Annotated in this window: 69 protein-coding genes and 2 other annotated features; all 69 genes read right to left on the bottom strand. The window is 39.3% G+C overall.

Features of this window, described 5'->3' with window-relative positions; genetic code table 11:
- Positions 1–118: 118 nt before the first annotated feature.
- Complete coding sequence (gene rpsI, locus ACFQU5_RS17600; protein ID WP_107932351.1) at positions 119–511, bottom strand: 30S ribosomal protein S9; 393 nt, start codon at positions 509–511, stop codon at positions 119–121.
- 22 nt (positions 512–533) lie between these two features.
- A complete protein-coding gene (rplM, locus tag ACFQU5_RS17595; protein ID WP_301138322.1) occupies positions 534–971 on the bottom strand; it encodes a 50S ribosomal protein L13 in 438 nt (145 codons plus the stop codon).
- Between the two features lie 224 nt (positions 972–1,195).
- On the bottom strand, positions 1,196–1,933 hold the full coding sequence (gene truA / locus ACFQU5_RS17590) for a tRNA pseudouridine(38-40) synthase TruA (RefSeq protein ID WP_390290779.1): 738 nt from the start codon (positions 1,931–1,933) through the stop codon (positions 1,196–1,198).
- A 25-nt stretch (positions 1,934–1,958) separates the two neighbouring features.
- Positions 1,959–2,756: an energy-coupling factor transporter transmembrane component T family protein gene (locus tag ACFQU5_RS17585; RefSeq protein WP_390290776.1), complete on the bottom strand. Its 798-nt coding sequence runs from the start codon at positions 2,754–2,756 to the stop codon at positions 1,959–1,961.
- Complete coding sequence (locus ACFQU5_RS17580; RefSeq protein WP_390290774.1) at positions 2,753–3,625, bottom strand: energy-coupling factor ABC transporter ATP-binding protein; 873 nt, start codon at positions 3,623–3,625, stop codon at positions 2,753–2,755. The genes ACFQU5_RS17585 and ACFQU5_RS17580 overlap by 4 nt, the downstream gene beginning before the upstream one ends.
- Entirely contained in the window at positions 3,601–4,446 is an 846-nt protein-coding gene (locus ACFQU5_RS17575; RefSeq protein ID WP_390290771.1) for an energy-coupling factor ABC transporter ATP-binding protein, read from the bottom strand. The genes ACFQU5_RS17580 and ACFQU5_RS17575 overlap by 25 nt, the downstream gene beginning before the upstream one ends.
- A 536-nt stretch (positions 4,447–4,982) precedes the next feature.
- Positions 4,983–5,363, bottom strand: coding sequence for a 50S ribosomal protein L17 (gene rplQ / locus ACFQU5_RS17570; RefSeq protein ID WP_107932339.1), 381 nt, complete (start codon positions 5,361–5,363; stop codon positions 4,983–4,985).
- Positions 5,364–5,410: 47 nt separating this feature from the next.
- Positions 5,411–6,355 (bottom strand): DNA-directed RNA polymerase subunit alpha, encoded by a 945-nt coding sequence (locus ACFQU5_RS17565; RefSeq protein ID WP_390290767.1) that lies wholly within the window; start codon positions 6,353–6,355, stop codon positions 5,411–5,413.
- A gap of 143 nt (positions 6,356–6,498) precedes the next feature.
- Positions 6,499–6,888: a 30S ribosomal protein S11 gene (rpsK, locus tag ACFQU5_RS17560; protein WP_107932335.1), complete on the bottom strand. Its 390-nt coding sequence runs from the start codon at positions 6,886–6,888 to the stop codon at positions 6,499–6,501.
- 25 nt (positions 6,889–6,913) lie between these two features.
- Positions 6,914–7,279, bottom strand: a complete 366-nt coding sequence (rpsM, locus tag ACFQU5_RS17555) for a 30S ribosomal protein S13 (RefSeq protein WP_390290763.1) — start codon at positions 7,277–7,279, stop codon at positions 6,914–6,916.
- A 23-nt stretch (positions 7,280–7,302) separates the two neighbouring features.
- A complete protein-coding gene (gene rpmJ, locus ACFQU5_RS17550; RefSeq protein ID WP_000868344.1) occupies positions 7,303–7,416 on the bottom strand; it encodes a 50S ribosomal protein L36 in 114 nt (37 codons plus the stop codon).
- Between the two features lie 37 nt (positions 7,417–7,453).
- Complete coding sequence (gene infA / locus ACFQU5_RS17545) at positions 7,454–7,672, bottom strand: translation initiation factor IF-1 (protein WP_016839390.1); 219 nt, start codon at positions 7,670–7,672, stop codon at positions 7,454–7,456.
- A gap of 421 nt (positions 7,673–8,093) precedes the next feature.
- Positions 8,094–8,750 carry an adenylate kinase gene (locus ACFQU5_RS17540; RefSeq protein WP_390290831.1) on the bottom strand — a complete coding sequence of 219 codons (657 nt, stop codon included), beginning with the start codon at positions 8,748–8,750 and terminating at the stop codon, positions 8,094–8,096.
- Positions 8,751–8,813: 63 nt separating this feature from the next.
- Complete coding sequence (gene secY / locus ACFQU5_RS17535) at positions 8,814–10,109, bottom strand: preprotein translocase subunit SecY (RefSeq protein ID WP_390290759.1); 1,296 nt, start codon at positions 10,107–10,109, stop codon at positions 8,814–8,816.
- A complete protein-coding gene (rplO, locus tag ACFQU5_RS17530; RefSeq protein ID WP_036200728.1) occupies positions 10,109–10,549 on the bottom strand; it encodes a 50S ribosomal protein L15 in 441 nt (146 codons plus the stop codon). Before rplO ends, secY begins: the two co-directional genes overlap by 1 nt.
- Positions 10,550–10,582: 33 nt before the next feature.
- A complete protein-coding gene (rpmD, locus tag ACFQU5_RS17525; RefSeq protein ID WP_107932326.1) occupies positions 10,583–10,765 on the bottom strand; it encodes a 50S ribosomal protein L30 in 183 nt (60 codons plus the stop codon).
- A gap of 14 nt (positions 10,766–10,779) precedes the next feature.
- Complete coding sequence (gene rpsE / locus ACFQU5_RS17520; protein ID WP_390290755.1) at positions 10,780–11,280, bottom strand: 30S ribosomal protein S5; 501 nt, start codon at positions 11,278–11,280, stop codon at positions 10,780–10,782.
- Between the two features lie 21 nt (positions 11,281–11,301).
- The gene (rplR, locus tag ACFQU5_RS17515; protein WP_390290752.1) at positions 11,302–11,661 is read right to left on the bottom strand and encodes a 50S ribosomal protein L18; all 360 of its coding nucleotides are present in this window, start codon (positions 11,659–11,661) and stop codon (positions 11,302–11,304) included.
- A gap of 33 nt (positions 11,662–11,694) precedes the next feature.
- Positions 11,695–12,234 carry a 50S ribosomal protein L6 gene (gene rplF / locus ACFQU5_RS17510; RefSeq protein ID WP_390290749.1) on the bottom strand — a complete coding sequence of 180 codons (540 nt, stop codon included), beginning with the start codon at positions 12,232–12,234 and terminating at the stop codon, positions 11,695–11,697.
- A gap of 30 nt (positions 12,235–12,264) precedes the next feature.
- Positions 12,265–12,663, bottom strand: a complete 399-nt coding sequence (rpsH, locus tag ACFQU5_RS17505; RefSeq protein ID WP_390290746.1) for a 30S ribosomal protein S8 — start codon at positions 12,661–12,663, stop codon at positions 12,265–12,267.
- A gap of 29 nt (positions 12,664–12,692) precedes the next feature.
- Positions 12,693–12,878 (bottom strand): type Z 30S ribosomal protein S14, encoded by a 186-nt coding sequence (locus tag ACFQU5_RS17500; RefSeq protein ID WP_004233656.1) that lies wholly within the window; start codon positions 12,876–12,878, stop codon positions 12,693–12,695.
- Between the two features lie 21 nt (positions 12,879–12,899).
- On the bottom strand, positions 12,900–13,439 hold the full coding sequence (gene rplE / locus ACFQU5_RS17495; RefSeq protein ID WP_390290742.1) for a 50S ribosomal protein L5: 540 nt from the start codon (positions 13,437–13,439) through the stop codon (positions 12,900–12,902).
- Positions 13,440–13,467: 28 nt separating this feature from the next.
- On the bottom strand, positions 13,468–13,776 hold the full coding sequence (gene rplX, locus ACFQU5_RS17490; protein ID WP_390290739.1) for a 50S ribosomal protein L24: 309 nt from the start codon (positions 13,774–13,776) through the stop codon (positions 13,468–13,470).
- 36 nt (positions 13,777–13,812) lie between these two features.
- Positions 13,813–14,181: a 50S ribosomal protein L14 gene (gene rplN / locus ACFQU5_RS17485; RefSeq protein WP_036200739.1), complete on the bottom strand. Its 369-nt coding sequence runs from the start codon at positions 14,179–14,181 to the stop codon at positions 13,813–13,815.
- 44 nt (positions 14,182–14,225) lie between these two features.
- Positions 14,226–14,489 (bottom strand): 30S ribosomal protein S17, encoded by a 264-nt coding sequence (gene rpsQ / locus ACFQU5_RS17480; RefSeq protein WP_036183121.1) that lies wholly within the window; start codon positions 14,487–14,489, stop codon positions 14,226–14,228.
- An 18-nt stretch (positions 14,490–14,507) separates the two neighbouring features.
- Positions 14,508–14,708 (bottom strand): 50S ribosomal protein L29, encoded by a 201-nt coding sequence (rpmC, locus tag ACFQU5_RS17475; protein WP_390290734.1) that lies wholly within the window; start codon positions 14,706–14,708, stop codon positions 14,508–14,510.
- Entirely contained in the window at positions 14,698–15,132 is a 435-nt protein-coding gene (rplP, locus tag ACFQU5_RS17470) for a 50S ribosomal protein L16 (RefSeq protein ID WP_107932312.1), read from the bottom strand. The genes rpmC and rplP overlap by 11 nt, the downstream gene beginning before the upstream one ends.
- A gap of 2 nt (positions 15,133–15,134) precedes the next feature.
- The gene (gene rpsC, locus ACFQU5_RS17465; protein ID WP_390290729.1) at positions 15,135–15,791 is read right to left on the bottom strand and encodes a 30S ribosomal protein S3; all 657 of its coding nucleotides are present in this window, start codon (positions 15,789–15,791) and stop codon (positions 15,135–15,137) included.
- 3 nt (positions 15,792–15,794) lie between these two features.
- The gene (gene rplV / locus ACFQU5_RS17460; RefSeq protein WP_036200749.1) at positions 15,795–16,139 is read right to left on the bottom strand and encodes a 50S ribosomal protein L22; all 345 of its coding nucleotides are present in this window, start codon (positions 16,137–16,139) and stop codon (positions 15,795–15,797) included.
- Positions 16,140–16,161: 22 nt separating this feature from the next.
- The gene (rpsS, locus tag ACFQU5_RS17455; RefSeq protein WP_137730336.1) at positions 16,162–16,440 is read right to left on the bottom strand and encodes a 30S ribosomal protein S19; all 279 of its coding nucleotides are present in this window, start codon (positions 16,438–16,440) and stop codon (positions 16,162–16,164) included.
- Positions 16,441–16,500: 60 nt separating this feature from the next.
- Positions 16,501–17,331, bottom strand: a complete 831-nt coding sequence (gene rplB / locus ACFQU5_RS17450; RefSeq protein WP_390290724.1) for a 50S ribosomal protein L2 — start codon at positions 17,329–17,331, stop codon at positions 16,501–16,503.
- Positions 17,332–17,377: 46 nt separating this feature from the next.
- A complete protein-coding gene (gene rplW / locus ACFQU5_RS17445) occupies positions 17,378–17,662 on the bottom strand; it encodes a 50S ribosomal protein L23 (RefSeq protein ID WP_036200753.1) in 285 nt (94 codons plus the stop codon).
- On the bottom strand, positions 17,662–18,285 hold the full coding sequence (gene rplD, locus ACFQU5_RS17440) for a 50S ribosomal protein L4 (protein WP_390290720.1): 624 nt from the start codon (positions 18,283–18,285) through the stop codon (positions 17,662–17,664). Before rplD ends, rplW begins: the two co-directional genes overlap by 1 nt.
- Before the next feature lie 26 nt (positions 18,286–18,311).
- Entirely contained in the window at positions 18,312–18,941 is a 630-nt protein-coding gene (gene rplC, locus ACFQU5_RS17435; protein WP_390290717.1) for a 50S ribosomal protein L3, read from the bottom strand.
- 48 nt (positions 18,942–18,989) lie between these two features.
- Positions 18,990–19,298 carry a 30S ribosomal protein S10 gene (gene rpsJ / locus ACFQU5_RS17430; protein WP_036172433.1) on the bottom strand — a complete coding sequence of 103 codons (309 nt, stop codon included), beginning with the start codon at positions 19,296–19,298 and terminating at the stop codon, positions 18,990–18,992.
- A gap of 407 nt (positions 19,299–19,705) precedes the next feature.
- Positions 19,706–21,685 carry an FtsX-like permease family protein gene (locus tag ACFQU5_RS17425; RefSeq protein ID WP_390290713.1) on the bottom strand — a complete coding sequence of 660 codons (1,980 nt, stop codon included), beginning with the start codon at positions 21,683–21,685 and terminating at the stop codon, positions 19,706–19,708.
- Entirely contained in the window at positions 21,675–22,436 is a 762-nt protein-coding gene (locus tag ACFQU5_RS17420) for an ABC transporter ATP-binding protein (RefSeq protein ID WP_390290710.1), read from the bottom strand. Before ACFQU5_RS17420 ends, ACFQU5_RS17425 begins: the two co-directional genes overlap by 11 nt.
- A gap of 100 nt (positions 22,437–22,536) precedes the next feature.
- A complete protein-coding gene (locus tag ACFQU5_RS17415; RefSeq protein WP_390290707.1) occupies positions 22,537–23,556 on the bottom strand; it encodes a sensor histidine kinase in 1,020 nt (339 codons plus the stop codon).
- A gap of 9 nt (positions 23,557–23,565) precedes the next feature.
- Positions 23,566–24,249, bottom strand: coding sequence for a response regulator (locus ACFQU5_RS17410; RefSeq protein ID WP_390290704.1), 684 nt, complete (start codon positions 24,247–24,249; stop codon positions 23,566–23,568).
- A gap of 122 nt (positions 24,250–24,371) precedes the next feature.
- Entirely contained in the window at positions 24,372–25,559 is a 1,188-nt protein-coding gene (gene tuf / locus ACFQU5_RS17405) for an elongation factor Tu (protein ID WP_390290701.1), read from the bottom strand.
- 129 nt (positions 25,560–25,688) lie between these two features.
- Complete coding sequence (gene fusA / locus ACFQU5_RS17400) at positions 25,689–27,767, bottom strand: elongation factor G (RefSeq protein WP_390290698.1); 2,079 nt, start codon at positions 27,765–27,767, stop codon at positions 25,689–25,691.
- 93 nt (positions 27,768–27,860) lie between these two features.
- The gene (rpsG, locus tag ACFQU5_RS17395; protein ID WP_036200764.1) at positions 27,861–28,331 is read right to left on the bottom strand and encodes a 30S ribosomal protein S7; all 471 of its coding nucleotides are present in this window, start codon (positions 28,329–28,331) and stop codon (positions 27,861–27,863) included.
- Positions 28,332–28,479: 148 nt separating this feature from the next.
- Positions 28,480–28,899: a 30S ribosomal protein S12 gene (gene rpsL / locus ACFQU5_RS17390; protein ID WP_036200765.1), complete on the bottom strand. Its 420-nt coding sequence runs from the start codon at positions 28,897–28,899 to the stop codon at positions 28,480–28,482.
- 98 nt (positions 28,900–28,997) lie between these two features.
- Positions 28,998–29,249 carry a ribosomal L7Ae/L30e/S12e/Gadd45 family protein gene (locus tag ACFQU5_RS17385; RefSeq protein ID WP_036200766.1) on the bottom strand — a complete coding sequence of 84 codons (252 nt, stop codon included), beginning with the start codon at positions 29,247–29,249 and terminating at the stop codon, positions 28,998–29,000.
- A 152-nt stretch (positions 29,250–29,401) separates the two neighbouring features.
- On the bottom strand, positions 29,402–33,085 hold the full coding sequence (gene rpoC / locus ACFQU5_RS17380) for a DNA-directed RNA polymerase subunit beta' (protein ID WP_390290693.1): 3,684 nt from the start codon (positions 33,083–33,085) through the stop codon (positions 29,402–29,404).
- Positions 33,086–33,210: 125 nt separating this feature from the next.
- A complete protein-coding gene (gene rpoB / locus ACFQU5_RS17375; protein ID WP_390290690.1) occupies positions 33,211–36,774 on the bottom strand; it encodes a DNA-directed RNA polymerase subunit beta in 3,564 nt (1,187 codons plus the stop codon).
- A 286-nt stretch (positions 36,775–37,060) separates the two neighbouring features.
- Positions 37,061–37,663: a class I SAM-dependent methyltransferase gene (locus ACFQU5_RS17370; protein ID WP_390290687.1), complete on the bottom strand. Its 603-nt coding sequence runs from the start codon at positions 37,661–37,663 to the stop codon at positions 37,061–37,063.
- Between the two features lie 171 nt (positions 37,664–37,834).
- Positions 37,835–38,194, bottom strand: a complete 360-nt coding sequence (rplL, locus tag ACFQU5_RS17365; RefSeq protein ID WP_390290684.1) for a 50S ribosomal protein L7/L12 — start codon at positions 38,192–38,194, stop codon at positions 37,835–37,837.
- Positions 38,195–38,272: 78 nt separating this feature from the next.
- On the bottom strand, positions 38,273–38,773 hold the full coding sequence (gene rplJ, locus ACFQU5_RS17360; protein WP_137730350.1) for a 50S ribosomal protein L10: 501 nt from the start codon (positions 38,771–38,773) through the stop codon (positions 38,273–38,275).
- A gap of 33 nt (positions 38,774–38,806) precedes the next feature.
- Positions 38,807–38,951: a sequence feature (ribosomal protein L10 leader region), on the bottom strand.
- A gap of 68 nt (positions 38,952–39,019) precedes the next feature.
- Positions 39,020–39,718, bottom strand: coding sequence for a 50S ribosomal protein L1 (gene rplA, locus ACFQU5_RS17355; protein WP_390290680.1), 699 nt, complete (start codon positions 39,716–39,718; stop codon positions 39,020–39,022).
- Between the two features lie 139 nt (positions 39,719–39,857).
- Positions 39,858–40,283, bottom strand: a complete 426-nt coding sequence (gene rplK, locus ACFQU5_RS17350) for a 50S ribosomal protein L11 (RefSeq protein WP_137730352.1) — start codon at positions 40,281–40,283, stop codon at positions 39,858–39,860.
- A 204-nt stretch (positions 40,284–40,487) separates the two neighbouring features.
- Positions 40,488–41,024 (bottom strand): transcription termination/antitermination protein NusG, encoded by a 537-nt coding sequence (gene nusG / locus ACFQU5_RS17345; protein WP_390290677.1) that lies wholly within the window; start codon positions 41,022–41,024, stop codon positions 40,488–40,490.
- 204 nt (positions 41,025–41,228) lie between these two features.
- The gene (gene secE / locus ACFQU5_RS17340) at positions 41,229–41,414 is read right to left on the bottom strand and encodes a preprotein translocase subunit SecE (RefSeq protein WP_390290674.1); all 186 of its coding nucleotides are present in this window, start codon (positions 41,412–41,414) and stop codon (positions 41,229–41,231) included.
- 195 nt (positions 41,415–41,609) lie between these two features.
- Entirely contained in the window at positions 41,610–41,756 is a 147-nt protein-coding gene (rpmG, locus tag ACFQU5_RS17335; RefSeq protein WP_390290671.1) for a 50S ribosomal protein L33, read from the bottom strand.
- Between the two features lie 86 nt (positions 41,757–41,842).
- Positions 41,843–42,490, bottom strand: a complete 648-nt coding sequence (gene sigH, locus ACFQU5_RS17330; protein WP_390290668.1) for an RNA polymerase sporulation sigma factor SigH — start codon at positions 42,488–42,490, stop codon at positions 41,843–41,845.
- Between the two features lie 74 nt (positions 42,491–42,564).
- Positions 42,565–43,077 (bottom strand): NYN domain-containing protein, encoded by a 513-nt coding sequence (locus tag ACFQU5_RS17325; RefSeq protein WP_390290665.1) that lies wholly within the window; start codon positions 43,075–43,077, stop codon positions 42,565–42,567.
- 8 nt (positions 43,078–43,085) lie between these two features.
- Positions 43,086–43,838, bottom strand: coding sequence for a 23S rRNA (guanosine(2251)-2'-O)-methyltransferase RlmB (rlmB, locus tag ACFQU5_RS17320; protein ID WP_390290662.1), 753 nt, complete (start codon positions 43,836–43,838; stop codon positions 43,086–43,088).
- Complete coding sequence (locus ACFQU5_RS17315) at positions 43,838–44,254, bottom strand: Mini-ribonuclease 3 (protein ID WP_390290659.1); 417 nt, start codon at positions 44,252–44,254, stop codon at positions 43,838–43,840. Before ACFQU5_RS17315 ends, rlmB begins: the two co-directional genes overlap by 1 nt.
- 1 nt (position 44,255) lies before the next feature.
- Entirely contained in the window at positions 44,256–45,659 is a 1,404-nt protein-coding gene (gene cysS / locus ACFQU5_RS17310; RefSeq protein ID WP_390290656.1) for a cysteine--tRNA ligase, read from the bottom strand.
- 105 nt (positions 45,660–45,764) lie between these two features.
- Positions 45,765–45,992 (bottom strand) — a binding site (T-box leader).
- A 78-nt stretch (positions 45,993–46,070) separates the two neighbouring features.
- On the bottom strand, positions 46,071–47,531 hold the full coding sequence (gene gltX, locus ACFQU5_RS17305; protein WP_390290653.1) for a glutamate--tRNA ligase: 1,461 nt from the start codon (positions 47,529–47,531) through the stop codon (positions 46,071–46,073).
- A 606-nt stretch (positions 47,532–48,137) separates the two neighbouring features.
- Positions 48,138–48,614, bottom strand: coding sequence for a 2-C-methyl-D-erythritol 2,4-cyclodiphosphate synthase (gene ispF / locus ACFQU5_RS17300; RefSeq protein ID WP_390290650.1), 477 nt, complete (start codon positions 48,612–48,614; stop codon positions 48,138–48,140).
- A 10-nt stretch (positions 48,615–48,624) separates the two neighbouring features.
- Entirely contained in the window at positions 48,625–49,308 is a 684-nt protein-coding gene (gene ispD, locus ACFQU5_RS17295) for a 2-C-methyl-D-erythritol 4-phosphate cytidylyltransferase (protein ID WP_390290647.1), read from the bottom strand.
- A 101-nt stretch (positions 49,309–49,409) separates the two neighbouring features.
- The gene (locus tag ACFQU5_RS17290; protein WP_390290644.1) at positions 49,410–50,501 is read right to left on the bottom strand and encodes a PIN/TRAM domain-containing protein; all 1,092 of its coding nucleotides are present in this window, start codon (positions 50,499–50,501) and stop codon (positions 49,410–49,412) included.
- 215 nt (positions 50,502–50,716) lie between these two features.
- Entirely contained in the window at positions 50,717–52,093 is a 1,377-nt protein-coding gene (gene radA, locus ACFQU5_RS17285; RefSeq protein ID WP_390290641.1) for a DNA repair protein RadA, read from the bottom strand.
- 170 nt (positions 52,094–52,263) lie between these two features.
- On the bottom strand, positions 52,264–54,708 hold the full coding sequence (locus tag ACFQU5_RS17280) for an ATP-dependent Clp protease ATP-binding subunit (RefSeq protein WP_390290638.1): 2,445 nt from the start codon (positions 54,706–54,708) through the stop codon (positions 52,264–52,266).
- The gene (gene mcsB, locus ACFQU5_RS17275) at positions 54,698–55,798 is read right to left on the bottom strand and encodes a protein-arginine kinase McsB (RefSeq protein ID WP_390290635.1); all 1,101 of its coding nucleotides are present in this window, start codon (positions 55,796–55,798) and stop codon (positions 54,698–54,700) included. Before mcsB ends, ACFQU5_RS17280 begins: the two co-directional genes overlap by 11 nt.
- Positions 55,795–56,349, bottom strand: a complete 555-nt coding sequence (locus tag ACFQU5_RS17270; protein ID WP_390290633.1) for a UvrB/UvrC motif-containing protein — start codon at positions 56,347–56,349, stop codon at positions 55,795–55,797. The genes mcsB and ACFQU5_RS17270 overlap by 4 nt, the downstream gene beginning before the upstream one ends.
- Before the next feature lie 66 nt (positions 56,350–56,415).
- The gene (locus ACFQU5_RS17265) at positions 56,416–56,880 is read right to left on the bottom strand and encodes a CtsR family transcriptional regulator (protein WP_390290630.1); all 465 of its coding nucleotides are present in this window, start codon (positions 56,878–56,880) and stop codon (positions 56,416–56,418) included.
- 268 nt (positions 56,881–57,148) lie between these two features.
- Positions 57,149–57,454 carry a magnetosome magnetite crystal formation protein family gene (locus ACFQU5_RS17260; RefSeq protein ID WP_390290627.1) on the bottom strand — a complete coding sequence of 102 codons (306 nt, stop codon included), beginning with the start codon at positions 57,452–57,454 and terminating at the stop codon, positions 57,149–57,151.
- Positions 57,455–57,671: the final 217 nt, after the last annotated feature.

Here is a 57,671-nt window from a genome sequence, read left to right as displayed (position 1 = left end):
CTAAAATGCTTTGTAAGTTTATTATTGAAGGCAGAAGTGACCAAAATATGACCAGTACCTCTTTTCACATAAAAAAGACCCCCAAAGCAAATGCTTTGAGAGTCTTGAAACGCCAAAATTAACGTTTTGAGAACTGAGGTGCACGACGAGCACCTTTAAGACCGTATTTTTTACGTTCTTTCATACGTGGGTCACGAGTTAGTAAACCTGCAGATTTTAGTGCTGGACGGAAATCTGGGTCAACTGTTAGTAACGCACGAGCGATACCGTGACGGATTGCTCCAGCTTGACCTGTGAATCCACCACCGTTTACGTTTACAAATACATCATAGCTACCTTTAGTTTGAGTTGCTTCTAATGGTTGGTTGATGATTAAGTGTAAAGTTTCGAATGGTAAGTACTCTTCGATGCTACGGTTGTTGATAACAATTTTACCTTCGCCTGGTACTAAACGTACGCGAGCTACTGAGCTTTTACGGCGACCTGTGCCGATATATTGAACTTGTGCCAAGGGTGTATCCTCCTCTTATTAATTATCCGCGAAGCGTATAGCTTTCTGGTTTTTGTGCTGCATGTGGGTGTTCTGCTCCAGCGTAAACGTTAAGTTTACCGAACATTTTACGTCCTAAAGAGTTTTTAGGAAGCATCCCTTTAACCGCTAATTCGATCATTTGTGTTGGGTACTTTTCTTTCATTTCGCCAGCTGTACGTTGTTTTAAACCACCAGCGAATTGAGTGTGACGGTAATAGATTTTACCTTCTAATTTGTTACCTGTTAAATGAATTTTGTCAGCGTTGATGACAATAACAAAGTCACCTGTGTCAACGTTTGGTGTGAATGTTGGTTTATGTTTACCGCGTAAGATAGCAGCTACTTCAGAAGCTAAACGTCCAAGCGTTTGTCCTTCTGCGTCAACTACTAACCATTTACGATCTACTTCGTGACCTTTAGCCATGAATGTTGTACGCATTTATATATCCTCCTAATCGATTCGATTACCGTTATTTTTCATTAGTATACACTTATAAGTTTCGGGGCTTATTTGTGGTGGTAATGAAAATACCATATGTCATCTTATAATATATTTACACATAAGTCAAGAAAAAAAGCAACACACCTGGTAGTGTTGCTTATTTATTTTATCACACACATCGCAGTGCGTGTACCCCCAGTTTCTGGGCATGTTTCACGCTTCTAATAGAACACTTTTTCCAGGTAAAGACCATGTGCCGGTGCGGTTTTACCAGCTTTTCCGCGTTCCATTGAAGCAACAATTCCTTCTAACTCTTGTACCTCGCGTTTACCTATGCCAACTTCCCACAAGGTACCAGCGATGATACGTACCATGTTATATAAAAAGCCATTGCCCTCTATGACCATATGCAGCTCTTCTCCCTGCCAATAGAAGTTCAATGAATGAACAGTACGTATTTTATCTACTACACTTGTATTGGCCGCACAGAAGCAGGAAAAATCATGTGTACCGACAATGTACTGTGCAGCAGCCTGCATGTTTTCAATATTCGGCTTCATTCCACCCGTTTCCACCGTATAATGTCTACGAAAAGGACTTTGATCCTCCCCGCAATTCCAAATATACCGATACCGTTTACCTGATACGCTGTATCTGGCATGAAAATCAGAAGCTGCTTCCTCCACTGCCAGGACACGAATATCTCGGGGCAATTGGACGTTCAATGCTTTTTTATAACGATCAACCGGTATTGAAAGTGAAGTATCAAAATGAATAACCTGTCCTGTTGCATGGACACGGGCATCGGTACGACCGCTTGCCGTAACTTTGACCTTTTCCCCTTTATGCATTTTGGTTAATACATTCTCGATTTCAAGCTGAACAGTACGTTCCCCAGGCTGTACCTGATAGCCGGCAAAAAGAGTACCATCATAACTAATCGTTGCTTTTAATCTCACCTGAACTTCACCTCGCCTAGTCCTACTAATTACGATAGAACACTAATAATACGGTCATGACAACTAATACAACTAAACTGACTGTATCACGCCAATCCCATTTTAACTGACGATACCGCGTGCGTCCTTCTCCCCCACGATACCCTCGAACCTCCATGGCAGTTGCTAAATCCTCCGCCCGTTTAAAGGCACTGACAAATAGCGGAACCAAGAGTGGGACAACAGCTTTCACACGTTCTTTTAATGGCCCCGCACTTAAATCGGAACCACGTGCCATTTGTGCCTTCATAATTTTATCGGTTTCATCCATTAATGTTGGAATAAAGCGAAGGGCTATCGACATCATTAAAGCCAATTCATGAACAGGCATTTTCACCTTTTTTAAAGGGTTCAGTAGTACTTCAATCCCGTCCGTAATGGAAATAGGTGAAGTGGTTAATGTTAAAATAGATGTCATGAACACAAGCACCAGGAATCGAATTGAGATAAATATCCCTTGTCTTAAACCTTCCTCATAGACTTTAAGGAACCCGAGTTCAAAGAGAATGTCCCCTTCTCTAGTAAATAAAATATGAATCAAGAACGTAAATACTAAAAGAATCATGACCGGCTTTAATCCGTTGATTAAAAAGTACAGACGAATACGGGACATTAAAATAACAAGCAATGTAAATGCTAATAGAAAAGCGTAAGTAACAATATTATTCGCTAAAAAAACAACTAAAATAAACGCAAATACAAAAACAAGCTTAGCGCGGGGATCTAATCGATGTACAAATGAATCACCTGGAATAAACCGACCAAATATCATTTTCTCCATCATCTAGCGTCACGCCCCTCTCTTAAGGCATGTGCAACTTCAGCCGCCAGCTCCTCTTCAGTTAAACAAATTTTGGCTAATGACTTATTCATCAACTTTTCAATCTTTCCTTGGAAACGAACAATATGCGGCAATTCTAAACGGTATTTTTCAAGTGTATCCGCATCTGAAAATATTTCATGTGGTGTTCCGTTTAGTACACATTGTCCTTCATGCATAATCGCGATTTTATCAGCATAACGTGCTGCATCTTCCATGCTATGTGTAACTAGGATCGTTGTTAAGCCACGTTCTTTATGGAGAGAATAAAACATATCCATAATTTCTTTTTGTCCGCGTGGATCAAGCCCTGCTGTCGGCTCATCTAATACAATTACTTCAGGATCCATTGCAAGCACACCAGCAATCGCCACACGACGCATTTGGCCTCCAGATAGATCAAAGGGGGATTTGTTTAGAGTGTCCCCTGGCAAGCCTACTAGGTCGATTAGCTCGCGTGCACGTTTTTCAGCCACTTTTTCTGGCACACCGAAGTTCATCGGTCCGAACATAATATCCTTCAGGACTGTCTCTTCAAATAATTGATGCTCCGGAAACTGAAAAACAATACCTACCTTTTGACGTACTGGTTTAAGTTCCTTCGCTTTTTTCCCAGCAACAATTACTCGCTCTCCAATATGTACTTGTCCTTTTGATGGCTTTAAAAGACCATTAAAGTGCTGAAGGATGGTAGACTTTCCCGATCCCGTATGTCCAATGATCGCCTGATAGGTTCCATGAGGAATTGTTAAATCAACATCAAATAATGCATATTTCTCAAAGGGAGTTCCCATTGAATACGCGTAACTTACTTGTTGAAGTTTGATGTCCATAAATCATTCACCAACTCTTCTTCTGTCATATGTTGTCCTTCTAATAACACACCATTATCTTGGAACAGCTTTGTCATCCGCATAGCAAAAGGCAGCTCTAAACCAAACTCCACCAATTTTTCACCAAGGGCAAAGATCTCGGAAGGTGTTCCTTCTGCATATTTTTTTCCGTCATTCATAAATAACACACGATCCGCAAAAAGTGCTTCTTCTACATCGTGAGTAATTGATAAAACGGTTAAACCGATTTCTTTACGTAGAGCCTTAACTGTTTTTAATACCTCATCACGACCTTGGGGATCGAGCATGGATGTTGCTTCATCCAAAATCAAAAGCTTAGGTCGCATTGCAAGAGCTCCTGCAATTGCCACACGTTGTTTTTGCCCGCCAGACAAATGGTGAGGTTCATGGTTTAAAAACTTGTCCATTTTAACTTGTGAGAGTGATGAATGAACACGTTCAACCATATCTTTATATGGTACACCGCTATTTTCTAATGCAAATGCTACATCATCTTGTACTGTAGCACCAACAAACTGATTATCTGGATTTTGGAAAACCATACCGATATTTGAACGAGTTTCCCATAAATTTTCTTCTGTTAAAACATTTCTCATCACACGTACTTCTCCTTCTTGTGGAAAGAGTAATCCGCTTACTAGCTTGACCATCGTTGATTTCCCAGAACCGTTATGTCCGACAATCGCAATCCATTCACCTTCGTTTATCGAAAACGAAACATTCTGAACAGCCTTTCTATGCTCCGGGCTATCGGGCGTGTATGAAAAACTTACATTATTAAACGATAAAATCTCGGTCACTAACCTTAGCTCCTCTCTATCTCTACTAATAATTAAATTACACTGTTTTAAACTGCAATGCTACCTTTTGGTACAGGTGTCATATATAAAAATAAGGTACGTTTACAAATCAGAAAAAAAACATACCGATTGAAACGTACTTTATTTTTGTATATGTATAAGAAAACTTAAAAACAGCAGAATGCTTCTTGCTTTTTTCTAGAAATAAAAAAGCGCGCACCTCATTCGAAAGAAATGCGCTTTACTACTACATTTGATAACAAGAACACGGCTGCTCAATTCCGGGATCTTTATGAATGAGGTGCGGAGAGCTAGACGAGACGCCATCAACAAGTGATCCGCTCATTATAACGCTCAAGCCATTTTATTGTCGTATAAATCATTATTAGAAAAACACGATTTTCACCTAATAGCGAAAATCGATGTCTTTTTACACGGGTAATTCAAACATGAAAATCCCATTGTGTAAAAAATAGAGGGGTCCGGGTTCAACCGGTGAACCGGACACCCTCATACCTGTTAATTAAGAATCAATATTAAACTAATTCAATAACTACTACAGGTGCACCGTCACCACGGCGAGGTCCTACTTTAAGGATACGAGTGTAGCCACCTTGACGCTCAGCGTAACGTGGTGCAACATCATTAAATAACTTTTGAAGTGCAAATGAAGTTGTTTCGTTACCTTCAGCATCAGTAGTTGTTACTAATTCACGACGGATAAATGCAGCCGCTTGACGACGAGCATGTAAATCTCCACGTTTACCTAAAGTAATCATTTTATCAACTACAGAACGTAATTCTTTCGCACGTGCTTCAGTAGTTTCGATGCGTTCGTTAATGATTAAGTCAGTAGCTAAATCACGTAATAACGCTTTACGTTGAGAACTTGTACGACCAAGTTTTCTGTAACCCATGGATGTTCCCTCCTTTAATCTAGACTGCTAATAAGTAAGTTCCTTGATTAGTCTTCCTTACGTAATCCTAAACCAAGCTCTTCTAATTTAGCTTTTACTTCTTCTAGTGACTTACGACCAAGATTACGTACTTTCATCATGTCGTCTTCTGATTTATTCGCAAGTTCTAATACCGTATTGATACCAGCGCGTTTTAAGCAGTTATACGAACGAACTGAAAGATCTAATTCCTCAATCGTCATCTCTAAAACTTTTTCTTTTTGATCCTCTTCTTTTTCGACCATGATTTCAGCAGTTTGTGCCTCATTCGTTAAGCCTACAAAGATATTAAGGTGCTCAGTTAAAATTTTCGCTCCGAGCGATATCGCCTCTTTTGGACCGATGCTACCATCTGTCCACACATCAAGTGATAACTTGTCGAAATCCGAATTCTGTCCAACACGAGTGTTCTCCACTTGAAAATTAACGCGTGAAACTGGAGTGTAAATAGAGTCGATCGGGATCACGCCTATAGGAAGATCCTCACGTTTGTTTTGATCAGCAGGAGTATATCCACGGCCACGACGAGCATACATACGCATACGTAATTGACCATTTTTAGCGATTGTTGCAATATACAAATCTGGATTTAATATTTCAACGTCACTGTCATGTGTGATATCAGCAGCTGTAACCGTTCCATCACCTTTCACATCAATCTCAATAACTTTTTCTTCGTCAGAGTAGATTTTAAGTGCAAGTTTTTTGATATTCAAAATAATTGAAGCAACATCTTCTACAACGCCTTCTACAGTTGAGAATTCGTGTAAGACACCATCAATTTGAATAGATGTAACAGCAGCTCCTGGTAATGAAGACAGAAGGATACGACGTAAAGAATTACCCAAAGTGTTTCCGTATCCGCGTTCAAGCGGTTCTACAACAAACTTGCCATACTTGGAATCTTCGCTGATCTCAACAGTTTCAATCTTTGGTTTTTCAATTTCGATCATTCAATTTACCCTCCTTCAAAACATCGAATGTATAGGTTCATAACATCATAATAGTCAAAAGTTATTGACTTTATAAGATTTGCACAAGATTTTTGTTTTGTACAAGCAATGATGAACTCAAAAAGTACTTTGAGATGCACCCATTACACACGACGACGTTTTGGTGGACGGCAACCGTTATGTGGTACTGGAGTAACATCTTTGATTGCAGTTACTTCTAAACCAGCAGCTTGAAGCGCACGAATTGCAGCTTCACGACCAGCACCAGGACCTTTAACAGTTACTTCTAACGTCTTCAGACCATGTTCAACTGACGATTTTGCAGCAGCTTCAGCAGCCATTTGAGCAGCATACGGAGTAGATTTACGTGAACCTCTGAATCCAAGCGCACCAGCACTAGACCAAGATACCGCGTTACCTTGCATATCTGTAATCGTTACGATTGTATTGTTAAATGTAGAACGGATGTGAGCAATACCAGATTCGATATTCTTTTTCACACGACGTTTACGAGTTTGTTGTTTACGAGCCATGTTAAGAAGGAACCCCCTTTACTTATTATTTTTTCTTGTTCGCTACAGTTTTACGAGGACCTTTACGCGTACGCGCATTGTTTTTCGTATTTTGACCACGAACAGGTAAACCACGACGGTGACGGATACCACGGTTACAACCGATTTCCATCAGACGTTTAATGTTAAGTGAAATTTCGCGACGTAAGTCACCTTCCACTTTGTAAGTATCTAATTGTTCACGAATTTGGTTTAATTCATCTTCAGTAAGATCGCGTACGCGAGTATCTGCGTTAACACCAGCAGCAGCTAATACTTTTTGAGATGTAGTTTTACCAATTCCGTAAATGTAAGTTAATGAAATTACCACGCGTTTGTCGCGAGGAATGTCAACTCCAGCAATACGTGCCATGTACGATGTGCACCTCCTTATAATTATCCTTGTTTTTGTTTGTGTTTAGGATTTTCACAGATTACCATTACTTTACCGCGTCGGCGAATTACTTTACATTTTTCGCAGATCGGTTTCACAGATGGTCTCACTTTCATCTAACCCAACCTCCTTAATAGTCCGGAGTGCAAAAGATTATTTAAAACGGTATGTGATACGACCGCGAGTTAAATCGTATGGAGATAACTCAATAGTAACCTTATCTCCAGGTAAAATACGGATAAAGTGCATACGAATCTTTCCAGAAACGTGTGCAAGCACCGTGTGCCCATTTTCTAATTCTACCTTAAACATCGCGTTTGGCAAAGTCTCAACAACTGTTCCTTCGACTTCAATTACATCGTCTTTCGCCATCAACCCTGTCTCCCTTCTATATGCGTTTTCGATTCTCTAACATACACGATAAAGAGAATCTATGCAACTGTTTTTATTCAATAGAAGCAACTTCACCAACATATGCTTGGATTGTATGAGAGATGTTCGAAAGACGCTCGTCTGGTTTCGCTTCACACAATCCTGGGAATGACTACTTCCGATAAAGAAATGGAGTCCATTCTTTACTCGATATCCCGGAATGTCTTGGATGAGAGATTCATATCCGTTACAAAGATGCTTCCACGAAACCCATAACACTTACCACAAAATAGATTCTATCACATTTGTGTCTCGTGTATACCGGGCACAATATGCTTTTGCAACTCTCAATAAAGTTTATTTTGTTGCACCCGCAAAGTCTCCAGCGAAAAGCAGTTTGACTTTCGTCTAATGCCGGGTATCAGCTGCGGCTGCCCTGTAGTAATAGAGCGTCAAGATCAGCAAACACTTTTACGATATCTTGCTGTCCATCGATATTTGTTAAAACACCTTTAGATTCATAGAAATCAAGTAAAGGTTGTGCTTGATTCATATTTACTTCCAGACGGTTTGCTACCGTATCAGGATTATCGTCCGCACGTGTGTATAATTCGCCGCCATCTTTGTCACATTTACCTTCCACTGCTGGAGGATTGAAAATGACATGATAAGATGTACCACAAGTTTTACAAATACGACGACCACTAAGACGTGCAACTAGTTCATCTTTTTCAACTTGGATATTGATTGTATGATCAATTTTTTTCCCAAGTTCATCTAGGATGCTGTCTAAAGCCTCAGCTTGTGGAACTGTACGTGGGAACCCGTCTAATAAGAAACCTTTTTCACAATCATTTTGTGCAAGTCGTTCACGAACGATACCAATCGTAACTTCATCCGGTACAAGAGCACCTTGATCCATATACGATTTAGCTTCTAAACCTAATTCTGTGCCAGCACTAATGGCCGCACGGAACATATCGCCTGTAGAAATATGAGGGATTTCGTACTTCTCAACAATTTTGTCTGCTTGAGTACCTTTACCGGCACCAGGTAGACCCATTAAAACGATATTCATACGTTTCATTCCCCCTAAAGCTTGCTGGCTTAGGAAACACGAACGTTTCCTAAAACCTGCATTTTATTTCATAAAGCCTTTATAGTGACGTTTTACAAGTTGAGCTTCTAATTGCTTCATTGTTTCTAAAGCAACACCAACTACGATAATTACACTAGTACCACCTATTTGAGCCGAGGCAGGTAGGTTCATGAAATTAATAAATAAGATTGGTAGGACTGAAATAGCAATCAAGAATAGAGCACCAACGAATGTTAAACGGTATAGTACTTTTGTTAAGTAACTTTGCGTATCGTTACCAGGGCGAATGCCAGGAATGTACGCACCTTGTTTTTTCAAGTTGTCGGACAAGTTTTCAGGATTTACTTGAATAAATGCATAGAAATACGTAAACGCAACTATCAATGCAATATAGATGATCATTCCGACAGGTTTGTTATAATCAAACGTGTTTAGAATAAAAGTAGTAAAACCATTTTGACCGAAGAACGTTGCTAAAGTTTGAGGTGTAACAATAAACGCTATCGCAAAGATTACCGGAATAACCCCTGCTGCATTTACTTTTAACGGTAAATGAGTTTGTTGTCCACCAGCTTGTGGCGCACGTCCCGCAACTCGTTTTGCATATTGAATTGGAATTTTACGCAACGCTTGTTGAATATATATAACTCCAACTACAACTGCAAGCATAACTAAAGCAAGTAATACTAGGATAGCAATTTTAATAAACAGCTGATCACCAGCATCCTCAATTTGTTGTGCATAGATTTGGTTCACTGTTGTTGGAATTGCAGCAACAATCCCTGCAAAGATAATGATTGAAATACCATTTCCCACACCATGTGAAGTAATTTGTTCTCCTAACCACAGTAGGAAAGAAGTACCCGCAGTCAACACGATTGCTATTGTTAAGTAAGATAATACACTAGTATCAGTAATTAACGTACCACCGTACATTTGGTTGAACCCAAATGACATAGCGAACGCCTGAATGAAAGCTAAAACAACTGTTAAGTAACGAGTGAATTGTGCCAACTTGCGTCGACCAACATCACCTTGTTTTGCCCATTCCGCAAACTTCGGAACTACATCCATTTGCAATAGTTGAACAATAATTGAAGCAGTAATGTAAGGCATAATCCCCAATGCAAAGATTGAGAAGTTAGACAATGCACCACCGCCAAAAGTATTAAGGAAACCAATTAAGTTAAACTCATCGGCTACCTTTAATACTTGAGAGTCGACGTTAGGTACTGGAATGAATGTTCCAATACGGAAAACGATCAACATTAATAATGTAAAGATGATTTTATTTCGTATATCTCGAACGCGCATAAAGTTAGAGATCATCTGAAACATTAAATCACCTCAGTTGTTCCGCCAGCGTTCTCGATTGCTTCTTTAGCTGAAGCAGAGAACTTATGAGCTTTTACTGTAAGCTTTTTGTTAAGAGTTCCATTACCTAGGATCTTAATTCCAGCTTTTTCATTGCTCACAATACCAGTTTCTAGTAATAATGCAGCTGTTACTTCTGCACCATCTTCGAAACGGTTTAATGCATCAAGGTTAACGATTGCGAATTCTTTACGGTTGATGTTCGTAAAGCCGCGTTTTGGTAAACGACGGAAAAGTGGGTTTTGACCCCCCTCAAATCCAGGACGAACGCCGCCGCCAGAACGAGCGTTTTGACCTTTATGACCTCTACCTGCAGTTTTACCGTTACCAGAACCGATACCACGACCAACACGGTTACGCTCTTTACGTGATCCTTCTGCTGGTTTTAACTCATGAAGTTTCATATGGGTGGCACCTCCTTGTTCAATGTTTGAAAACTAATTTCCTTTTACAGTAACTAAGTGAGCTACTTTATCTAACATACCGCGAATAGCTGCGTTGTCAGCTTGTTCAACAGTTTGGTTCATTTTACGTAAACCTAAAGCTTCAACAATTTTACGTTGTTGAGGCTTAGTACCGATTAAAGATTTAGTAAGGGTAATTTCTAATTTGTTTGTCATTATAATTCCCCCCCTTATCCTAATAGTTCTTCCAATGATTTACCGCGTAGTTTTGCAACGTCCTCTGCGCGTTTTAGTTCATTAAGACCAGCAACAGTAGCACGTACCATGTTGATTGGTGTGTTTGAACCTAAAGATTTTGAAAGAATATCAGTAATACCAGCAAGTTCAAGTACGGCACGTACAGGACCACCAGCGATAACTCCAGTACCTGGAGCTGCAGGTTTGATTAGGATTTGACCTGCTCCGAAGCGACCAACAACATCATGTGGAGTTGTTCCACCAACACGTGGCACTTCGATTAAGTTTTTCTTCGCGTCTTCAACAGCTTTACGGATCGCGTCTGGAACCTCTTGAGCTTTACCAGTACCGAAACCTACATGACCGTTTTTGTCACCTACAACAACTAGTGCTGTAAAGCGGAAGCGACGACCACCTTTAACAACTTTAGCAACGCGGTTAATTGTAACTACGCGTTCTTCAAGTTCAAGTTTGTTTGCGTCAATGCGACTCATGAAGTATGTCCCTCCTTCTTATTAAAATTCTAAGCCGTTTTCACGTGCAGCTTCAGCTAAAGCTTTAACACGTCCATGATATAAGTAACCACCGCGGTCAAATACAACAGCAGTAATATTTTTTTCCGCAGCACGTTTAGCGATTGTTTCACCGATTTTTGTCGCAGCTTCTACATTGTTACCTGCACCCTCAAAACCATTTTCTTGAGAAGTTGCACTAACAAGTGTTACACCAGCAACATCGTCAATAAGTTGTGCATAGATGTGTTTGTTTGAACGGAATACGTTTAAACGTGGACGTTCAGCAGTACCCGAAATTTTTGTACGAACACGCACATGACGTTTTTTACGAACTTGATTTTTATCTTGTTTCGTAATCACAGAGGTCACTCCTTTCTAATGCTCTAAGCAGCATTATTTACCTGTTTTACCTTCTTTACGACGTACAAATTCGCCTTCATAACGAATACCTTTACCTTTGTAAGGCTCTGGTGGGCGAACATCACGAATGTTAGATGCTAATGCACCAACACGTTCTTTGCTAATACCTTTAACGATCACTTTAGTGTTCGAAGGAACTTCGATTTCTAGACCTTCTTCAGGTGTAAACTCTACTGGATGAGAGTAACCTACGTTAAGTACAAGTTTTTGACCTTGTAATTGCGCACGGTAACCTACACCGATAAGTTCTAGTGAACGAGTGAATCCTTCAGAAACACCAGTAACCATGTTTGCTAATAGCGCACGAGTTGTACCATGAATAGTACGGTGTTCTTTTGACTCAGAAGGGCGAACAACGTTGATGATGTTGCCTTCTAATTCAATTTTCATATCTTGGTTGAATTGACGAGTTAATTCGCCTTTAGGTCCTTTAACAGTAACTGTGTTATCGTCAGCGATAGTTAGAGTTACGTTAGCAGGAACCTCGATTGGTTTTTTACCTACACGAGACATTTAGTTGCACCTCCATTCTTTTATTGCTTATTACCAAATGTAAGCTAAGATTTCTCCGCCAACTTTTTTAGCACGTGCTTCTTTATCAGTTAATAAACCTTGAGAAGTTGATACTAAAGCGATACCTAAACCGTTAAGTACACGAGGCACTTCGTCAGTTTTAGCATATACACGTAAGCCAGGTTTTGAAATACGTTTTAAGCCAGTGATAACACGCTCGTTTTCTTTTCCATATTTTAAGAAGATACGGATGATACCTTGCTTATTATCTTCAACATACTCAACATCACGAACGAAACCTTCACGCTTTAAAATTTCAGCGACTTCTTTCTTTAAGTTTGAAGCTGGTACTTCTAACTTCTCGTGACGAACCATGTTAGCATTACGGATGCGTGTTAGCATATCTGCGATCGGATCTGTCATTGTCATAAATTTTACCTCCTTCCCAATTTAGGGGATTACCAGCTAGCTTTTTTAACGCCAGGAATTTGTCCCTTATATGCAAGTTCACGGAAACAAATACGGCAAAGTTTAAATTTACGATATACAGAATGTGGACGACCACAGCGTTCACAACGTGTATATTCTTGTACTTTAAACTTTTGCTTACGTTGTTGTTTAACGATCATTGATTTTTTAGCCACGTTTTCGCCCTCCTTATTTTATTACTTTTGGAACGGCATACCGAATTGTGTCAATAACTCGCGAGCTTCTTCATCAGAATTCGCAGTTGTCACGATTACGATGTCCATACCGCGTACTTTCGAAACTTTATCGTAATCAATTTCAGGGAAAATTAATTGTTCTTTTACACCTAATGTGTAGTTTCCACGACCATCGAATGATTTTTTAGAAACACCGCGGAAGTCGCGTACACGTGGAAGTGAAACAGCAATTAATTTGTCCAAGAATTCATACATACGCTCACCACGTAATGTAACTTTTGCACCGATAGGCATACCTTCACGTAGACGGAAACCAGCGATCGATTTTTTTGCTTTTGTTACAACTGGTTTTTGTCCAGTGATGATTGTTAATTCTTCTACAGCAGCATCTAATGCTTTAGAGTTTTGTACAGCGTCACCAACACCCATGTTGATAACGATTTTGTCTACTTTAGGCACTTGCATTACTGATTTATATTCAAACTTGCTCATAAGAGCAGGAGAAACTTCATTTAAATACTTTTCTTTTAGGCGGCTCATGTTCGTACCTCCCTTCTCAAATTTCTATTTAGTCGATTACTGCACCTGATTTTTTTGCAACACGAACTTTTTTACCATCTTCGATTTTGTAACCTACACGAGTCGGCTCGCCAGATTTCGGATCGATTAGCATTACGTTCGAGATGTGGATTGCTGCTTCTTGGCTTACAATACCACCTTGTGGGTTTAACTGGTTAGGTTTAACGTGTTTTTTAACAATGTTAATACCTTCTACAAGAACTCGGTCTTGTTTTGGGAAAGCAGCTAAAACAACGCCTTCTTTACCTTTATCTTTACCAGTAATAACTTTTACTTTGTCGCCCTTTTTTACATGCATTAGTGTCGCACCTCCTTGATTGGTACTATCATGAAATTAAAGAACTTCTGGAGCTAATGAAACGATTTTCATGAAGTTGCTGTCACGTAATTCACGTGCAACAGGTCCGAAAATACGAGTTCCGCGTGGTGACTTATCGTCTTTGATGATTACGCAAGCATTCTCGTCAAATTTAATATAAGTACCATCTTTACGGCGTACACCAGATTTTGTGCGAACGACAACAGCCTTAACAACGTCGCCTTTCTTGACAACGCCTCCTGGTGTTGCTTTCTTAACTGTTACAACAACGATATCACCGATGTTAGCAGTTTTACGGCCAGAACCACCAAGCACTTTAATTGTTAAAACTTCACGTGCACCTGAGTTGTCAGCAACTTTCATACGACTTTCTTGTTGGATCACTTAGGTTACCTCCCTTCGGAATTCGAATGTTTCCGAAAATGTTATTAAATAATAACAGCTTTTTCAACGATTTCCAATAGACGGAAACGTTTTGTAGCTGATAACGGACGAGTTTCCATGATACGTACGATATCACCGATTTTCGCTTCGTTCAACTCATCATGAGCCTTGAATTTTTTAGAGTACTTTACACGTTTACCATATAATTTATGTTTCTTATGAGTTTCAACAAGAACAGTAACTGTTTTGTCCATTTTATCAGAAACTACACGGCCCGTGTAAACTTTGCGTTGATTACGCTCAGTCATACTAAAGAACCTCCTTTATCAGTTATTTGCACTGATTTCTCTTTGTCGAATCACAGTTTTCATGCGCGCAATTGCCTTACGAACTTCGCGGATGCGAGCTGTGTTTTCTAATTGCCCAGTCGCCAATTGGAAGCGAAGGTTGAAAAGCTCTTCTTTCAGTGATTTCACTTGTAATTCAATTTCAGAAGTGGCAAGGTCACGGATTTCATTAGCTTTCATTAGATTCACCACCAGTTTCTTGACGTTTAACAATCTTACATTTAACAGGAAGTTTGTGTGATGCTAAACGAAGTGCTTCACGTGCGATCTCTTCAGATACACCAGCAACTTCAAACATAACTTTTCCTGGTTTTACTACTGCTACCCAACCTTCAGGAGAACCTTTACCGGAACCCATTCGAACCTCTAGAGGCTTTTTAGTGTAAGGTTTATGTGGGAAAATTTTAATCCAAACTTTACCGCCACGTTTCATGTAACGTGTCATTGCAATACGTGCAGATTCGATTTGACGGTTAGTGATCCAGCTAGCTGTTGTTGCTTGTAAGCCCCATTCGCCGAAAGATACTTCTTTACCGCCTTTCGCTTCACCACGCATGTTACCACGGTGTTCACGACGATATTTTACGCGTTTTGGTAATAACATTATTATTTGCCTCCTTCCACAGAGTTCTTCTTCGTTGGAAGGACTTCACCACGATAGATCCATACTTTAACACCTAATTTACCATAAGTAGTGTCAGCTTCTGCGTGAGCATAATCGATGTCTGCACGAAGAGTATGAAGTGGAACAGTTCCTTCACTATAATGTTCAGCACGCGCGATATCAGCGCCACCTAAACGACCAGATACTTGTGTTTTAATTCCTTTTGCACCAGAACGAATTGTGCGTTGGATCGCTTGTTTTTGAGCACGACGGAATGATACGCGGTTCTCAAGTTGACGAGCAATGTTTTCTGCTACTAAACGAGCATCAAGATCAGCTCTTTTGATTTCTACGATGTTAATGTGTACACGTTTACCAGTTAAATCGTTAAGGTATTTACGTAAGTTTTCAACTTCCGTACCGCCTTTACCGATTACCATACCTGGTTTCGCAGTGTGAATAGTAATATTTACGCGGTTTGCAGCGCGTTCGATTTCTACTTTAGAAACTGAAGCTTCTTTTAGAGCAGATTCGATATATTTACGAACTTTGATATCTTCGTGTAATAAAGTCGCATAGTCCTTCTCAGCGTACCATTTTGACTCCCAGTCACGAATAATACCAACTCGTAGTCCTATTGGATGTACTTTTTGACCCACGGATTAACCCTCCTTCTTCTCAGATACCACTAGTGTGATGTGGCTTGTGCGTTTGTTAATTGCGCTTGCACGTCCTTGTGCACGTGGACGGAAACGTTTTAATGTTGGACCTTCGTCAACAAAAACTTCAGAAACAACTAGGTTGTTTACATCTAAATCATAGTTATGCTCAGCGTTTGCAACTGCAGATTTTAATACTTTTTCAACGACTGGAGACGCCGCTTTTGGAGTATGACGTAAAATTGCAACTGCTTCACCAATTTGCTTTCCTCGGATTAAGTCTACTACTAGACGTACTTTACGAGGAGCGATACGCACTGTGCGAGCGATAGCTTTAGCTTGTGTCATTAGGATTTACCTCCTCTCAAAATTAGCGTCTTGTTTTCTTGTCATCTGCACCATGACCTTTATAAGTACGTGTCGGTGCGAATTCGCCTAGTTTGTGACCTACCATATCTTCTGTCACATATACAGGAACGTGTTTACGTCCATCATATACAGCGATTGTTAAACCGATGAAGTTCGGGAAGATAGTAGAACGGCGTGACCAAGTTTTAATAACTTGTTTTTTCTCTGAACCTTCTTGTGCTTCAACTTTTGTCATTAAGTGATCATCCACAAAAGGTCCTTTTTTCAAGCTGCGACCCATTTAGGAACCTCCCTCCGTGACTCCACCACGGCTCTAAGTACGAACCGTAGTTCAATCACATTATTTTTTACGAGAACGAATGATAAACTTACTAGTTTTGTTTTTCTTCTTACGAGTTTTGTAACCAAGAGCTGGTTTACCCCATGGAGTCATAGGTGATTTACGTCCGATTGGAGAACGTCCTTCACCACCACCGTGTGGGTGATCATTAGGGTTCATTACAGAACCACGAACTGTTGGGCGTTTACCTAACCAACGAGAACGACCAGCTTTACCAATGTGGATAAGTTCGTGTTGCTCATTACCTACTTGACCGATTGTTGCACGGCAAGTTGCAAGTACTAAGCGAACTTCACCAGATTGTAAACGAACGATTACATATTTACCTTCACGACCAAGTACTTGCGCAGAAGTACCAGCAGAACGTACTAATTGTCCGCCTTTACCAGGTTTTAACTCGATGTTATGGATAGTTGTACCCATTGGAATGTTTGCTAATGGTAGAGCGTTACCTACTTTAATATCAGCATCTGGACCAGATACGATTGTTTGACCAACTTCTAATCCTTTAGGTGCTAAAATGTAACGTTTTTCACCGTCAGCGTAGTTGATTAATGCGATATTCGCAGAGCGGTTTGGATCATATTCAATAGTAGCAACGCGTGCAGGAATTCCGTCTTTAGTACGTTTGAAGTCGATTACGCGGTATTGCTTCTTATGACCACCACCATGATGACGAACAGTAATTTTACCTTGGTTATTACGACCAGCTTTGCGTTTAATTGGTTCTAATAATGACTTTTCAGGCTTATTAGTTGTGATTTCCGCAAAATCAGATGACGTCATATTACGACGGCCATTTGAGGTTGGTTTATACTTTTTAATCGCCATGTGTTTTCCCTCCTTCTTGAATGTTCGATTCTTTCCTTATCGGAAATTAGATATCAAAAATTTCGATTTCTTTGCTATCAGCAGTTAATTTAACGATTGCTTTACGACGTTTGTTTGTGTATCCGCCGAATTTACCAACACGTTTAAATTTACCTTTGTAGTTCATGATGTTAACTTTATCAACTGTTACGCCAAAGATCTCTTGTACAGCATCTTTAACTTGAGTTTTATTAGCGCGAACATCAACTTCAAAAGTGTATTTTTTCTCAGCCATAAGCTCAGAAGAACGCTCAGTAATGACCGGACGTTTTAGAATATCACGTGCTTCCATTATCCAAGCACCTCCTCAACTTTTTCTACTGCAGCTTTTGTGAATACAACTTTTTCATGACCTAAAAGATCAAGAACATTGATTCCAGAAGCCGTTAAAACAGTTACACCTGGGATGTTACGAGCAGATAATGCTACGTTTTCATCTAACTCAGCTGTAACGAATAAAGCTTTCTTTTCGATGTTTAGGTTACCTAAAATCGTTTTGAAATCCTTTGTTTTTGGTGCAGCTAATTGCAATGCATCAAGAACTAGCAGGTTTTGTTCAACAACTTTAGCTGATAAAGCTGATTTAAGAGCTAAACGACGAACTTTCTTCGGTAACTTGTAGCTGTAGCTACGTGGAGTTGGTCCGAATACAGTACCACCGCCACGCCATTGTGGAGATCGAATAGAACCTTGACGAGCACGACCAGTTCCTTTTTGACGCCATGGTTTACGTCCACCACCAGCAACTTCAGAACGGTTTTTAACTTTATGATTACCTTGACGTAGAGAAGCGCGTTGTGCAACTACTGCGTCGAATAATACTGCTTCATTTGGCTCAATTCCGAAAACTAAGTCGTTTAACTCGATTTCACCTACAGAAGCGCCTGTTTGACTAAGTACAGATACTTTTGTCATTCCTGTTTCCTCCTTTCTTCGAGAAATTATTTAGATTTTACAGCAGTTTTCACTGTAACTAATGCTTTACGAGAACCAGGAACATTACCTTTAACAAGTAGTAAGTTACGTTCAGCATCTACTTTTACGATTTCGATGTTTTGAATTGTAACTACATTACCACCCATTTGACCAGGTAAATTCTTTTGTTTAAATACGCGGTTCGGAGCAACTGGACCCATTGAACCAGGACGACGGTGGTAACGAGAACCATGGGCCATAGGACCACGAGATTGACCATGACGTTTAATAACACCTTGGAAACCTTTACCTTTAGTAACGCCTGTTACGTCTACTACATCGCCTTCTGCGAAAATTTCTACTTTGACTTCCTGACCAACTTCGTACTCTTCCACATTTACATTGCGGAATTCACGAATGAAGCGCTTAGGAGCAGTATTCGCTTTTGCTACGTGACCTTGTTCTGGTTTATTTGAAAGCTTAACGCGCTTATCTTCGAAACCAACTTGAATTGCTTCGTAACCATCTGTTTCAACAGTTTTCTTTTGAAGAACTACGTTTGCAGCAGCTTCGATAACTGTTACAGGGATTAAATCACCATTCTCAGCGAAAACTTGTGTCATACCAACTTTTCTACCTAAGATTCCTTTAGCCATTTTGTCACACCTCCTGTGATTATTAAAAAATTCTATTTGTTTTTACCATTAAAGTTTGATTTCAATATCAACGCCAGATGGTAAATCAAGTTTCATTAACGCATCAACAGTTTGTGGTGTTGGGTTAATGATGTCGATTAAACGTTTATGCGTACGCATTTCGAATTGTTCACGAGAATCTTTGTACTTGTGAACCGCACGAAGAATTGTGTACACAGATTTTTCAGTTGGTAACGGAATCGGACCTGATACACTAGCACCTGAACGTTTAGCAGTTTCCACAATTTTCTCAGCAGATTGATCTAAAACACGGTGATCATACGCTTTTAAACGGATACGAATCTTTTGTTTTGCCATAACTTTCCCTCCTTTTTTTCGCCTAATTACTAGACATTCTCCACGAAAATTTCCCACACACTCGCCATGGCAAAGCGGCCGGGTGTGTCGGCAACCTCCCGCTTCATCGCAGTCAAAGACCAACATTCAACATTATATACAATAAAAAAAGAATAAGCAAGTGTTTTTGCTAAATTCTTTTCAATTGTCGTCTTTTATACTTCGCTTTTCTACATAATGTTTCAAAGCCTTTATTAGTATATAAGAAATCCTATACTATATCAAACATTTATTCATATTTTATTAGTGGAAATTTGCGTTGTGATTCCTTTAAATTGTAAAATCGCTCCCCAATGCTTAGGGAGCAATTTATTATACTATTCAAATATTTTGTTCTGATTCAAACCACTTGTTAAGCGTTTCTTCTATTATAATGATTCTCTTACTACCTTCTTATAGTATTGTATGGATAGTATCGCAAACACCGCATACATGATGACATATAAAGTCATTGTTATAACTAATGGAGCTACCAGTTCTGAGCCAAATAAAAACCAGCCAGATTTAACAGCAAAGTAACTGTGCAATAATCCTATCACTAATGGCACTCCAAAGTTAAATGCTTGTTTTGTATAGATTCCCTTTAATAGGTCATTTGTCGAGAAGCCAATCTTACGAAGAATTTTGTAGGATTCTCTTTCATCCTCTGCCTCTGCCATTTGTTTAAAGTACAGAATACTCCCCGTAGTTAGTAAAAAGGCAAGTCCTAAAAAGGCAGTTACAAAGATTGTTAGTCCTAATGAGGTAATATTCCCCTTTCTTACTTCTTCATATGATTGCTGAATGAAGCCCTGGTCATTATCTTCTATTACAATTGATCTTTCATCTGCTAAGTTCTTATAAATCTCTTCTGCTTTTTCTGTATCTTGCTTATTTATGAGATTTATGCCAATTTGAGATGTAAACTCGGCATCTTCAGCACTATTTGATTGTATCTTCTCGAACATTTCATCAGTTACAACTAAAATCGGGGCGCCATACGATACACGACTAGATAACAAATTGTCTTCTCGAATTTCTTTAATATATAAGGATACCTCCGTATCTCCAGCTTTTACTATAATGTCGCGCTCCGCATGAATAGGTAATACCTCTGCTAGAACATTCACATAACTTGTAATAATTGAATCACCATTTTTCAGCTTCACGCTTGGCGCTATCTGTTGGAAGTCACTTAAAGATACAACGGTAGTTTCAGAATCCCCTTCAAATAAAACCATTTCTTCTAAATGATCTGATACTAAATCCTTAATATTTAGTACTACACCTGAAATTTGATATGTGTCCTGCTCAAATTCAATCCCTGCCTGCTCCAATTGATCGAGAAACTCTGTTCCTTGATTATTTAATAGAATATAGTCATATGGTGAAACTTGTCTTGCATTCGCTCCTGCGGAATAATAGGAGATATACGATAAACTCATAATCCCTACAGCCAAACCTGTAAGTAATGTTATGAGTGTTAATGACTTGGAGTTCCCTTTCATTCGATGCATAATCGGCGTTACTGCTAATACATCCCTTATCTTTAGATGACCATTCTTCTTTACACGTATCATATTCATAATAAGCGACACAGAGTATCGGAAGAATAGAAATGTGCCTAGCATAGTTGTAGTAAGTATGACCAACATGTGCAAGAGTAAATTTCTAAATATACCTACCTTTTCTACATCAAATAATACCGTAGATTGGTAATACCCAAAGGCAATTAACAGCAGCCCTAATGCACCCATTACCGACTGGAAGATGCTGAAACGCTTCACACGTTCATCAGCTTGTTTTGTCGCACTGAACAAGGATAATAATGATACCCGGCGCACCATCCAAACTAGCTGCAATATGATGACTACTAGAAGAATAGCAAAGATAATGACGGATTGTTTGAATGCTTCCTGAGAAAATGATAGGTGGATCACTAAATCAATCTCTAACATTTTCATTAAAATCATTGCAAACAAACGAGAACTTAAAAATCCGAGAATCATTCCAATACAAACGGCTAAGACAAATAGAACAATATTTTCGAGGGCAATCAATCGAACAACTAATCCTTTTGTCATTCCTATCAGTTGATAAAGACCAATCTCTTTACTTCTTCTTTTCATAAAGAGCTGGCTTGCGTAAAGTACAAACAAAGTAATGATTACATATAATATATAACTCGCTACCGTGAAACCTGCAGAAGCTGTTCCACTTAGCTTAAGAGCTTCAACTACACTCGGATTGTATTGGAGTGTGGTGAATGAAAAACAAAGTGTCACACTGAAAATAAGCGCAAAGAAATATAAATAGTATTGCTTGAGGTTCTTTCGCATACTACGAAAAACTAATCGACTAAGCGTCATAACCATCACCACCTAGTACGCTTTGGGTACTCATAATTTGTTGGAAAAATTGCTGTCTCGTTTTATCCCCTTTATAAAGTTCGGTATAGATTGCTCCATCCTTGAGAAATAAAACTCGTGAGCAAAAGCTAGCCGCAACGGAGTCGTGGGTAACCATCATGATGGTTGCAGATTTCTGTTGATTAATTTTCTCTAAATTCGTTAATAGCGCTGTTGCTGATTTGGAATCGAGTGCACCTGTAGGTTCGTCTGCAAAGACTAATGCCGGACTTGTAATTAATGCACGTGCAGCAGAAGTTCTTTGCTTTTGACCACCAGAAATTTCGTTAGGGTACTTATTTAAGATATCGGAAATACCGAGTAAGGCAACATGCTCGTTTAATCGACTTTCTGCTGCTGCTCTTGGTAGCTTGCTTATTGAGAATGGGAGTAGAATATTCTCTTTAACTGTAAGCGTGTCAAGTAGATTATAATCTTGGAAGATAAATCCGAGCTGTTCTCGTCGAAACTTAGCTAGCTCCTTTTCTTTCATGCCTCTTAAGCTCTGTCCATTAATTTCTACAACACCTTCTGTTGGATGATCGATTGAACACAAAACATTTAATAGAGTTGTTTTACCGGAACCAGATGGCCCCATAATTCCAACAAATTCGCCCTTACTTACTTCTATATCAATACTTTTCAACACTTCTTGTGCTGTAGATTTTTTACCATATACTTTTCTAATTTTTCTACCAACTAAAACTGACAATTTATTTCGCCCCTTTCTTTTACTATCTTCATTTTACAACCGAGTGAGTTTTCCTACCTCCGATTTACATGACAAAAATAAATGGTAGGTGACAATTTTGTCATCTACCATTTATTTTTTGATATTCATTTTGTATCGGGAATTTTAAGGTGAATCTCGATCCCTTATTTAACGCAGATTTTGCATTTATAGCTATTCCGAGGCTTCCGGCTGCATTTTGCGCTAAATAAAGTCCCATACCTGTTGATTGCACAGATTCTCGACCAATTGTTCCGGTGTATGACTTTTGAAAAATGCGCGGTAAATCTTCAGGATGGATTCCTGCTCCAAAATCCTCAAAGTGCAACAGTAAGTGTTCGGAGTCATCTATTTCTGTAGATATATTGATTTCACTATTATTACGACTATACTTAATTGCATTAGATAAGATTTGACGTACGATAAAGGATAACCATTTTTTATCTGTGATAACTTCTTGCTCTAATCCATCTGTTTGAAAACCAATCCCCTTTTCCATACACCATGTTTGAAACTCACGAATCTCTTTGAAGATTACAGACTTTAAAATAACCTTCTCTAGACGATTATCTTTCTCTATAGAAGCTAATCTTGTATGGTGGAGCTGCTGATCTAATAATAAATGTGTCCTCATCCACTCATTTTCAAGTCTATGCCGCAGTTTTATATCTTCTACCTGTTCGATGATTAACTTTAATGCTGTAAGCGGCGTTTTCATTTCATGTACCCAAGCTAGTAGACCTTCCGTATCCTCCAGAAGTTTTACTTTTGACTCATTGAGTTGTATTTCTTTTTGTTCAATAACTTTCTGAAACTCCTCAAAATACTTTCTTTGAAAAGGTGAAAGTGAATTATTTTCCGAACTTGAGAACTCTCTTGCATTCGACAAATTTCCCAGGAAATGAGCTAACCCTCGCGTTTCTTTGAAGTAACGCCAAATTAGAAATACTACGGCTAATATGATTGTGACTATATTAAAATATTTAGTCGAAATTCCTGAGAACCCTGCATCCAAAAAGAATAAAACATTGATAAATAAAAGGAGCAAGAAAATGAAAAAAATCCATGCCCAACGCTCTTTTAAAAACAATATAAAAACCATTCGTCACCTCTATAAAGTAATCGCCATATAACCAAGTCCCTTTTTTGTAACAATAACACCCTTCAAGCCAATCTCCTCCAACTTCAACCTCAGTCGATTCATATTAACAGTCAGTGTATTATCGTTAACAAATCGTTCATCATCCCAAAGTTTCCGCATTAATTCATCTCTTGAAACCACTTTATCCAACTGTTGTAAAAGTAATCTTAATATAAATAGCTCATTCTTTGTTAGCTCACATGATGCATCGTCCAACAGAACAGTACCCTTGCTATAATCTACTGTAGCATTATTCCAACGCATCAATTCCGTCTGCTCATCCGTATAGTCATAAGTACGCCGCAAAATAGCTTGGACTTTTGCTAATAAGACATCCATATGAAAAGGTTTTTGCACAAAATCGTCAGCCCCCATCTGCATTGCCATTACCATATCCATTGGATGATCGCGCGAAGATAAAAAGATAATAGGCACTTTCGAAACTGTTCGTATTTCTCTACACCAATGAAAACCATCAAAAGCGGGTAGTTGGATATCAATAATTACTAATTGGGGGTTTTCTGCAATAAAATAATCCATCACTTTTTGAAAGTCAGGGGGTCCAATGATTTGCATATCCCAGTTTAAAAATCGTTCCTGTATCATTTCAAAAATTGATTGATCATCTTCTATTAATAGCACCTTCGTTACCATATCACCACTCCTCACTATTATTGTAACATTGCAGAATTAGAAAAAGGCAATATTTTACAATAAAAAAACCAATTCGTGAGCGTCCCCACGAATTGGCTGAAATTTTTAAGTAATATACTTAATTATTTTTGGATTGAAGCTACTACTCCAGCTCCAACAGTACGGCCACCCTCACGGATAGAGAATTTAGTACCTTCTTCAAGAGCGATTGGAGAGATTAACTCAACGTTCATTTCGATGTTGTCACCAGGCATAACCATTTCTACGCCTTCTGGTAAGTTGATAACACCAGTTACGTCAGTTGTACGGAAGTAGAACTGAGGACGGTAGTTAGAGAAGAATGGAGTATGACGTCCACCTTCTTCTTTTGATAAAACGTAAACTTCTGCTTTGAAAGTAGTGTGTGGAGTGATTGAGCCTGGTTTAGCTAATACTTGTCCACGTTGGATATCTTCACGAGCAACCCCACGAAGTAGAGCACCGATGTTGTCACCAGCTTCAGCATAGTCTAATAATTTACGGAACATTTCAACACCAGTTACAGTAGTTGATTTTGGTTCTTCAGTTAAACCAACGATTTCGATAACGTCTCCAACTTTAACTTGACCGCGATCTACACGACCAGTTGCAACAGTACCACGACCAGTGATAGAGAATACGTCCTCTACTGGCATCATGAATGGTTTGTCAGTTTGACGTTCTGGAGTTGGGATGTACTCGTCAACAGCGTTCATTAATTCAACGATTTTTTCTTCCCACTCTTCTTCGCCTTCAAGAGCTTTAAGAGCTGAACCTTTAACTACTGGAAGATCGTCGCCTGGGAAATCGTACTCAGATAATAAGTCACGTACTTCCATTTCAACTAATTCTAGTAATTCTTCGTCATCAACCATATCACATTTGTTTAAGAATACTACTAAGTAAGGTACACCTACTTGGCGTGATAATAAGATGTGCTCACGAGTTTGAGGCATTGGGCCATCAGCAGCAGATACTACTAAGATACCGCCGTCCATTTGAGCAGCACCAGTGATCATGTTTTTAACATAGTCAGCATGTCCTGGGCAGTCAACGTGTGCATAGTGACGAGTTTCAGTTTCATATTCTACGTGAGAAGTGTTGATTGTGATACCACGTTCTTTTTCTTCTGGAGCGTTATCGATATCAGCGTATGATTTAGCTTCTCCACCCATTTTTTTTGAAAGAACTGTAGCGATTGCAGCAGTTAATGTAGTTTTACCATGGTCAACGTGTCCGATTGTACCAATGTTAGCATGCGTTTTCGAACGGTCAAATTTTTCTTTAGCCATTAGAGTTAGCCTCCTAAATATGAGTTTATTATTTTTTTTATGTTATAACTGCTGGCTGAAAAGGGCCCTTATCAGCCAGTCAATCATAGCTTACAAATTATTTATACTTGATACAAGATGAAATTTCAATTATTCACCTTTATTTTTTTTGATGATTTCTTCAGAAATCGATTTTGGCACATCTTCATAGTGATCGAATACCATTGAGAATACACCACGACCTTGAGTTGCAGAACGTAATGTAGTCGCATATCCGAACATTTCAGCAAGTGGTACCATAGCACGAACAACTTGAGCGTTACCGCGAGCTTCCATACCTTCTACACGTCCACGACGAGAAGTGATGTTACCCATGATATCACCAAGGTATTCTTCAGGAATTACAACTTCTACTTTCATAATAGGTTCTAAAAGAACTGGGCTACATTTAGAAGCCGCTGCTTTAAGAGCCATAGATGCTGCAATTTTGAATGCCATTTCGTTTGAATCGACATCATGGTAAGAACCATCGTATAATTTCGCTTTGATGTCGATTAGTGGATAACCAGCGATTACTCCACGGTCAAGAGAGTCACGAAGACCCGCTTCAACAGCTGGAATGTATTCACGTGGTACAACCCCACCAACTACTGCATTTTCAAATTCAAAACCTTTACCTTCTTCATTTGGAGAGAATTCAATCCAAACGTCACCGTATTGTCCACGACCACCAGATTGGCGAGTGAATTTACCTTGTACTGCAGCTGAACCACGGAAAGTTTCGCGGTAAGAAACTTGTGGAGCACCCACGTTAGCTTCTACTTTGAACTCACGTTTCATACGGTCAACCAGGATATCAAGGTGAAGCTCACCCATACCAGAGATGATTGTTTGACCAGTTTCTTGGTCAGTATGTGCACGGAAAGTTGGATCTTCTTCTTGAAGTTTTTGTAAAGCTTGTCCCATTTTATCTTGGTCAGCTTTAGATTTTGGTTCAACAGATAACGAGATTACTGGTTCCGGGAATTCCATAGACTCTAAGATAACAAGATTTTTCTCTTCACAAAGAGTGTCACCAGTAGTAGTATCTTTAAGACCAACAGCAGCAGCGATATCTCCAGAGAATACTTTCGAAATTTCTTCACGAGAGTTAGCGTGCATTTGTAGAATACGACCTACACGTTCACGTTTACCTTTTGTAGAGTTTTGTACGTATGATCCTGATTCTAATACACCAGAGTACACACGGAAGAATGTTAACTTACCTACATAAGGGTCAGTCATAACTTTGAACGCTAATGCTGAGAATGGTTCTTCATCGCTAGAATGACGAATCATTTCATCACCAGTGTCAGGATCGATACCTTTAATTGCTTCTACGTCAGTTGGAGCTGGTAGATAGTCAATTACAGCATCAAGCATTAATTGAACACCTTTGTTTTTGAATGCTGTACCACAAATAACAGGGTAGAATTGTACAGATAATGTAGCTTTACGGATACCAGCTTTAAGCTCTTCAAGAGTGATTTCTTCACCCGCGAAGTATTTCTCCATTAGATCTTCATCAAGTTCTGCAACTGCTTCTACTAATTTTTCACGGTATTCTTCAGCTTGCTCTTTAAACTCTTCTGGAATTTCACGTACTTGGATATCAGTACCAAGGTCGTTACCATAGAAGATAGCTTTCATTTCAACTAAATCGATAATTGCTTCGAACTCGTCCTCAGCACCGATTGGTAATTGAATTGGGTGAGCGTTAGCTTGTAAACGATCTTTAAGAGTTCCTACAGAATATAGGAAGTCTGCACCGATTTTATCCATTTTGTTAACGAATACGATACGTGGAACTCCATAAGTTGTAGCTTGACGCCATACAGTTTCAGTTTGTGGCTCAACACCTGATTGAGCATCAAGTACTGTTACTGCACCATCAAGTACACGTAAAGAACGTTCAACTTCTACAGTGAAGTCTACGTGTCCTGGTGTATCGATAATGTTAACGCGGTGGCCATTCCATGCAGCTGTTGTAGCGGCAGAAGTGATAGTAATACCACGCTCTTGCTCTTGCTCCATCCAGTCCATTTGAGAAGCACCTTCGTGAGTTTCACCGATTTTGTGGATCTTACCAGTGTAATAAAGGATACGCTCAGTTGTTGTTGTTTTACCAGCATCAATGTGAGCCATGATCCCAATATTACGTGTATTCTCTAGTGAGAATTCGCGTTTCATAGGAAATTTCTCCTTCCATATTGGGTGTAACTATTGTTTGAATATATATTTAAATCTACGTACTAGCAAGCAGCTAGCACGTAGTCTAAAATACTACCAACGATAGTGTGCGAATGCTTTGTTTGCTTCTGCCATTTTGTGCATATCTTCGCGTTTTTTAACTGAAGCACCTGTGTTATTAGATGCATCAAGAATTTCGTTAGCTAAACGCTCTTCCATAGTTTTTTCACCACGAAGACGAGAGTAGTTAACTAAATAACGAAGACCTAAAGTAACACGACGTTCTGGACGTACTTCAACTGGTACTTGGTAGTTAGAACCACCAACACGGCGAGCACGTACTTCTAGAACTGGCATAATGTTGTTTAAAGCAGCTTCAAATACTTCGATTGGATCGTTACCAGAACGTTCTTTAACTAATTCGAACGCACCGTATAAAATCTTTTCAGAAGTACCTCTTTTACCATCAATCATCATTTTGTTGATTAAACGAGTTACTAGTTTTGAATTATAAATTGGATCTGGTAACACGTCACGTTTGGAAACAGGACCTTTACGAGGCATGTGTTTTCCTCCTTTCGAAAATTATCTCTTTTATATAATCAAGTTGCCTATTCTAATTTATACTTAAGCTTTGAATCGTGCGCACGTTTCATATGAATTCAAAACCTCAGACAAATTATATAGGCTTTGTATTATTTTAGGAACTAAATTATTTTTTCTCTTTTGGACGTTTTGTACCGTATAGAGAACGTGATTGCATACGGCCGTTAACACCAGCTGTATCAAGAGCACCACGTACGATATGGTAACGTACCCCTGGTAAGTCTTTTACTCGTCCACCGCGGATTAATACTACGCTGTGTTCTTGTAAGTTGTGACCTTCACCAGGAATGTAAGCTGTAACTTCAATTTGGTTAGTTAAGCGTACACGAGCATATTTACGTAACGCTGAGTTAGGTTTTTTAGGTGTCATAGTACCAACACGAGTACAAACACCACGTTTTTGTGGAGAGTTAACATCTGTTAAAGATTTTTTAAAGCTGTTATATCCCTTATTTAACGCTGGTGAATTTGATTTCGTAGTTTTGGATTTACGAGGCTTACGTACCAATTGGTTAATTGTAGGCATCGGTTTTTCCTCCCTTCATTTATTCCTTTTTAATACCACACATCCAGGTGGTTCATTTTTAGGGTAAAAACAAAGTCTTTGTGTTCTATACACAAAAACTAACTTGCAGCGATTGCAACAACCGCAGCTCCAACGTGAATACCACAAGCTTTGCCAAGTTCTTTTTTCGACTCAACGAGACTCACTGGTACGCCGACTTCTTTTGCAAGAATAACCACTGGATCGGTTACCCAATTGTCTGCATCGAGTGCAACAAAGAGTTCTGTAACTTGACCAGCCCGGATTGCTTTCACTGCTTGCTTTGTACCTATGATTGTTTGACTAGCCTGTTTCACTCTTTCATAAGACATTTTCATATCCTCCAAAGTACAGACAGTTAACTATCAACCTTAAGTATATTAACATTATCAATTTAAACTGTCAAATATTTTTATTAAAATTCTCTTGGGAGCTGAGTAATCTCCCAAGGAATTTTTAGTTTTCATTCATGTTAAATGAATAATTATTCTGCTGAAGTAAGTTCTTCCAGCTCTTCTGTTTCTTCGATACGAATCTGACGGTAACGCTGCATTCCAGTACCAGCTGGAACTAGTTTACCGATAATTACGTTCTCTTTTAGACCCAGAAGCTCATCACGCTTACCTTTAATTGCAGCATCCGTTAACACACGCGTTGTTTCTTGGAATGATGCAGCAGATAAGAATGATTCCGTTTCAAGAGAGGCTTTCGTAATACCAAGGATAACAGGTCGACAAGTTGCCGGTACTTTACCGCTTAGAATTATCTCTTTGTTCGCATCAGAGAATTGGTGAATGTCTAATAATGAGCCAGGTAATAAATCTGTATCCCCAGCTTCAATTACACGAACTTTACGAAGCATTTGGCGTACCATTACTTCGATATGTTTATCACCAATTTCTACCCCTTGCATACGGTATACTTTTTGTACTTCTTTTAATAAATACTCTTGAACAGTGGCAACGTCCTTAACTTTTAATAATTGTTTTGGATCGATAGAACCCTCTGATAGAGTTTGTCCGGGTTTAATTACATCGTCAAGTTGTACTTTTAAGCGAGCATTATATGGCGCTTGGTACTTACGAGTTTCGATTTCACCTTGGATTGTAATTTCTTTCAAGCCTTCACGAATTTCCTCAATTTCAGAAACCTTACCAGAGATTTCAGAGATTACCGCTTGCCCTTTAGGATTACGCGACTCAAAAATCTCCTGGATACGTGGAAGACCTTGTGTAATATCATTACCAGCTACCCCACCAGTATGGAATGTACGCATTGTTAACTGCGTACCAGGCTCACCGATTGATTGAGCAGCAATAATACCTACCGCTTCCCCAACTTCAACCTCTTCACCTGTTGCTAGGTTAATACCATAACATTTTTTACATACTCCGTGTTTTGTATTACACGTGAATGCTGAACGAATTGTCACTTCTGTAATACCTGCATCTTCAATAACACGAGAGACATCTTGAGTGATTAATTCGTCGCGTTCCAGAAGGACAGCACCAGTTTCTGGGTGGTAAATTGTTTTCTTCGTATGACGACCGATAATACGCTCATCTAATGCTTCAATAACCTCTGTACCTTCCATTAAGGCGCCGATAGTTAAACCGCGATCTGTTCCACAATCGTCTTCGCGTACGATAACATCTTGTGCAACGTCTACTAAACGACGAGTTAAGTAACCTGAGTCAGCCGTTTTTAATGCTGTATCGGCTAGACCTTTACGAGCACCGTGAGTAGAGATGAAGTATTCCAATACTGTTAAACCTTCACGGAATGAAGATTTAATTGGAAGTTCGATGATACGACCAGCTGGGTTGGCCATTAATCCACGCATACCTGCAAGCTGAGTAAAGTTTGATGCGTTACCACGGGCACCAGAGTCACTCATCATGAAGATTGGGTTCGTATCTGGTAAAGAGTCCATCAGTTTAGACTGAATTTCATCCTTAGCAGCAGACCAGCTTGAAATGACACGATCGTAACGCTCCTCTTCCGTAATTAAACCACGACGGAATTGAACCATTACCTTATCAACTTTTTTCTGAGCTTCTTCTAAGATTCCGCCTTTTTCCGGTAATACCACGATATCTGAAATCGCAACTGTAATACCAGCTTTAGTTGAATATTTAAATCCTAGGTCTTTCATACGGTCAAGCATTTTAGACGTTTCTGTAATATGGAATCGTTTAAATACTTCTGCAATGATATTACCTAAGAATTTCTTGCGGAATGGGCTAATTGTTTTTACAGAAGCGAAATGTTTTACTAACACTGCTCGACGCTCAGCCTCAACTTTTTCACTTTCTGAAAGCTCATTGTATCCTTCAGATGCTTGAAGTTGTTGTAATGTTTCTTCATCTATTGTTAAAGATGCGAAGTATTGTTCTGGTGTTTTTTGCTCTAAGTTCATATCAGTTGGTTCGTTAATGTAAGGGAATGATTCTGGAAGAATTTCATTGAATATTACCTTACCAACAGTTGTTAACAAGAACTGATTATTTTGTTCTTCTGTAAATGTTGGGTTTTTTAACGAACTTGCTTTAATTGCAATACGTGTGTGCAAATGTACATTTCCAGTTTGATATGCAATTAGCACCTCATCTGAACCATAGAAAACTGAACCTTCCCCACGTGCTCCTTCACGCTCAAGAGTTAAGTAGTAGTTTCCTAATACCATATCTTGAGATGGAGTAACAACTGGTTTACCATCTTTCGGGTTTAAGATGTTTTGAGCAGCTAACATAAGTAAGCGAGCTTCTGCTTGTGCTTCTGCTGATAAAGGTACGTGAACCGCCATTTGGTCACCATCGAAGTCAGCGTTATAAGCTGTACATACTAATGGGTGAAGACGAATTGCACGACCTTCTACTAATGTAGGCTCGAATGCTTGAATACCAAGTCTGTGAAGCGTTGGTGCACGGTTAAGTAACACTGGATGCTCACGGATCACATCTTCTAAAACATCCCAAACTTCATTGTGCATGCGTTCGATTTTACGCTTTGCACTCTTAATGTTATGGGCAAGGCCACGTTCAACAAGCTCTTTCATTACGAAAGGTTTGAATAACTCGATCGCCATTTCTTTTGGAAGACCACATTGGTACATTTTTAAGTTTGGACCTACTACGATAACCGAACGACCAGAATAGTCTACACGTTTACCAAGTAAGTTTTGACGGAAACGACCTTGTTTCCCCTTAAGCATATGAGAAAGGGATTTTAAAGGACGATTACCAGGACCTGTTACAGGACGCCCACGACGGCCATTATCGATTAGTGCGTCTACCGCTTCTTGTAACATACGTTTTTCGTTTTGTACGATGATGCTAGGTGCACCAAGGTCCAGAAGACGTTTTAAACGGTTGTTGCGGTTAATAACACGACGATATAAATCGTTTAAGTCAGAAGTTGCAAATCGACCACCATCTAATTGCACCATAGGACGAAGCTCTGGCGGTATTACTGGTAGTACATCTAAAACCATCCATTCTGGCTTGTTGCCTGAATTACGGAATGATTCGATTACTTCAAGGCGTTTGATCGCACGAGTACGACGTTGACCTTGAGCCGACTTCAATTCTTCTTTTAAAGTGTTCGTTTCTTCTTCAAGATCAATTAGTTCCAGAAGTTTTTTAATTGCCTCTGCACCCATTGCTGCTTCGAAAGTTGCACCGAATTTTTCACGGTATGCACGATACTCTTTTTCTGATAAAAGTTGTTTTTTATCTAAACTAGTATCACCAGCTTCGATTACAACATATGAAGCGAAGTAGATTACTTCTTCCAATGCACGAGGTGACATATCAAGAATAAGTCCCATACGGCTTGGAATACCTTTGAAGTACCAAATATGTGAAACAGGTGCTGCAAGTTCAATATGACCCATACGTTCACGGCGAACTTTTGCACGAGTTACTTCAACACCACATCGGTCACAAACTACGCCTTTATAGCGAACACGTTTGTATTTACCACAGTGACATTCCCAGTCTTTTGTAGGTCCGAAAATTCGTTCACAGAACAGACCATCTTTTTCTGGTTTTAACGTACGATAGTTAATTGTTTCAGGTTTTTTTACTTCTCCATAAGACCAAGAACGAATCTTGTCCGGTGAAGCTAAACCAATTTTCATATATTCAAATTCATTAACGTCTATCAAGGAGCCTACCTCCCTTTAGTATAAGTCCTCTAACGACTTTCCGAAGCTCAACAATTAATTCATTATTTATAGTTAAAATCGGGCAGGCAGAAGATTCTTCCTCCTGCCCGATACATTCAGACAGACTATTCTACAGATTCTACTGCATCTTCTTTTTCACTAGCAGGTAAAATGTTTAATGCATCAGTTGGTTGAAGTTCGTCCTCGTCATCTAAATCGCGCAGTTCAACTTCTTCGTCATTGATTGTTAGCATTTTTACATCCAAGCCTAGTGATTGAAGCTCTTTGATTAATACTTTGAAAGATTCTGGAACGCCAGGTTCTGGAACACTTTCACCTTTAACGATTGCTTCATAAGTCTTCACACGACCAACAACATCGTCTGATTTAATTGTTAAGATTTCTTGAAGTGTATAAGCAGCACCGTATGCTTCAAGTGCCCATACCTCCATCTCACCAAAACGTTGTCCACCAAACTGCGCTTTACCACCAAGTGGTTGTTGTGTAACAAGTGAGTAAGGACCAGTTGAACGAGCGTGAAGTTTATCGTCAACCATGTGGGCTAATTTAATCATATACATGATCCCAACAGATACACGGTTGTCTAATGGTTCACCTGAGCGACCATCATAAAGAATTGTTTTACCATCACGGTTCATACCTGCTTCTTCCATCGTTTCCCAAACATCTTGTTCATTAGCTCCATCAAATACCGGTGAAGCCATATGAAGACCTAAGTAACGAGCAGCCATACCTAAGTGTAGCTCCAATACTTGTCCGATGTTCATACGAGAAGGTACCCCAAGTGGGTTTAACATGATATCAACAGGTGTTCCATCTGGCATAAACGGCATATCTTCTTCAGGTAAGATACGAGAGATTACCCCTTTGTTACCGTGACGTCCGGCCATTTTGTCCCCAACGCGGATTTTACGTTTTTGAACAATATAAGCACGCACTAATTGGTTAACACCTGGTGGTAATTCATCGCCATCTTCACGATTGAAGACTTTGACATCCAGTACAATACCGCCTGCTCCATGAGGTACGCGTAGAGATGTATCACGAACTTCACGAGCTTTCTCACCAAAGATAGCATGTAGTAAACGTTCTTCTGCCGTTAACTCAGTTACTCCCTTAGGTGTCACTTTACCTACTAAAATGTCGCCATCGCGAACTTCCGCACCAATACGGATAATTCCACGATCGTCTAGGTTACGAAGAGCGTCTTCACCTACGTTTGGAATATCGCGAGTGATTTCTTCTGGCCCTAGTTTTGTATCACGAGACTCTGACTCATATTCTTCAATATGAACCGAAGTATAAACATCATCTTTAACAAGACGTTCGTTCATGATTACAGCATCTTCATAGTTAAAACCTTCCCAAGTCATGAAGGCAACTAATACGTTACGACCAAGAGCAAGTTCACCAAGTTCCATAGAAGGACCATCAGCTAAAATGTCTTTTGGTTTAACGCGATCGCCGACTTTAACAATCGGGCGTTGGTTAATTGAAGTACCGTGGTTAGAACGAGTGAATTTTTGAAGTTTGTATTTCGTTAATTCACCTTTAACTTCTTTACCATCAATTTCTTCGATGCGACGAACGTGAATTGAGCGAGCTTCTACATGTTCAACAATTCCGTGGAATTTGTTGACTACAGCAGCCCCTGAGTCACGAGCGTCTACGTGTTCCATACCAGTACCAACGAATGGAGCTTCCGGATTTAATAAAGGAACTGCTTGACGTTGCATGTTCGCACCCATTAATGCACGGTTGGAGTCATCGTTTTCTAAGAATGGAATACAAGCTGTCGCAGCAGAAACTACTTGCTTAGGTGATACGTCCATGTAGTCAACACGGTCTCTATTGAAAACAGTGTTATCCCCACGGAAACGTCCTAAAACTTCTTCATTTACAAATGAACCATCAGGATTTAATGGTGAGTTTGCTTGCCCAACGATATAGTTATCTTCTTCATCGGCAGTCAAGTAATCGATATGCTCGGTTACTTTACCTGTTTCAGGATCCACACGACGGTATGGAGTTTCAATGAAACCGAACTTATTCACTTTTGCAAATGAAGATAGCGAGTTAATTAACCCAATGTTCGGACCCTCTGGTGTCTCAATCGGACACATACGACCATAGTGAGAGTAGTGAACGTCACGTACTTCCATACCAGCACGTTCACGTGTTAAACCACCAGGCCCTAATGCAGAAAGACGACGTTTGTGCGTTAACTCCGCTAATGGGTTTGTTTGGTCCATGAATTGCGATAATTGAGAGCTACCGAAGAACTCTTTGATTGAAGCAATAACAGGACGAATATTGATTAATTGCTGAGGTACGATAGATGCTGTGTCGTTAATAGACATACGCTCACGTACAACACGTTCCATACGAGATAATCCAATACGGAATTGGTTTTGTAACAACTCACCTACAGAACGTAAGCGGCGGTTACCTAAATGGTCGATATCATCAGTATTACCTACGTTATATAATAAGTTGAAGAAATAAGACATGGAAGCAATTACATCAGCAGGTGTAATATTCTTCACTTCTTCGTCAATATAAGCGTTTGAGATAATGTTGATTTCTTTTTGCGCTTCATCATTTGGTGCGAAAATTTTAATTGATTGGATAGTTACGTCCTCTTCTAATACACCACCAACTTGTGACAATGTACGGAATCCGATTCCGTTTTCTAGATAAGGAATAATACGATCCAAATTACGACGGTCTAGCGTTGTACCCGCTTCAACTAAAATCTCTCCTGTTTCCGGATCCACAAGAGTTTCTGCAATCGTTTGGTTGAATAAACGATTTTTGATGTGAAGCTTTTTGTTCATCTTATAGCGTCCAACATTTGCTAAATCATAACGTTTAGCATCGAAGAAACGAGAATATAATAAGCTTTTCGCACTTTCAACTGTTGGTGGTTCACCAGGACGAAGACGCTCATAAATTTCTAAAAGCGCTTTTTCAGTGCCGTCAGTGTTATCTTTTTCAAGCGTATTTCTTAGGAACTCGTTGTCACCAAGAATATCAATGATTTCTTGATCTGAACCGAACCCTAACGCACGCAATAATACTGTTGCTGGTAACTTACGTGTACGATCAATACGTACGTAAACTACGTCTTTCGCATCTGTTTCGAACTCTAACCAGGCACCACGGTTTGGAATTACAGTAGCACCAAAGCCTTTTTTACCGTTCTTATCAGTTTTATCATGGAAGTAAACGCTCGGAGAACGAACTAATTGTGAAACAATTACACGTTCGGCACCGTTAATTACAAAGGTACCTGTTTCTGTCATTAATGGGAAATCCCCCATGAAAACATCTTGCTCTTTCACTTCATCTGTTTCTTTGTTGTGGAGACGTACTTTTACGCGCAATGGTGCAGCATAAGTTACGTCGCGTTCTTTACACTCATCCACATCATATTTAGGTTCACCTAAACTATAATCGATGAATTCAAGTGAAAGATTGCCTGTAAAATCTTCGATTGGCGAAATGTCGCGGAACATTTCACGCAACCCTTCTTCAAGGAACCACTCGTAAGATGCTGTCTGAATCTCAATTAGATTTGGAAGCTCCAGCACCTCTTTAATACGCGCAAAGCTTCTACGCTGGCGGTGTTGTCCGTACTGAACTAGTTGACCTGTCAACTCATTCACCCCTCATTAAAGCGATAATAGGTCTTTGCAAAACCATCTAAATGGTGTATGATTTCGAAAGACAAAAAGAAAACGAGTCTTTTCTCAAGAATCATTTTCGGTTAAACTAAACTTATTCGTGGTAAGTATACCCATATAAAACAAATTGCATACAAAAGGGCATACTCCCACAAAATAATAATTTTGCATTTTATTATGTTATCATAGCCATTTTGTCAAGTCAATATTTTATACTCTTGGAACTTTTATTTCCATTAACTTTATTTAGCGAAAATAAGAATATAAGCTATTTTTTTGCTCGTATAATCCAATAACCTTTTTTCTTCTCGACTACTTCAACCTGTGCAAATTTTTCTTCTAAATGATTTATTGTAGATGGTGCACCTTGTTTCTTCTGAATTACAATCCACAATTCTCCACCAACCGATAACTTGTCATAAGCACCGTCATAAAATTTAAAAACAGTTTCCTTACCTGCGCGAATCGGTGGGTTAGTTAAAATTGCCGCTACTTGTAACCCTTCTTCTACAGAAGCAAGACCATCACTTTCAAAAATCCGTACATTTTGAACTCCGTTTACTTGCGCATTTTTCTTCGATAACGCAACAGCTCTCTCATTAATATCCATCATATAAACGGTGCGATTCGGATTTTGTTTAGCAATCGATAGTCCAATCGGGCCATATCCGCAACCAACATCTAAAATTGCACCTTCTATTTCAGGAATTTGAAAAGTTTCAATTAAAACACGGGATCCAAAATCTACTTCGCTTTTACTAAATACTCCTGTATCCGTTTCAAATAAAAACGAATTTCCGAGTAACGTAAATTTCCAATGGCGTGGTTTACTTTCAGTTTGAGGCTTATTTGAATAATAGTGTTCAGACATCTAACGTGCCCTCCTTTAAAAAAACAAGGCTTGTCGCCACATTGCGACAAATCAACATCGCACCTAGCGGATATCCATCTTATCAAACCATCTTATCCGCCTAAGAAAATGAAGAAAGCCCGTCAAAAAGACGAGCTTTCTTTATTTATTGAAAATAAGGTAAGTGAGAAATTATTTAACTTCGATTGAAGCGCCAACTTCTTCAAGTTTAGCTTTCATTTCTTCTGCTTCTTCTTTAGATACGCCTTCTTTTAATGCTTTTGGAGCGTTATCTACTACTTCTTTAGCTTCTTTTAAGCCAAGACCAGTGATTTCACGAACCACTTTGATTACTTTAATTTTTTGATCTCCAGCAGATGTTAATACTACGTCAAATTCAGTTTTTTCTTCAACAGCAGCTGCACCGCCACCTACTACTGCTACAGGAGCAGCAGCTGTTACACCGAATTCTTCTTCGATTGCTTTTACTAAGTCGTTTAACTCAAGAACTGTCATAGCTTTGATAGCTTCTAAGATTTGATCTTTGTTCATTTTATTTTCCTCCTATTGGATGTTTTTATTTTTTAGGCTATTTGCCTTAAGATTGTTGTTTTGAAGTTTAGGCTACTATTAAGCACCTTGCTCTTCTTTTTGTTCTGCAACAGCTTTTGTTGCAAGTGCGAAGTTGCGCACTGGAGCTTGAAGTACAGATAAAAGCATTGAAAGTAAACCTTCGCGTGATGGAAGTTCTGCAAGAGCTTTCACATCATCAGCCGAAGAAACGTTACCTTCGATGATACCAGCTTTGATTTCAAGAGCTTCGTTCTTTTTAGCGAACTCATTGATGATTTTCGCTGGAGCTACTACGTCTTCGTTAGAGAACGCAACAGCGTTTGGACCAGTTAAGAATTCGTTAATTGCTTCAACACCAGCGATTTCAGATGCACGACGAGTTAAAGTATTTTTGTATACTTTGAACTCAACACCCGCTTCACGAAGTTGTTTACGAAGTTCTGTAACTTGACCAACAGTTAAACCACGGTAATCCACTACAACTACTGAAGCTGCAGCTTGGAACTTATCAGCGATTTCTTGTACAACTGCTTTTTTTGTTTCGATTACATTGCTCATGATTGACACCTCCTATTAGAATGGGTCATTTATACCGACATAAGAAAAGCCTCTAGCCATATTAGTAGACTAGAGGCGGAAAATTCATCATCTTAAAAGAATCCGATTTCTGTGTCCTCGGTAGGGAGATTTAAGTGCTAAGCACCCCTACTGTCTACGGTACAAATGGATATTCACAACGTCATTCATCTTATCAAGAAAGACAAGCGTTGTCAACATTATTTATAAATAAATTACTTTATATTATTATTTTACAGCTACGCTAGAAGAATCAATTTTCACTGATGGTCCCATTGTTGATGTAACATTTACAGATTTCATGTAAGTACCTTTAGCTGCTGCAGGTTTTGCTTTTTGAACTACGTCAAATACAGCTAAGAAGTTTTCAACTAATTTTTCAGTTTCAAATGAAACTTTACCGATAGGAGCGTGGATGATACCAGCTTTGTCAGCACGGTATTCTACTTTACCAGCTTTGATTTCGTTGATTGCTTTAGTTACATCAAAAGTAACTGTACCAGTTTTAGGGTTTGGCATTAAACCTTTAGGTCCTAATACACGACCAAGTTTACCAACTTCACCCATCATATCAGGAGTTGCAACGATTACATCAAACTCGAACCAACCTTGTTGGATTTTGTTGATGAATTCTGCATCACCTACATAGTCAGCACCAGCAGCTTCAGCTTCTTTAAGTTTTTCACCTTTAGCGAATACTAATACACGTTGAGTTTTACCAGTACCGTTTGGTAGCACTACTGCACCACGGATTTGTTGGTCGTTTTTACGAGTATCGATTCCAAGTTTGAAAGCAACTTCAACTGTTGCATCGAACTTTACTGTGCTTGTTTGTTTTGCTAAAGCAATTGCTTCTTCAGCAGTATATAAAGTTGAACGGTCAACTAATTTAGCTGCCTCTTGCAGTCTTTTACCTTTTTTTGCCATTATAATTTCCTCCTTGATTGTGGTTATAGCGGATATTCCTCCCACGAATAGAGGTTGCGCTTGTTCCCAAAGAACTTACCGCAACCTCCAAAAAACAAAAGCCTTCTAATCATCAAGTAAACTAGGCACTTGTTACGAATTAGTCTTCGATAACAATACCCATGCTGCGCGCTGTACCTTCAACCATCGCCATAGCTGATTCAACTGAAGCAGCATTTAGGTCTGGCATTTTTTGTTCAGCGATTTCGCGCACTTTATCACGTTTAACCGTTGCAACTTTTTTACGGTTTGGTTCACCTGATCCAGATTGGATACCTGCTGCTACTTTAAGTAACACTGCTGCAGGTGGAGTTTTTGTAATGAAAGTGAAAGAACGGTCTTCGAAAACTGTGATTTCAACTGGAATAATTAAACCAGCTTGATCAGCAGTACGAGCGTTGAACTCCTTACAGAATCCCATGATATTAACACCTGCTTGACCTAATGCAGGACCAACCGGTGGAGCTGGATTAGCTTTACCAGCAGGGATTTGAAGTTTTACAATTTTAATAACTTTTTTAGCCACGAGACACACCTCCTTAAGTCCGTGATGTGGTAACTGGGTTGCCCCTCCCACTCAATATCTGTCTGTCAGCTATTTGCCGATAACATTAAAAGATTAATTTTCATTGACAAACTGTACTTGGACAGTCTGACCTATGAAATGATATCACTTTTAAATTATATTAGCAAGTAAAATCTTATTCAAAGATATCAGAGTGTTGCACTATTACATCTTTTGAATTTGTTCAAAGTCAAGTTCCATCTTCGTTTCACGACCAAACATGTCGACACTAACTTTAACTTTCCCTTTGTCTACATCAATTTCTTCTACTTTACCTTGGAAATGAGCAAACGGCCCTTCTAATACTTCGACTACTTCCCCGACAGTGATATCCAATTCGCCAACCGTCTTTTTCGAGATACCCATTTGACGAAGCAGACGATCTACCTCTTCAGGTAATAGAGGTGTAGGTTTTGCACCTCCGCCTGAAGATCCAATAAATCCTGTAACACCCGGTGTATTACGTACCACATACCACGATTCGTCAGTTAAAATCATCTCTACCAATACGTAACCAGGGAATACTTTGCGCATTACTGTCTTCTTTTTCCCATCTTTTAAATCTGTTTCTTCGTGTTCTGGAACAATAACGCGGAAAATATTATCCTGCATTCCCATTGTTTCAACACGTTTTTCAAGATTTGCTTTCACACGATTTTCATAGCCTGAATAAGTATGAACTACATACCATCTTTTTTCCATATCGTTGCCGGACTAAATGTCCGTCCCTCCTTCACTCATCACATACGCCTCGTGTAGCTTTTTATCCAAGTCACGTAAAAAACTATCATCCATCGCTTTTTTTGGCGGTAAATCGTATTTTTTATTTAACATAAACCAAAAACAAATGAAAAAAACCCGTTAATACTTAAAGACGGGCCATTTTCGAAATATTAACAATTCATTTTATAGATCGATATACCAGCGGAATAGTTCTGAAATACCTAAGTCAGCTAACACAAAAAAGATAGCCATAACAATAACCGTTGAAACTACGACAACTGTATATTTTGTAAGCTCTTTACTTTTTGGCCAGCTTGTCTTTCTCATTTCAGACATTACGTCTGATAGAAACTGTTTAATCTTGCCCATTCTAGCTTAACCTCCGAACAAATCATCTATTCTATGTTTCAATCTAATTTACTAAATCAAATGCGTAGGCGCGTTTGTTCGCCGAAAATTTATGAATACCATTCGATCAACTTCGCAACATCCGCTTTTTAACTTCAATCAGCTGTTTGAATACGTAGAGAGTGATAGAACGATTCGTATTCATTGGAAGTATAATTATCGAGTTTGTTTATGCACCGTATGTTCATTGCAATGTGAACAAAACTTTTTCAATTCGAGACGCTCATTTGCATTGGCTCTTTCAGGAACCGAATAATTTCTGGAGCCACATTTTTCACAACATAAAACGATTTTTTTTGGCATTTTTGAAAATTCACCTATTTTTTTGCATTTTGTCTTTTAAAGACTAACACCTAAACCTTTTGCTGTCAATAAGGGCAAAGTTTTGCTCAACTCATTTCCCCTATTTCGAGGTGACGCTCCAACTTACGTTTTACACGTTGCAGAGCATTATCTATCGACTTAACATGGCGATTCAATTCTTCCGATATTTCATTATAGGATTGTCCATCTAAGTATAAAGCTAAAACTTGTTGTTCAAGCTCACTTAAGATTTCCCCTATTTTTTCTTCAAGATGAGAATATTCTTCACGATTAATCATTAAATACACCGGATCTTCTGACTCTGAACTAGTGATGATATCCATTAATGTTCTATCTGATTCTTCATCATAGATTGGTTTATCGAGAGAGACATAGGAATTTAGCGGGATATGTTTTTGACGCGTCGCTGTTTTAATGGCAGTAATAATTTGACGTGTGATACAGAGCTCCGCAAATGCCCTAAAAGAAGAAAGCTTGTCTCCCTTAAAATCTCTTATTGATTTATATAAACCTATCATTCCTTCTTGAATGATATCCTCCTTGTCTGCTCCAATCAAAAAATAGGAGCGCGCCTTCGCTTTTACAAACAGTCGATATTTTGTAATTAAGTAATCTAACGCCTCTGTATTCCCGTGATGTACTTCTTCAATAAGTTGTTCATCTGAAAGGTCTTCAAATCGTTGCAAGACTTGTGTTTGACTCTCTTTTAGCATCGGCATCACCCCAGAACGTTCGTATAGTGTGTTAGGAATAGTATAACGGAACTGGAAAATATAGGTCAACCTAGTTATTTTAAACCTCTTCTCCATTTCTCAAAAGCTAGCTCTACTTCTTTCGATAATTGAATCCTAGATTTCGGTTTTTCTTCATGGGTTACTTTTACTTTCTGCGTGATACTGGACTTTATAATTTCCATCTCTATTTCTAGTTCTCTTGCCGACTTGCGAAGGGCGCCATTTCCGAAAATAACATTTTGCTCTGTCATATCGGAAGTAGCTACATAGATTTGTATTTTGCGCCCCTTTAATTCATTTGTTAATTTTTCAATCCGTTCATCTGCTGTTTCATTTTTTCTAGTATAAATGATTTCAACCGCATTTTGCACATAAGTTTGCTGTACTCCAGGAACTAAGTGGGCATCGAACACGACAATCACCCGCACACCCATGGTCGCTTTGTATTCGGCCATAAGTTCAAGCAAGCGATTGCGTGCTTCCTCAAAATTCGTATCACGAAGAGGTCTTAATTCCTTCCATGCGCCTATCATATTGTATCCGTCGACAATTAAAATCGTTTGCATGATACAACTTATCCATTCTTCTCTTGGCGCTTGCGGTAAACTTCATACATTAAAAGAGCAGCAGCTACTGAAGCATTTAAGGAATTCACATGACCGACCATTGGCAAGTGATATAAAAAATCACATTTATCTTTTAGTAATCTGCTCATCCCACGACCTTCGCTGCCGATTATAATCGCTAGTGGCAAGGTTGCATCCATCTTGCGATAATCAGCAGATCCTTTCGCATCAGTCCCCGCTATCCAAACACCATTCTCCTTTAATTCATCAACCGTTTGCGCCAGGTTTGTCACTCGAACAACAGGAACATGCTCGATTGCCCCCGTAGAAGCCTTCGCAACAACCGCAGTTAACCCCACCGCACGTCTCTTTGGAATAATAACTCCATGAACACCGATAGCATCTGCTGTTCGAATGATAGAACCAAGGTTATGGGGATCTTCAAGCTCATCAAGAATAAGGAAAAAAGGATCTTCATTTTTTGCTTTCGCCGCTTTAAACAAATCTTCTAACTCTGAATATTTATAAGCTGCTACAGAAGCAACAATACCTTGGTGGTTTTCACTCGATAATTGATCCACCTTTTTCTTAGGGACAAATTGCACAAGTACTCCACGCTCACGCGCTAAATCCAATACCTCGTTAATACCTGTCTTCTTTACACCTTCAGCTATCCAAAGCTTATTGATCTCTCTTCCAGAACGCAGTGCTTCAAGTACCGGGTTTTTTCCAGCAATCATTTCATTATTGTGTTCAGTCATTACGAAGCCCCCTTTGATTGCTCAACAATTTTTATTGCATACTCGATCATTTCATAGACTCGTTCATATTGCTTTGTTAAATATAGACTTCCTAAAACCGCTTCAAATCCAGAACTATTCCGATAAGTTTGCACATCTGTATTTTTCGGAACTGAACCCGATTTTGCGTTGCGTCCTCTTTTAAAGACGGCGACCTCTTCTTCTGTTAGGTAATTTTCGTCCATTAAGCGATGTATAATCATAGATTGAGCTTTAGCTGAAACATAACTTGTGGCCTCATTATGCAGTCGATTAGGCTTTGCTCGTCCATTCAAGAGAAGATGCTCCCGAACCTTTTGTTCGAGAACAGCATCCCCCATATAAGCTAATGCTAGTGCATTTAGTTGTTTTACATCTTCTATACGAAGTTGTGTCATACTACAAACCCCGTTTCCAACGTGTACCTTGACGTGTATCTTCCAAAACAATATTCATATTTAAAAGCTGGTCACGAATTTCATCCGAACGAGCAAAATCGCGATTTTTACGTGCCATGTTGCGCTCTTCGATTAAAGCTTCAATTTCCTCATCCAACAACTCATTTTCCACAACGAATTTAATACCTAGGACGTCGCCAAGTGCGTCAAATGTTTCGATAAACTGTTTCAATACAAGTTCTTCTGTATTTGCTTCGTTTAAGTAGGTATTAGCAATACGCGCTAATTCAAATAATGCAGATATAGCATTTGCAGTATTGAAATCATCATCCATTGCAATTTCAAATTGCTTTTTCACTTCAGTGATTTTTGTTAAATATTCCTCACCGTTATTAGTGAGATTCGTTGAAGCTGTTAATCGGTACTCAATATTAGAATAAGCAGTACGAAGTCTTTCTAATCCAGCTTGGGCAGACTCAACTAAATCCTGCGCAAAATTAATGGGATGACGATAATGTACAGATAGCATAAAGAATCGTAAGACTTGCGGGTCGATTTGCTGACGGATGTCATTCACCAACACAAAATTACCAAGAGATTTTGACATCTTCTCATTGTCGATATTAATATACCCGTTGTGCATCCAGTAACGCGCAAATTCTTTTCCAGTATAGGCTTCAGATTGAGCAATTTCATTTTCGTGGTGAGGGAATGTTAAATCCTGGCCACCTGCGTGGATATCAATTGTGTCACCTAAATGTTCGCGTGCCATTACCGAACATTCTATATGCCATCCTGGTCGGCCTTCACCCCAAGCACTTTCCCACTTAATTTCGCCAGGTTTTGCCGCTTTCCAAAGTGCGAAATCTAGGGGATCCTCTTTTTTCTCACCTGCTTCAATACGGGCACCCACTTTTAGGTCATCAATCGGTTGATGCGATAATTTCCCATATCCATCAAATTTACGCGTGCGGTAATACACGTCTCCCTGTGATTCGTATGCATATCCTTTTTCGATTAATACACCGATAAAGTCAATAATATCTTGCATATGGTTTGTTACGCGAGGATGTACGTCGGCCTTTTTGCAGCCAAGAGCCGTAATATCCTCAAAATAAGCGTCAATAAATCGATTTGTTAATTCGAAAACATCTTCACCTAATTCATTTGCCGCTTTAATGATTTTGTCGTCCACATCTGTAAAGTTCGAAACGTATTTTACATCAAAGCCTTTATATTGGAAGTAGCGACGAACCGTATCATATACAATAACCGGACGTGCATTCCCAATATGAATAAAGTTATAAACCGTCGGGCCGCATACATACATTTTTACTTTGCCTTCTTCAATTGGAACAAACGGTTCTTTTTGTCTTGTTAAGGAATTAAATATTTGGATCGTCATTTGACTCTCTCCTTTAATTTTTTCTTTATTACTAATCACTTCAGGCATTTTTCGTTTTAGAAAGCCAATTAAAATAAAAAACGCCTCTATCTTTTCACATGAAAAGACAGAGACGCTAGTGCGTGGTTCCACTCTGATTGAAAGCATTTTAAAAACCTGAAATGCTTTCCACTCGAAAGTCCGTTAACGCCGGACGACTCGACTTGCCTACTAATTTCAGCTAAGTGCTCAAAGGTGCATTTCCATAAAATAGTGGCCCAGGTCGCTTTCAGCCGATGATGACCCTCTCTTTTGAAGCATATTTTATGTACTTCTCCTTATCAACGCTTTACAGTTTTTAATTCATACGATTACGACTTAAAGTAATTTCATTTTACAATAGGTTCAGTAAAAGTCAATTAATTGAAATGGTTACTTTACGTATTTTTCTATACGGGCAATCGCCTTTTCTTTCCCGATTAAAGCGATGGCATCCGCTAATTCCGGTCCATGCGTTTGACCAGTTGTTACAACACGAATTGGCATGAATAGGTTTTTCCCTTTGTGCCCTGTCTCTTTTTGAACTGCTTTAATAGCGGCTTTAATGGACGGTGCATCAAAGTTTTCTTGTGCTTCAAGCTGTGCTTTAAATGAAGTCATCACTTCCGGAATCTGTTCACCAGCCAATACTTCTTCCGCAGCTTCATCATATTCAATTTCTTCTGTAAAGAATAGGCTTGATAGCTCAACAATTTCTGCACCAAAGCTCATTTGATTATGATATAAGCTAATTAAAGCTGTCGCCCACTGTGTTTGCTCTTCGTTTAATTCTTGTGGAAGCAAGCCTGCTTTTTGTAAATGTGGCAACGATAATTCAACCACTTTTTCTAAAGGCAGCTTTTTAATATATTGGTTGTTCATCCATGTTAGTTTATTTTTATCGAACATCGATGGTGACTTGGAAAGTCGTTTTGCATCAAAAATTTCAATGAATTGTTCTTTAGTGAAGATCTCTTCTTCTCCTTCTGGAGACCATCCTAAAAGGGCAAAGAAGTTAAACATTGCTTCTGGTAAATAACCAAGCTCTTTATATTGTGTAACAAATTGAATAATCGACTCATCACGTTTTGATAATTTTTTATGGTCTTCGTTCACAATTAATGTCATATGGCCGTATTGTGGATATTCCCAATCAAATGCATCAAAAATCATCATTTGTTTTGGTGTATTAGATAAATGCTCTTCCCCACGGAATACATGAGTAATGTCCATAAAGTGATCATCTAAAACAACGGCATAGTTATATGTTGGAATTCCGTTCGCTTTTACTAGTACCCAGTCACCAATATCTTTTGATTCAAACGTAACTTCACCGCGTACTAAGTCTGTGAAACGGTAAGTTGTGTTTTCAGGTACGCCCATACGGATTGTGTGTGGAATACCTTCCGCTTCCTTTGCAGCAACTTCTTCTTTTGTTAGGTGACGGCACTTCCCGTCATAAGTAGGCGCTGCAACTCCTCTTGCTCTTTGTGCTTCACGTGAAGCTTCCAACTCTTCTGATGTACAGAAACATTTATAAGCAATTCCACGCTCCAATAATTCTTCTGCATGCTTAGTATAAACATCTAAACGTTCCATCTGGCGATATGGTGCATACGGTCCACCGATATCAATCGACTCATCAGGCGTAATTCCTAACCAACGTAAGTTATCAAGCTGAGAGGCTTCTCCACCCTCTATGTTACGTTCAATATCTGTATCCTCAATACGAACGATAAATTTACCGTTGTGATGTTTTGCATATAAATAGTTAAATAACGCCGTACGCGCGCCACCAATGTGTAAAAATCCAGTTGGACTTGGCGCATAACGAACGCGAACTTCCTTCGTCATAATAATTGCCTCCTACTATTAGTTCAAAAAGTTTGTTATATATATTGAGAAATCGCAAAACTACATCTCTTCTCATGTTAACCTTGTACATTTTACCACTCAAGAATAAGAATGAAAAGTAAGACAGAAATGTGGAGAACGCTTGCCCAGCTCTGACAACAACTGGAGGGGGTGGCTACAAGGACGCTCTTTGTCCTTGCAGACAGCTCCGAAGTTGTCGAAGAGCTAGCGTTCGCAACTAGACATGAAGAAAAGTGGAGCGGGCTCGCCCAGCCGTGAAAGGAACTGGCCGACAAAAACGCCACATCGTGTGGCATTGTCGGCACTTGCACATCCGTGTGCGGCGGAGGGGCTGACTGTAAGGACGCTCTTTGTCCTTTCAGTCAGCACCGAAGTTTCCGAGCGGCTAGCCCGCGCAACTAGACATTAAGAAAAGTGGAGAACGCTTGCCCAGCTCTGACAACAACTGGAGGCGGTGGCTACAAGGACGCTCTTTGTCCTTGAAGACAGCACCGAAGTTGTCGAAGAGCTAGCGTTCGCAACTAGACATCAAAAAAAGTGGAGCGGGCTCGCCCAGCCGTGAAAGAAACTCTATGATTCGAGCTCTTATTTCTTAATTAATAAAATCGTTGCCATTGCTGCAATTCCTTCTTCACGGCCCGTGAAGCCTAATTTCTCAGTTGTCGTTGCTTTCACATTTACTTGAGATGGATCAGCTTTTAAGAGCTCGGCAATTCGATTACGCATTGGTTCAATATATGGAGCCATTTTAGGGCGCTGGGCCATAATTGTACAATCCACATTTCCAAGTACATAGCCTTTCTCTTCTACAATCTTCCAAATGTATTCTAGCAATTTTGCACTATCAGCATCTTTAAATTCTGGATCTGTATCAGGAAAATGATGACCAATATCTCCTTCTCCAATCGCTCCTAATGCCGCATCAGTTACTGTATGCAATAACACATCTGCATCGGAATGTCCTAAAAGTCCTCGATCATGGGGAATCTCAATCCCACCAATTATTAACGGACGTCCTTCTGCGAATGCATGTACGTCAAAACCTTGTCCTACTCGAAACATAATACTCCTCCTAGCTGTTACGTTGCTTTAATATCGCTTCTCCAAATATTAAATCTTCTGTTGTTGTCATTTTTACATTTTCATAGGTACTTTCAACAATATGTACTTGGTGCCCTAAGCGTTCAACAAGCATTGCTTCATCCGTTCCCAAAAAGCCTTGTTTTTCTGCTACATCCTCTGCATGCTGCAATAAATCGAAACGAAAAGCTTGTGGTGTTTGAATCATCCACAAACTCTCTCGATCAACCGTTTCGATGATTACACCATCCCGTACTTTTTTCATTGTGTCCTTTGCTTTTACGCCGGCAATGACTGCCCCTTTCTCATGGGCAACCTCTACCAAACGCGAGATAATTGGCTTCGTTATAAAAGGCCTTGCTGCATCATGTACCAGCACAATTTCTACTTGATGCATCGCCTTAATACATGAATGGACTGAATGCTGCCGTTCTTCGCCACCATTTGGCAGGCCGCTCACCTTAGTAATGTGATAACGGTCCAGCAAAGCTTGAATATACTCGCGCTCTTCCGGCTTTACCGCAAGCCAAATACCTGTACAATCATCATCATTTTGGAAAATTTCTAATGTATGGATCAGAATCGGCTTATTATTAAGCTTTAAAAATAATTTATTTTGTCCCGCCCCCATGCGTTTTCCACTTCCTGCTGCCGGGAGCACTACTTCATACTGCACAAATTCACTTCCCACTCTTCAAACTGCATTTATCGATAATTGCCTTAATCCGTCCTCTATTTAAACTAAAAAGGACCATAGGCTACTGTTTTTATATCTATTTAGGCTACTTGTTCGTCTTTAGGCTTGGCGAATATCATGCGTCCCGCTGATGTTTGGAGAACACTTGTCACCGTTACGGTAATCGCCTGCCCAATATAGCTTCGGCCGCCTTCTACAACAATCATCGTGCCGTCATCCAAATAAGCGACCCCTTGATTTTGTTCTTTTCCATCTTTTATTACAACCACCTGCATATCTTCACCAGGAATGACAACAGGCTTCACAGCATTTGCCAAATCATTAATATTTAATACTTGGACATGGTGTAGATCACAAACCTTATTCAAATTAAAATCATTCGTTAAGATCTGCGCACCCATTTTCTTTGCAAGACGCACTAGCTTTAAATCAACCTCTTGTACATCCTCAAAATCTTCCTCCGAGATTTGTACAGTTGTGAGACGCTCATCTTGTAATTTTTTCAACATATCCAGCCCTCTTCGGCCACGCGTACGTTTTAACGTATCTGATGAGTCGGCAATATGCTGTAGTTCCGTCAGAACGAATTGGGGAACTATAAGAACTCCTTCAATAAACCCTGTTGAGGAAATATCAGCAATTCGTCCATCTATAATGACGCTCGTATCTAACAATTTGTATAGTTGCTTTTCCTCTGGTTGGGCTATTGAATCACCCGACTTCTTCTTTTGTCCTGTATTGGATTTTGAAAACATTTGACCGAGTTCCTCACGCTTTGTAAACCCAACACGGAAACCTAGATAACCTAGTAAAATAGATAGAATCATTGGCAGAAACTCTGTAATAATAGGGATTTGGATTCTTTCAATCGCAAAACCAATTAGAAAAGCAACCATTAACCCTACAATTAACCCCAGGGACCCAAATAAAAGGTCTGCTGCCGGGATTTTAAATAAAATACCCTCCATCCAAACTATTAGCTTTACAAAGTAATCCGATAATGCGAATGATAAAACGAATAACAAAATTGCCCCTAATGCTACCGATACATATGGATTGTTAAGCCAGGGATTAGATGATAAATTAATAAACTCGTATAATGGCGGTAAGAAAACAAAACCTAACGCTCCTCCGATAAATAAGAAAGCAATTTGTATTACTCTTTTCAACATCTTCCCACCTCCTTTTCTTATTATCAATTATACATAGTTCACCTACTGTTTTCGCTAAAAACACTTCATTAATTTTAAAATTAAGGGAAAATATTCTTTAGCGTATAAGATAGGATATGTTCTATTTGTACCCAAAATTAAAAGGAAAAATGCCCATACACCAAAAATGATTGTATAGGCACGCGTTTGGGATACTTTTTAGGTAATATCCCTCATTATAAATCGTTAAAACAAGCTCTTAATGCTTCATTTATAGTTTCAATGCCAACAACTTGAATACCGCCAGGATAATCCCAGCCTCCTTGGTTCGAAGCAGGGATAAAGGCACGTTTAAATCCTAATCTCGCCGCCTCTTGAACTCGTTGCTCAATCCTTGACACTCGGCGAACTTCCCCTGTTAAACCGACTTCTCCTATAAAGCAATCCGTCGATTTGACCGCCTGATCTTTAAAACTGGACACAATGGAAGTTAAAACCGCTAAGTCAATGGCAGGTTCATCAAGCTTTACACCACCCGCCACTTTGATATAAGCATCCTGAGCTTGGAGTAGCAGCCCCATCCGTTTTTCCAACACAGCCATTAAAAGTTGAACTCGATTTTGATCTACCCCAGTAGACATTCGTTTCGGGTAATTAAAGCTTGTTGGAGTTACTAATGATTGAATTTCAACCAGAATAGGCCTTGTTCCTTCCATGGAGGCAACAATGGTGGAACCAGCTGCATCATAGGAACGCTCCTCTAAAAATAATTCAGACGGATTCGATACTTCTTTTAAGCCAGCCTGTACCATTTCAAAAATGGCTATTTCATTTGTTGAACCAAAACGGTTTTTTACACTTCGCAAAATTCGGTACGTATGATGGCGCTCTCCTTCGAAATACAGAACGGTATCCACCATATGTTCCAATAAACGCGGTCCAGCGATTTGCCCCTCTTTTGTCACGTGGCCTACCAAGAAAATAGCGATTCCTTTTGTTTTAGCAATTCGCATTAACTCTGCCGTACATTCACGAACTTGAGAAACACTACCAGGAGCACTAGTCACTTCTGGATGATGAATCGTTTGAATCGAGTCGATAATAACAAATTTCGGCGCCACTTCTTCGATTGTTTGGTTAATTAATTCCAGGTTTGTCTCAGAATAAATATAGAGTTCCGGCGATTGTACGCCTAAACGGGAAGCACGAAGTTTCGTCTGACGCATCGATTCTTCTCCGGATATGTACAATACGCGATGTCCTTTATTGGATAAAAGGGCTGATACTTGCATTAATAAAGTCGATTTACCTATACCAGGATCTCCTCCAATTAAAACGAGAGAACCTGGAACGATCCCTCCTCCCAAAACACGATTTAGCTCATCCATTTCTGTCGGAATGCGAGGTTCATCTGACATTTCGATATTAATAATAGGCGTTGCTTTTTGTGAGATTGTGTTGGAATGCTGGAAAGCACCACGTGGACCTTTTGAGACGACTTCTACTTCTTCCACCATTGTATTCCAGCCGCCGCAACCCGGACAGCGTCCCATCCATTTTGGAGACTCATAGCCACATGAATTACAACAAAACTTCGTTTTCTTTTTCGCCATCTTGACTCTCCTTTGAATTTATTTCTTTTGTTAATTGTACATGACAACACTGTGAACCTCCTAATATATAAGTAGCGGTGGATTAATTTTAAAGATTCACATGCTTCAATTCACTTTACAAAAACAAAGCGATTGACCACCTAAGTAGCCAATCGCTTAATTGCTTAAAATTATTTAGTTAGCACTGCACTTTTTGGCAGTACGACAAATTCATTATCAGCATAATCGATCACGACACTTTGACCAGTGCTGATTGTGCCTTTTAACACTTCTTCGGATAGGCGGTCCTCAACATGTTTCTGCAGTGCACGGCGTAATGGGCGGGCACCATATTGCGGATCGTATCCTTCTTCCGCAATTTTCTCAAGCGCAGCTTCCGTTAGCTCCAGCTCGATATTTTGCTCTCTGAGGCGTTTTGTTAAAGAATTTGCCATCAGAGCGATGATTTGTTTTAACTCGTCTTTTTCAAGCGAATGGAACACAATCATCTCATCGATACGGTTTAAGAACTCAGGACGGAATGCTTTTTTCAACTCTTCAAGCATTGTGCCTTTCATGTCTTTATATTTCGACGATGCTCCGTTCCCAACACCGAAGCCTAACGATTTTTGATATTTAAGTGCATCTGCACCAACGTTCGATGTCATGATCACCACTGTATTACGGAAATCTACAGTACGTCCTTTTGAATCCGTTAAGCGGCCATCATCCAATACTTGAAGTAAAATATTGAACACATCAGGATGTGCTTTTTCAATTTCATCAAGCAAGACAACAGAATATGGTTTGCGACGGACTTTTTCAGTTAATTGACCACCTTCATCAAACCCTACATAACCTGGAGGTGAACCAACTAAGCGAGAAGTTGAATGTTTTTCCATGTATTCGGACATGTCGATTCGAATCATTGCATCCTCATCACCAAACATAACCTCAGCAAGTGCACGAGCAAGCTCCGTTTTACCAACCCCTGTAGGCCCTAGGAAGATGAATGAGCCGATTGGGCGTTTTGGATCTTTTAGTCCTGCACGAGCACGGCGAATTGCACGGGAAATGGCTTCTACTGCTTCTCCTTGACCAACCACACGTTTGTGTAATTCTTCTTCAAGATTAAGAAGTTTTGCTGATTCTTCTTGGGCAATTTTCGAAACAGGAATTCCAGTCCACATTGAAACCACCATCGCGATGTCTTCTACGGTTACTTGAGATTCCTCTTTTCCTTGTTTCTCTTTCCATGTTTTCTTTGTCGACTCTAATTCATCTTTAATTTTTTGTTCCGTGTCTCTTAATGCTGCTGCTTTTTCAAATTCTTGACTTGATACCGCTGCATTTTTCTCAGAACGAACACCTTCTAATTTATCTTCCAAAGCTTTTAAATTTGGTGGAACCGTGAATGAACGTAAGCGTACTTTTGAACCAGCTTCATCAATCAAGTCAATCGCTTTATCTGGTAAGAAGCGATCTGAAATGTAGCGATCTGATAATTTTGCTGCCGCGTCAACCGCTTCATCCGTAATTTTCACACGGTGATGTGCTTCATAGCGATCACGCAAACCTTTAATAATTTGGATTGTTTCATCAACAGATGGTTCATCGACTTGAATAGGTTGGAAACGACGCTCTAGAGCCGCATCTTTTTCAATGTATTTACGGTACTCATCCAATGTTGTAGCACCGATACATTGTAGTTCTCCACGCGCTAATGAAGGTTTTAAGATGTTGGAAGCATCGATTGCTCCTTCTGCACCACCAGCACCGATTAATGTGTGCAGCTCGTCGATGAAGAGAATAACGTTACCCGCTTGGCGAATTTCATCCATCACTTTTTTCAAGCGATCTTCAAACTCACCACGATATTTTGTCCCTGCAACAACTGTACCCATATCCAACGTCATGACACGCTTATCACGAAGTGTTTCAGGTACTTCGTTATTTACGATTTGCTGTGCCAATCCTTCGGCAATTGCAGTTTTACCAACCCCTGGTTCACCAATTAAGACAGGGTTGTTTTTTGTACGGCGAGATAGCACTTCGATCACTCGAGTAATTTCTTTACTGCGACCAATCACAGGATCTAATGAACCTTCACGTGCAATCGCTGTTAAGTCACGAGCCAACCCATCCAAAGTCGGTGTATTAACAGATTGAGTAGGATTGCTCGCATTTTGAGCAGCATCATTATTTCCAAGCAATAAAAGAACTTGTTGACGTGCCTTATTTAAGCTCACACCTGCATTTGCCAGTACGCGAGCCGCAACCCCTTCTCCTTCACGGATTAAAGCAAGCAGGATATGCTCTGTTCCGATATAGGCGTGGCCAAGTTTTCTTGACTCGTCTACGGATAATTCAATGACTTTTTTCGCTCTTGGTGTATAGTGAACAATCGGACCAACATCCTTTGCACCTTTCCCAACTAGCTCTTCAATACCAGATTCTATAATTTGTGGGCTCACATCAATCGCTTCCAAGGCTTTCGCCGCGATTCCACCACCTTCACGAATAAGGCCAAGTAAAATATGCTCTGTTCCTATGGATTCGTGTTTCCAGCGAATTGCTTCTTCTTGTGCTAATTGCAATACTTTTTGTGCACGTTGAGTAAAACGGTTAAACATCATATCTTTCCTCTCCTTTTTCCATTAACTTTGGATTATTCAAATTCAGCTTTTCACGCAGTAGTTTTGCTCTATACATATCTCGTTCATTAGCTTGAAGAGTTGTACCTGCATATTGCTGTACAAATCCTGGTTGTATAAGAATCATGCATTCATTTAATACATTTAATGGGACTTCTTTAATGATGCCCATATCCACTCCAAGGCGAACGTTTGATAAACAAGCAGCAGCTTCTTCGCTCGTCATTATGCGTGCATATTTCAGGGTGCCTAACGAACGATTAAAGCGGTCTTCTAATTTTATTCGAGAACTTTTTAATAATGCCTCCCGAGCTCCGCGCTCGTTTTTTATAATTTGCAACGCGACCTCTTGCAAATCTTTTAAAATCTCCTGTTCAGACTTACCTAGTGTTATTTGATTAGAAATTTGATAGATATTCCCTAAATTTTCACTGCCTTCTCCATATATACCCCTTACAACCATTCCTAATCTTGCAAGCATTTGAGTCACTACTTTTATTTGTTTAGACATAGTTAAAGCGGGCAAATGCATCATGACAGAAGCACGAAGTCCTGTTCCAACATTGGTTGGGCAGCTTGTTAAGTATCCAAATGAATCATTAAAAGCATAAGGTAGATGTTCCTCTAACTTACTATCAAGTTTTGAGGCATTCGAGTAGGTTTCTATAAGCTGCAATCCAGGTGCTAAGCATTGAATACGCAAGTGATCTTCTTCGTTTACCATTATGCTTATTGTTTCATCATTCGATATATGAACAGAAGCGGACTTTTCCTTTTTGGCTAAAAGCGGACTGATTAGATGCTTTTCAACCAGAACTTGCCGCTGTAAGGCAGGCATTTCCTTAATGGTAAAATGTGAAAAATGATGGGTGTCATCTTGAATAGACAGTAGGGCATCTTTAATGATTTCATCAATTTGATATGCTTCATTTTCTGTAAAGCTTAATGGGAAACGATATCCATCTAAGTTTCTGGCCAATCGAATGCGTGCGCTTAATACAATATCTGCATCGAGTCCTTTCACATCCATCCAGCCAGGTGCCTCGCTTTTTAAAAAATGTTCTAGATTCATGGTGCATCAACACCCCCACGTTCCAGCTTACGCTCCATCTCGCGAATCTCATCTCGTAAGTCTGCCGCATCTTCAAAACGTTCCTCCCGGATTGCGAGTTGCAATTGTTCACGAGTGGAATCGATTTGCTTTTTGATCCATTCATTATGATGATTCGGTTTACCGGGTGCTTTTCCATTATGTGTTGTTCCTGCTTGTATTTTTGAAAGAACTAGTGGAAGTTGTTTTCCAAAGGTTTCATAACATTGTGGACAACCAAGCTTTCCTTCATTCAAAAATTTACGAAACGTAAATCCGCAAGTTGGACATTGAGCACTTTTGTTAGCTGTTGATTGTGTCTTTTCCTGTGCCCCGCTATTCCAGACCGGTAATCCAAATAAGTTGGAAACAAGTTGATGAATCGGGATTTGTTCTTCTTTATGAAAGTCTAGATTAAAAGGATGAAAATTTTGTGCACATACCTCACAATAATGTTTTTCACTTTTTTGGCCATTAACTACTTGTGTTACTGTTACTGTAGCTTGGCGCTCTTTACAGTGTTCACAAATCATGACCTCACCCCTTTTTTAAAAATGTTTTTTATTAATGTAAATTTATCGAGAGCATATGCCCTGCATTTAATGATCATATTTTAATGTGGTTAACATTGAATTCAGTATATAGGCCCTTAATTCATCTCTAATCGGTAATTGCAATCGAAGTGTGGACCTATCGATTGCAGCAAGCATCAGTTTCGCTTCACGCTTTGAAATAACTTGTTCATCGATTAAACGATAAATAATATCTTCTGCCATCGCTTGTGTCGCACCGTGATGAATTTGACTAATCATATCCTCTAGCAAATCAACTTTGGAATGTGTTTTCACACGTAAGATTCGGATATAGCCACCGCCTCCTCGTTTGCTTTCAACAAGATAACCTCTTTCAACAGTAAATCGTGTATTGATTACATAATTAATTTGGGAGGGGACGCACTGGAACTTATCTGCCAATTCACTGCGTTTAATTTCAATATGTCCTTGACCACCTAATTCGATAACTTGTTTCAAATAACCTTCAATGATATCAGATATATTTCTCATTTTATTCCTCACCCCAATCGTTTACTGACTTTGACTATCTTTGACTATATTATATAAACATCAATATCAAAATGCAAATCAAACGCCTAAGTTATTTCTAAACAAAAAAGAGGTCATCTCACTTGAAATTGAGACCACCTCTTTTACATACCCATCACAAAATCTTTGTGTTAAGAAATAGCCCAAAAAGCATTAAATCATTACTTTTGGTTCATTTCCTAGTATGACTTTTCCCTATCTAAACTAAACCCTAATTTTTACAAATTCCCTACACCCATCTTCCAACAATAGGGTAATTCCATTTTTCATTGCTTAAGGCCTTTACAATACCGATAATTGGCACAACAATTGTCATAATTACGAAAACGATTAAAAACGGTATCCCGATTAAAACTACGCTAAAGAAGCTTGATATTCCTATTAACAGCCACATTACAACTTGGAACAATAAGGCTTGAATAGAAAGTCGCTTAATTTCCTCCTCCGAGCTCAACAAAAAGAACAAAATTGGTACTAAAACCGGAGCAATAAATGCGCTTGCATGTATAATTACTTTTCCCCATTTACTTTCCATCTATCTATCAGCCTTTCTGTAACAATACTATTTTTCTTATAATACTTTTACGGATAAAACCACAAATAGTTTCAAATTATGTTTCCCTTTTTGAAAACCTTTATGAGGAATTAAAAATCGAGTAGGAGGGAGTGATGAACTCCCGACCTCTCACACCACCGTACGTACGGTTCCGTATACGGCGGTTCAATTAAGATGGACAACGCAAAGTTTCGTA

It is taken from the genome of Ureibacillus sp. GCM10028918 (assembly GCF_042666115.1).
In the GTDB taxonomy this organism is placed as follows: domain Bacteria; phylum Bacillota; class Bacilli; order Bacillales_A; family Planococcaceae; genus Ureibacillus.
The sequence above is the reverse complement of the archived record's forward strand: the minus strand, read 5'-3'. Positions and strand labels throughout refer to the sequence as shown.

Coding starts and splice junctions, on each gene's coding strand:
- mcsB (WP_390290635.1), bottom strand. CDS start 55,798: ATGAATCTAGAACATTTTTTAAAAAGCGAGGCACCTGGCTGGATGGAT.
- rpmC (WP_390290734.1), bottom strand. CDS start 14,708: ATGAAAGCTAATGAAATCCGTGACCTTGCCACTTCTGAAATTGAATTA.
- gltX (WP_390290653.1), bottom strand. CDS start 47,531: ATGACGAAGGAAGTTCGCGTTCGTTATGCGCCAAGTCCAACTGGATTT.
- ACFQU5_RS17280 (WP_390290638.1), bottom strand. CDS start 54,708: ATGATGTTTAACCGTTTTACTCAACGTGCACAAAAAGTATTGCAATTA.
- ACFQU5_RS17580 (WP_390290774.1), bottom strand. CDS start 3,625: ATGGACATCAAACTTCAACAAGTAAGTTACGCGTATTCAATGGGAACT.
- rplJ (WP_137730350.1), bottom strand. CDS start 38,773: ATGAGCAATGTAATCGAAACAAAAAAAGCAGTTGTACAAGAAATCGCT.
- rpsS (WP_137730336.1), bottom strand. CDS start 16,440: ATGGGTCGCAGCTTGAAAAAAGGACCTTTTGTGGATGATCACTTAATG.
- ACFQU5_RS17260 (WP_390290627.1), bottom strand. CDS start 57,454: ATGGAAAGTAAATGGGGAAAAGTAATTATACATGCAAGCGCATTTATT.
- rpsH (WP_390290746.1), bottom strand. CDS start 12,663: ATGACAATGACAGATCCGATCGCAGATATGCTAACACGCATCCGTAAT.
- rplL (WP_390290684.1), bottom strand. CDS start 38,194: ATGAACAAAGATCAAATCTTAGAAGCTATCAAAGCTATGACAGTTCTT.
- ACFQU5_RS17415 (WP_390290707.1), bottom strand. CDS start 23,556: ATGGTTTTTATATTGTTTTTAAAAGAGCGTTGGGCATGGATTTTTTTC.
- fusA (WP_390290698.1), bottom strand. CDS start 27,767: ATGAAACGCGAATTCTCACTAGAGAATACACGTAATATTGGGATCATG.
- infA (WP_016839390.1), bottom strand. CDS start 7,672: ATGGCGAAAGACGATGTAATTGAAGTCGAAGGAACAGTTGTTGAGACT.
- rpsJ (WP_036172433.1), bottom strand. CDS start 19,298: ATGGCAAAACAAAAGATTCGTATCCGTTTAAAAGCGTATGATCACCGT.
- ACFQU5_RS17290 (WP_390290644.1), bottom strand. CDS start 50,501: ATGTTGAAAAGAGTAATACAAATTGCTTTCTTATTTATCGGAGGAGCG.
- rplV (WP_036200749.1), bottom strand. CDS start 16,139: ATGACACAAGCTAAAGCTATCGCTCGCACAGTGCGTATCGCTCCTCGT.
- rplM (WP_301138322.1), bottom strand. CDS start 971: ATGCGTACAACATTCATGGCTAAAGGTCACGAAGTAGATCGTAAATGG.
- tuf (WP_390290701.1), bottom strand. CDS start 25,559: ATGGCTAAAGAAAAATTTGACCGTTCGAAAACGCATGCTAACATTGGT.
- rplF (WP_390290749.1), bottom strand. CDS start 12,234: ATGTCTCGTGTAGGTAAAAAACCAATCGAGGTTCCTGCTAACGTAACT.
- rpsK (WP_107932335.1), bottom strand. CDS start 6,888: ATGGCTCGTAAACAACAAACTCGTAAACGTCGTGTGAAAAAGAATATC.
- ACFQU5_RS17265 (WP_390290630.1), bottom strand. CDS start 56,880: ATGAGAAATATATCTGATATCATTGAAGGTTATTTGAAACAAGTTATC.
- rplA (WP_390290680.1), bottom strand. CDS start 39,718: ATGGCAAAAAAAGGTAAAAGACTGCAAGAGGCAGCTAAATTAGTTGAC.
- rplC (WP_390290717.1), bottom strand. CDS start 18,941: ATGGCTAAAGGAATCTTAGGTAGAAAAGTTGGTATGACACAAGTTTTC.
- secY (WP_390290759.1), bottom strand. CDS start 10,109: ATGTTTCAGATGATCTCTAACTTTATGCGCGTTCGAGATATACGAAAT.
- ACFQU5_RS17315 (WP_390290659.1), bottom strand. CDS start 44,254: ATGACACAACTTCGTATAGAAGATGTAAAACAACTAAATGCACTAGCA.
- ACFQU5_RS17370 (WP_390290687.1), bottom strand. CDS start 37,663: ATGTCTGAACACTATTATTCAAATAAGCCTCAAACTGAAAGTAAACCA.
- rlmB (WP_390290662.1), bottom strand. CDS start 43,838: ATGACTGAACACAATAATGAAATGATTGCTGGAAAAAACCCGGTACTT.
- ACFQU5_RS17385 (WP_036200766.1), bottom strand. CDS start 29,249: ATGTCTTATGAAAGAGTGAAACAGGCTAGTCAAACAATCATAGGTACA.
- rplW (WP_036200753.1), bottom strand. CDS start 17,662: ATGGAAGCACGTGATATTCTAAAACGTCCGGTCATTACTGAGCGTTCT.
- rpmD (WP_107932326.1), bottom strand. CDS start 10,765: ATGACAAACAAATTAGAAATTACCCTTACTAAATCTTTAATCGGTACT.
- radA (WP_390290641.1), bottom strand. CDS start 52,093: ATGGCGAAAAAGAAAACGAAGTTTTGTTGTAATTCATGTGGCTATGAG.
- nusG (WP_390290677.1), bottom strand. CDS start 41,024: ATGGAAAAAAGATGGTATGTAGTTCATACTTATTCAGGCTATGAAAAT.
- ispF (WP_390290650.1), bottom strand. CDS start 48,614: ATGTTTCGAGTAGGACAAGGTTTTGACGTACATGCATTCGCAGAAGGA.
- rplB (WP_390290724.1), bottom strand. CDS start 17,331: ATGGCGATTAAAAAGTATAAACCAACCTCAAATGGCCGTCGTAATATG.
- rplO (WP_036200728.1), bottom strand. CDS start 10,549: ATGAAACTTCATGAGTTAAAACCAGCAGAAGGATCACGTAAAGAGCGT.
- rplQ (WP_107932339.1), bottom strand. CDS start 5,363: ATGGGTTACAGAAAACTTGGTCGTACAAGTTCTCAACGTAAAGCGTTA.
- ACFQU5_RS17325 (WP_390290665.1), bottom strand. CDS start 43,077: ATGCAAACGATTTTAATTGTCGACGGATACAATATGATAGGCGCATGG.
- rpsQ (WP_036183121.1), bottom strand. CDS start 14,489: ATGACTGAGCGTAATCAACGCAAAGTTTACACGGGCCGTGTAGTTTCT.
- rplP (WP_107932312.1), bottom strand. CDS start 15,132: ATGTTATTACCAAAACGCGTAAAATATCGTCGTGAACACCGTGGTAAC.
- rpsL (WP_036200765.1), bottom strand. CDS start 28,899: ATGCCTACAATTAACCAATTGGTACGTAAGCCTCGTAAATCCAAAACT.
- ACFQU5_RS17425 (WP_390290713.1), bottom strand. CDS start 21,685: ATGACGCTTAGTCGATTAGTTTTTCGTAGTATGCGAAAGAACCTCAAG.
- rpsG (WP_036200764.1), bottom strand. CDS start 28,331: ATGCCTCGTAAAGGTCCTGTTTCCAAACGTGACGTGTTACCAGATCCA.
- ACFQU5_RS17565 (WP_390290767.1), bottom strand. CDS start 6,355: ATGATCGAAATTGAAAAACCAAAGATTGAAACTGTTGAGATCAGCGAA.
- rpmJ (WP_000868344.1), bottom strand. CDS start 7,416: ATGAAAGTGAGACCATCTGTGAAACCGATCTGCGAAAAATGTAAAGTA.
- rpmG (WP_390290671.1), bottom strand. CDS start 41,756: ATGCCAAAAAAAATCGTTTTATGTTGTGAAAAATGTGGCTCCAGAAAT.
- rpsE (WP_390290755.1), bottom strand. CDS start 11,280: ATGAGTCGCATTGACGCAAACAAACTTGAACTTGAAGAACGCGTAGTT.
- sigH (WP_390290668.1), bottom strand. CDS start 42,490: ATGCTAAAAGAGAGTCAAACACAAGTCTTGCAACGATTTGAAGACCTT.
- ACFQU5_RS17585 (WP_390290776.1), bottom strand. CDS start 2,756: ATGATGGAGAAAATGATATTTGGTCGGTTTATTCCAGGTGATTCATTT.
- ACFQU5_RS17540 (WP_390290831.1), bottom strand. CDS start 8,750: ATGAATATCGTTTTAATGGGTCTACCTGGTGCCGGTAAAGGTACTCAA.
- cysS (WP_390290656.1), bottom strand. CDS start 45,659: ATGACGATCCAAATATTTAATTCCTTAACAAGACAAAAAGAACCGTTT.
- secE (WP_390290674.1), bottom strand. CDS start 41,414: ATGGGCAAGATTAAACAGTTTCTATCAGACGTAATGTCTGAAATGAGA.
- ACFQU5_RS17410 (WP_390290704.1), bottom strand. CDS start 24,249: ATGGTAACGAAGGTGCTATTAATAGAAGATGATCAATCAATTTTTGAA.
- rplE (WP_390290742.1), bottom strand. CDS start 13,439: ATGAGCCGCCTAAAAGAAAAGTATTTAAATGAAGTTTCTCCTGCTCTT.
- rplX (WP_390290739.1), bottom strand. CDS start 13,776: ATGCATGTAAAAAAGGGCGACAAAGTAAAAGTTATTACTGGTAAAGAT.
- rplD (WP_390290720.1), bottom strand. CDS start 18,285: ATGACAAAAGTATCTGTACTTAGTCAAACAGGCGCTTCTGTAGGTGAA.
- ACFQU5_RS17270 (WP_390290633.1), bottom strand. CDS start 56,349: ATGATTTGTGAACACTGTAAAGAGCGCCAAGCTACAGTAACAGTAACA.
- rpsM (WP_390290763.1), bottom strand. CDS start 7,279: ATGGCACGTATTGCTGGAGTTGACATTCCTCGCGACAAACGCGTGGTA.